Annotated in this window: 48 protein-coding genes, 1 tRNA gene and 5 pseudogenes (1 of these 54 running past the window's edge); 28 read left to right on the plus strand and 26 right to left on the minus strand. The window is 35.2% G+C overall.

Annotation, left to right across the window (positions count from 1 at the left end; genetic code table 11):
- Positions 1-42 precede the first annotated feature (42 nt).
- Positions 43-993 (plus strand): annotated as a pseudogene (gene hemE / locus AAGD84_RS00005) (uroporphyrinogen decarboxylase); the annotation flags it as partial.
- A 91-nt stretch (positions 994-1084) separates the two neighbouring features.
- Positions 1085-2278, plus strand: a complete 1194-nt coding sequence (locus AAGD84_RS00010; protein ID WP_010082012.1) for a pyridoxal phosphate-dependent aminotransferase — start codon at positions 1085-1087, stop codon at positions 2276-2278.
- 45 nt (positions 2279-2323) lie between these two features.
- Here the strand turns inward: AAGD84_RS00010 and AAGD84_RS00015 are convergent, their stop codons facing one another.
- Positions 2324-2812 (minus strand): hypothetical protein, encoded by a 489-nt coding sequence (locus AAGD84_RS00015; RefSeq protein WP_006280043.1) that lies wholly within the window; start codon positions 2810-2812, stop codon positions 2324-2326.
- 488 nt (positions 2813-3300) lie between these two features.
- Here AAGD84_RS00015 and AAGD84_RS00020 point away from each other — a divergent pair, with 488 nt between their 5' ends.
- The 7 genes from AAGD84_RS00020 to AAGD84_RS00050 all read left to right on the plus strand — a co-directional run bounded on the left by AAGD84_RS00020 (position 3301) and on the right by AAGD84_RS00050 (position 11171).
- Complete coding sequence (locus AAGD84_RS00020; protein WP_174515889.1) at positions 3301-4515, plus strand: MFS transporter; 1215 nt, start codon at positions 3301-3303, stop codon at positions 4513-4515.
- Positions 4516-4590: 75 nt separating this feature from the next.
- Positions 4591-5820 carry an MFS transporter gene (locus tag AAGD84_RS00025; RefSeq protein WP_010962993.1) on the plus strand — a complete coding sequence of 410 codons (1230 nt, stop codon included), beginning with the start codon at positions 4591-4593 and terminating at the stop codon, positions 5818-5820.
- 135 nt (positions 5821-5955) lie between these two features.
- Entirely contained in the window at positions 5956-7176 is a 1221-nt protein-coding gene (locus AAGD84_RS00030; RefSeq protein ID WP_010081954.1) for an MFS transporter, read from the plus strand.
- A 40-nt stretch (positions 7177-7216) separates the two neighbouring features.
- Positions 7217-8494, plus strand: coding sequence for a serine hydroxymethyltransferase (glyA, locus tag AAGD84_RS00035; protein WP_264723121.1), 1278 nt, complete (start codon positions 7217-7219; stop codon positions 8492-8494).
- Between the two features lie 839 nt (positions 8495-9333).
- Positions 9334-10193 (plus strand): IS630 family transposase gene (locus AAGD84_RS00040; RefSeq protein WP_341817957.1). Its coding sequence is split into 2 segments (ribosomal slippage): positions 9334-9658 and positions 9658-10193, totalling 861 coding nucleotides; the frame shifts between segments, so codons are not numbered across the junction.
- An 80-nt stretch (positions 10194-10273) separates the two neighbouring features.
- Entirely contained in the window at positions 10274-10480 is a 207-nt protein-coding gene (locus AAGD84_RS00045) for a hypothetical protein (protein WP_182309225.1), read from the plus strand.
- 37 nt (positions 10481-10517) lie between these two features.
- Entirely contained in the window at positions 10518-11171 is a 654-nt protein-coding gene (locus AAGD84_RS00050; protein ID WP_341817926.1) for a transposase, read from the plus strand.
- Positions 11172-11400: 229 nt separating this feature from the next.
- Here the strand turns inward: AAGD84_RS00050 and AAGD84_RS00055 are convergent, their stop codons facing one another.
- The 3 genes from AAGD84_RS00055 to AAGD84_RS00070 form a co-directional block, all read right to left on the minus strand.
- On the minus strand, positions 11401-12018 hold the full coding sequence (locus tag AAGD84_RS00055) for a hypothetical protein (RefSeq protein WP_341818013.1): 618 nt from the start codon (positions 12016-12018) through the stop codon (positions 11401-11403).
- Positions 11981-12244, minus strand: a complete 264-nt coding sequence (locus AAGD84_RS00060; protein ID WP_341818014.1) for a hypothetical protein — start codon at positions 12242-12244, stop codon at positions 11981-11983. The genes AAGD84_RS00055 and AAGD84_RS00060 overlap by 38 nt, the downstream gene beginning before the upstream one ends.
- 351 nt (positions 12245-12595) lie before the next feature.
- Positions 12596-15946: a peptidase M2 gene (locus AAGD84_RS00070; RefSeq protein WP_341818016.1), complete on the minus strand. Its 3351-nt coding sequence runs from the start codon at positions 15944-15946 to the stop codon at positions 12596-12598.
- Between the two features lie 250 nt (positions 15947-16196).
- Here AAGD84_RS00070 and AAGD84_RS00075 point away from each other — a divergent pair.
- The 3 genes from AAGD84_RS00075 to AAGD84_RS00085 all read left to right on the plus strand — a co-directional run bounded on the left by AAGD84_RS00075 (position 16197) and on the right by AAGD84_RS00085 (position 19134).
- Positions 16197-16269, plus strand: a tRNA-Val gene (locus AAGD84_RS00075).
- A 26-nt stretch (positions 16270-16295) separates the two neighbouring features.
- The gene (locus AAGD84_RS00080) at positions 16296-17192 is read left to right on the plus strand and encodes a cation diffusion facilitator family transporter (protein ID WP_265038107.1); all 897 of its coding nucleotides are present in this window, start codon (positions 16296-16298) and stop codon (positions 17190-17192) included.
- Positions 17193-17244: 52 nt separating this feature from the next.
- The gene (locus AAGD84_RS00085; protein ID WP_264723132.1) at positions 17245-19134 is read left to right on the plus strand and encodes a hypothetical protein; all 1890 of its coding nucleotides are present in this window, start codon (positions 17245-17247) and stop codon (positions 19132-19134) included.
- On the opposite strand, the gene plsY is transcribed toward AAGD84_RS00085, so the two are convergent.
- From plsY to recA, 8 genes and pseudogenes are all read right to left on the minus strand, one after another.
- Positions 19125-19703, minus strand: coding sequence for a glycerol-3-phosphate 1-O-acyltransferase PlsY (plsY, locus tag AAGD84_RS00090; protein ID WP_264723133.1), 579 nt, complete (start codon positions 19701-19703; stop codon positions 19125-19127). The two genes, AAGD84_RS00085 and plsY, sit on opposite strands and share 10 nt — an antisense overlap.
- Before the next feature lie 12 nt (positions 19704-19715).
- On the minus strand, positions 19716-21182 hold the full coding sequence (locus AAGD84_RS00095) for an alanine/glycine:cation symporter family protein (RefSeq protein ID WP_155969383.1): 1467 nt from the start codon (positions 21180-21182) through the stop codon (positions 19716-19718).
- Position 21183: 1 nt separating this feature from the next.
- On the minus strand, positions 21184-22317 hold the full coding sequence (locus AAGD84_RS00100) for an alanine/glycine:cation symporter family protein (protein WP_341818017.1): 1134 nt from the start codon (positions 22315-22317) through the stop codon (positions 21184-21186).
- Positions 22318-22332: 15 nt separating this feature from the next.
- Positions 22333-23192, minus strand: a protein-coding gene (locus AAGD84_RS00105) for an IS630 family transposase (RefSeq protein ID WP_264705388.1) whose coding sequence is annotated in 2 segments (ribosomal slippage) — positions 22333-22868 and positions 22868-23192 — 861 coding nt in all. Because the reading frame shifts where the segments join, the coding sequence is not laid out codon by codon here.
- Between the two features lie 62 nt (positions 23193-23254).
- A pseudogene (locus tag AAGD84_RS00110) lies at positions 23255-23479 on the minus strand (hypothetical protein); the annotation flags it as partial.
- Positions 23480-23501: 22 nt separating this feature from the next.
- The gene (locus tag AAGD84_RS00115) at positions 23502-24272 is read right to left on the minus strand and encodes a CDP-alcohol phosphatidyltransferase family protein (RefSeq protein ID WP_015589351.1); all 771 of its coding nucleotides are present in this window, start codon (positions 24270-24272) and stop codon (positions 23502-23504) included.
- Positions 24269-24961 (minus strand): phosphatidylserine decarboxylase, encoded by a 693-nt coding sequence (locus AAGD84_RS00120; protein WP_007548750.1) that lies wholly within the window; start codon positions 24959-24961, stop codon positions 24269-24271. The genes AAGD84_RS00115 and AAGD84_RS00120 overlap by 4 nt, the downstream gene beginning before the upstream one ends.
- A 187-nt stretch (positions 24962-25148) precedes the next feature.
- A complete protein-coding gene (gene recA / locus AAGD84_RS00125; protein ID WP_010963008.1) occupies positions 25149-26216 on the minus strand; it encodes a recombinase RecA in 1068 nt (355 codons plus the stop codon).
- A gap of 624 nt (positions 26217-26840) precedes the next feature.
- On the opposite strand from recA, the pseudogene AAGD84_RS00130 reads away from it, so the two are divergent.
- Positions 26841-26969: pseudogene (locus AAGD84_RS00130) on the plus strand (DnaJ domain-containing protein); the annotation flags it as partial.
- A gap of 480 nt (positions 26970-27449) precedes the next feature.
- Here AAGD84_RS00130 and AAGD84_RS00135 read toward each other — a convergent pair.
- Entirely contained in the window at positions 27450-28397 is a 948-nt protein-coding gene (locus tag AAGD84_RS00135) for an IS110 family transposase (protein WP_209472550.1), read from the minus strand.
- 216 nt (positions 28398-28613) lie between these two features.
- Between AAGD84_RS00135 and AAGD84_RS00140 the strand changes: the two are divergent.
- The 4 genes and pseudogenes from AAGD84_RS00140 to AAGD84_RS07475 all read left to right on the plus strand — a co-directional run.
- A pseudogene (locus AAGD84_RS00140) lies at positions 28614-29021 on the plus strand (IS4 family transposase); the annotation flags it as partial.
- A gap of 157 nt (positions 29022-29178) precedes the next feature.
- On the plus strand, positions 29179-30792 hold the full coding sequence (locus AAGD84_RS00145) for a hypothetical protein (RefSeq protein WP_010962938.1): 1614 nt from the start codon (positions 29179-29181) through the stop codon (positions 30790-30792).
- A gap of 177 nt (positions 30793-30969) precedes the next feature.
- A complete protein-coding gene (locus AAGD84_RS00150; protein WP_264338055.1) occupies positions 30970-31317 on the plus strand; it encodes a transposase in 348 nt (115 codons plus the stop codon).
- 183 nt (positions 31318-31500) lie between these two features.
- Entirely contained in the window at positions 31501-31812 is a 312-nt protein-coding gene (locus AAGD84_RS07475) for a transposase (protein WP_022626381.1), read from the plus strand.
- 416 nt (positions 31813-32228) lie between these two features.
- Here the strand turns inward: AAGD84_RS07475 and ubiB are convergent, their stop codons facing one another.
- A complete protein-coding gene (gene ubiB, locus AAGD84_RS00155) occupies positions 32229-33659 on the minus strand; it encodes a 2-polyprenylphenol 6-hydroxylase (protein ID WP_264723141.1) in 1431 nt (476 codons plus the stop codon).
- The gene (locus AAGD84_RS00160; protein ID WP_012673304.1) at positions 33656-34396 is read right to left on the minus strand and encodes a metal ABC transporter ATP-binding protein; all 741 of its coding nucleotides are present in this window, start codon (positions 34394-34396) and stop codon (positions 33656-33658) included. The genes ubiB and AAGD84_RS00160 overlap by 4 nt, the downstream gene beginning before the upstream one ends.
- Between AAGD84_RS00160 and AAGD84_RS00165 the strand changes: the two genes are divergently transcribed.
- Positions 34388-35269 (plus strand): zinc ABC transporter substrate-binding protein, encoded by an 882-nt coding sequence (locus tag AAGD84_RS00165; protein ID WP_341818018.1) that lies wholly within the window; start codon positions 34388-34390, stop codon positions 35267-35269. The two genes, AAGD84_RS00160 and AAGD84_RS00165, sit on opposite strands and share 9 nt — an antisense overlap.
- Before the next feature lie 225 nt (positions 35270-35494).
- Here the strand turns inward: AAGD84_RS00165 and AAGD84_RS00170 are convergent, their stop codons facing one another.
- The 5 genes from AAGD84_RS00170 to rpmG all read right to left on the minus strand — a co-directional run bounded on the left by AAGD84_RS00170 (position 35495) and on the right by rpmG (position 37244).
- On the minus strand, positions 35495-35902 hold the full coding sequence (locus AAGD84_RS00170) for a transposase (RefSeq protein ID WP_007548764.1): 408 nt from the start codon (positions 35900-35902) through the stop codon (positions 35495-35497).
- 19 nt (positions 35903-35921) lie between these two features.
- Positions 35922-36122: a hypothetical protein gene (locus AAGD84_RS00175; RefSeq protein ID WP_010082383.1), complete on the minus strand. Its 201-nt coding sequence runs from the start codon at positions 36120-36122 to the stop codon at positions 35922-35924.
- Positions 36106-36435, minus strand: coding sequence for a transposase (locus AAGD84_RS00180; protein ID WP_007548762.1), 330 nt, complete (start codon positions 36433-36435; stop codon positions 36106-36108). Before AAGD84_RS00180 ends, AAGD84_RS00175 begins: the two co-directional genes overlap by 17 nt.
- Before the next feature lie 307 nt (positions 36436-36742).
- The gene (locus AAGD84_RS00185; RefSeq protein WP_010082632.1) at positions 36743-37018 is read right to left on the minus strand and encodes a helix-turn-helix domain-containing protein; all 276 of its coding nucleotides are present in this window, start codon (positions 37016-37018) and stop codon (positions 36743-36745) included.
- 25 nt (positions 37019-37043) lie between these two features.
- Positions 37044-37244 (minus strand): 50S ribosomal protein L33, encoded by a 201-nt coding sequence (gene rpmG, locus AAGD84_RS00190; protein ID WP_010082633.1) that lies wholly within the window; start codon positions 37242-37244, stop codon positions 37044-37046.
- A gap of 149 nt (positions 37245-37393) precedes the next feature.
- On the opposite strand from rpmG, the gene AAGD84_RS00195 reads away from it, so the two are divergent.
- From AAGD84_RS00195 to AAGD84_RS00235, 9 genes and pseudogenes are all read left to right on the plus strand, one after another.
- The gene (locus tag AAGD84_RS00195) at positions 37394-39157 is read left to right on the plus strand and encodes an Rne/Rng family ribonuclease (RefSeq protein ID WP_341818019.1); all 1764 of its coding nucleotides are present in this window, start codon (positions 37394-37396) and stop codon (positions 39155-39157) included.
- Positions 39158-39243: 86 nt separating this feature from the next.
- Positions 39244-41166: a molecular chaperone DnaK gene (gene dnaK / locus AAGD84_RS00200; RefSeq protein WP_012673300.1), complete on the plus strand. Its 1923-nt coding sequence runs from the start codon at positions 39244-39246 to the stop codon at positions 41164-41166.
- A 70-nt stretch (positions 41167-41236) separates the two neighbouring features.
- On the plus strand, positions 41237-41521 hold the full coding sequence (locus AAGD84_RS00205; RefSeq protein WP_077188332.1) for a BolA family protein: 285 nt from the start codon (positions 41237-41239) through the stop codon (positions 41519-41521).
- 7 nt (positions 41522-41528) lie between these two features.
- A pseudogene (gene metC / locus AAGD84_RS00210) lies at positions 41529-42762 on the plus strand (cystathionine beta-lyase).
- On the plus strand, positions 42737-44284 hold the full coding sequence (locus tag AAGD84_RS00215; RefSeq protein WP_341818020.1) for a UDP-N-acetylmuramoyl-L-alanyl-D-glutamate--2,6-diaminopimelate ligase: 1548 nt from the start codon (positions 42737-42739) through the stop codon (positions 44282-44284). Before metC ends, AAGD84_RS00215 begins: the two are co-directional and overlap by 26 nt.
- Before the next feature lie 165 nt (positions 44285-44449).
- Positions 44450-44779, plus strand: a complete 330-nt coding sequence (locus tag AAGD84_RS00220; RefSeq protein ID WP_007548762.1) for a transposase — start codon at positions 44450-44452, stop codon at positions 44777-44779.
- Positions 44763-44963: a hypothetical protein gene (locus tag AAGD84_RS00225; RefSeq protein WP_010082383.1), complete on the plus strand. Its 201-nt coding sequence runs from the start codon at positions 44763-44765 to the stop codon at positions 44961-44963. The genes AAGD84_RS00220 and AAGD84_RS00225 overlap by 17 nt, the downstream gene beginning before the upstream one ends.
- Positions 44964-45083: 120 nt before the next feature.
- Positions 45084-45943 (plus strand): IS630 family transposase gene (locus AAGD84_RS00230; protein ID WP_264705388.1). Its coding sequence is split into 2 segments (ribosomal slippage): positions 45084-45408 and positions 45408-45943, totalling 861 coding nucleotides; the frame shifts between segments, so codons are not numbered across the junction.
- A 15-nt stretch (positions 45944-45958) separates the two neighbouring features.
- The gene (locus AAGD84_RS00235) at positions 45959-46342 is read left to right on the plus strand and encodes a transposase (RefSeq protein ID WP_264723034.1); all 384 of its coding nucleotides are present in this window, start codon (positions 45959-45961) and stop codon (positions 46340-46342) included.
- A gap of 178 nt (positions 46343-46520) precedes the next feature.
- On the opposite strand, the gene AAGD84_RS00240 is transcribed toward AAGD84_RS00235, so the two are convergent.
- The 6 genes from AAGD84_RS00240 to AAGD84_RS00265 all read right to left on the minus strand — a co-directional run bounded on the left by AAGD84_RS00240 (position 46521) and on the right by AAGD84_RS00265 (position 56659).
- On the minus strand, positions 46521-47252 hold the full coding sequence (locus AAGD84_RS00240; RefSeq protein ID WP_151807656.1) for a ComF family protein: 732 nt from the start codon (positions 47250-47252) through the stop codon (positions 46521-46523).
- Positions 47253-47367: 115 nt separating this feature from the next.
- Positions 47368-47676, minus strand: coding sequence for a hypothetical protein (locus AAGD84_RS00245; protein WP_341810039.1), 309 nt, complete (start codon positions 47674-47676; stop codon positions 47368-47370).
- Positions 47677-47714: 38 nt separating this feature from the next.
- Positions 47715-49040 (minus strand): IS4 family transposase, encoded by a 1326-nt coding sequence (locus AAGD84_RS00250; RefSeq protein ID WP_341817859.1) that lies wholly within the window; start codon positions 49038-49040, stop codon positions 47715-47717.
- A gap of 65 nt (positions 49041-49105) precedes the next feature.
- Positions 49106-49450, minus strand: a complete 345-nt coding sequence (locus AAGD84_RS00255) for a hypothetical protein (RefSeq protein WP_341818021.1) — start codon at positions 49448-49450, stop codon at positions 49106-49108.
- A gap of 54 nt (positions 49451-49504) precedes the next feature.
- Complete coding sequence (uvrA, locus tag AAGD84_RS00260) at positions 49505-52300, minus strand: excinuclease ABC subunit UvrA (protein WP_264723016.1); 2796 nt, start codon at positions 52298-52300, stop codon at positions 49505-49507.
- 1242 nt (positions 52301-53542) lie between these two features.
- Complete coding sequence (locus AAGD84_RS00265) at positions 53543-56659, minus strand: AIR synthase-related protein (RefSeq protein ID WP_341818022.1); 3117 nt, start codon at positions 56657-56659, stop codon at positions 53543-53545.
- A gap of 99 nt (positions 56660-56758) precedes the next feature.
- On the opposite strand from AAGD84_RS00265, the gene AAGD84_RS00270 reads away from it, so the two are divergent.
- A protein-coding gene (locus AAGD84_RS00270; protein ID WP_264723472.1) for a WPE palindromic element domain-containing protein crosses the window boundary here: on the plus strand, positions 56759-57671 show its 5' portion. 1886 nt of this gene lie beyond the right edge of the window; only the first 913 of its 2799 coding nucleotides appear in the window; the start codon lies at positions 56759-56761; the stop codon falls past the right edge of the window.

Genomic DNA, 57671 nt, shown 5'->3' on the forward strand with positions numbered 1-57671 from the left:
TGGAAAGCGGCAAAACAACAATAGCGAAAATTATTAAGAGAAATGAGCCGGGTGGAAGAGTGCCTATCTGGCTAATGCGTCAGGCTGGCAGGTCTCTTCCTGAGTACCGCAAAGCAGTAGAAAATATGAATAATTTTATGGAGATATGCTACAACACAGATTTAGTGACAGAATTGACGTTACAGCCGGTGACAAGATTTGACATGGATGCGGCGATAATTTTTTCAGACATTTTAATAATAGCTGATGTTTTGGGTTGTGACGTGAATTTCGTACGCGGTGTAGGTCCAATAATAAAACCAGTGGAAAGTCCTAAGGAATTGAAGGGTCCACAAGAAATTGAAACTAAAACCTTACCAATTCTAAACGCTATAAAAAAAGTCAGAAGCCAATTACCAAAAGAGAAATCTCTCATAGGATTTGCTGGTGGACCATGGACAGTAGCCTCATACATCATAGAAGGTGGGAGCAGCAAAACTTTTTCCAAAGTATTAAATTTTTATCCTTCGTGTTTGAAGGAAATAATTGAACGAATAACGGAAGTAACGATTATTTATCTAATTAAACAGATAGAATTTGGAGCAGATGTTATTCAGCTATTTGACAGTAATGCTGGTGCGTTATCGGAACCATTGTTTAAAGAATATGTTATCGAACCAACAAAGAGAATTATCTTGGCAATAAAGGATAGATTTTCTGATTTTCCAATAATAGGTTTTCCAAGGTCTGCTGGAAATCTTTATAAAGATTACTGCGAACAAACAGGTGTATCTGCAGTAAGTATAGATTATAATGTTCCAATAAAATGGGCGAAAGCGAATCTAAACATCCCTCTACAAGGAAACCTTGATCCTAATCTTTTAGCCTATAATAAAACGGAAGCAATCAAAGAAGCAAAACGTATAATAGATTGCTTTAGAGATTTACCCTTCATATTTAATCTCGGACATGGAGTACTCCCTGATACTCCAGTTGAAAATATTGCTGCGTTGGTAAACCTGGTAAAAAGCTACTAATACAATACACAAAATTCTAGCTTTTTTGTTGTACGGGGTTTATCATTTGAATTTAGCTTCAGTAAGATATGTCAGACCTTGCAAAAAGAATGTCCCTAATAAAACCATCACCTACGATTGCTGTAACTGATAAGGCAAATAAGTTGAAAAATGAAGGAAAAAAGATCTGTGTTTTAGCTGCAGGAGAACCGGATTTTGATACTCCAGATCATATAAAAAAAGCAGCTATTCAAGCAATAAGTGAAGGTAAGACTAAATATACTGCTGTTGATGGAACGCGTGAGCTGAAAGAAGCAATAATTAATAAGTTAAGAAAGGATAATAACCTCGAGTACACGCTTAACCAAATCTGTGTTGGTACAGGTGCTAAGCAGGTGTTATTCAATTTGTTCATGGCAACAATTAACTCTGGAGATGAAGTTATTATTCCAGCTCCTTATTGGGTTTCATATGTTGATATGGTAAGTCTTTTTGGCGGCTTGCCAGTTGTAGTAGAATGCAAACAAAATTTTAAACTGACAGCGGAATTATTGAAAAGCAGGATAACTAAAAAAACTAAATGGTTAATTCTTAACTCACCGAACAACCCTGCAGGAGCTGTGTACACATGTGATGAATTGAAAGACATAGCACAAATATTGCTTGAATATCCACATATGAATGTCGTTACAGATGATATTTATGAGCATATAATATACGACGAAAAGTTTTTTACTATCGCTCAGGTTGAGCCGAAGCTTTATGATAGAGTTTTTGTAGTCAATGGAGTATCAAAAGCCTATGCAATGACAGGCTGGAGAATAGGGTATATTGCAGGTAGAAGTGATGTGGTAAAAGCTATCTCTACGCTGCAGTCTCAAAGCACTTCTAATCCAAATTCGATAGCACAAGCAGCAGCAGCAGCAGCATTAAACGGTGATCATAGTTTTTTGAAAGAAAGAACAAGGATTTTTAAGAGTCGTAGAGATTTTATGGTGAAAGAGCTAAATTCTGCCCCGGGATTATCAGCGTCTGTTCCACAAGGTGCGTTTTATTTATTTGTCTCATGTGAAGGATTGCTCAGTAAAAGCACAAAAAGTGGTAAGATAATAAATAATGATTTAGATTTTACTGAATACTTACTGGGAGATCATTTGGTTGCTGTGGTTCCAGGAATTGCATTTGGTCTAGAAAATTTTATCAGAATTTCTTATGCAACCTCTCAGGAACAATTAGAAATTGGATGTGATAGTATTACTAAAGCGTGCCAGGAGTTAAAATGAAATAGACTATCCATAAGTTGTATATTTTGCCATACTTTGCCAAGGTTATTTTGAATGTTCTAACTTGTGTTTTTCTATGGAAGGCATTTTTATTGATTGAGCAAGTGTCTTTCTAATATTGAATTCCTCATTTTTTTCATTTTGTTGCAGTAAGTTAATGTTATTTATTTTATTTACTAAATCTTTCCCCTTTTCCAGAGTCTTTAAATCACTTTCGTTAATGTGATGTTCATTGTAAAATTCTGCAACAATTTCTTTTCTTTTCGGATAAGTATTTAAAAATTCCGACACCTGATGTTTAGCAACAGCTTGAATAAATTTCTTATTAAATCTTGAATCGTTATATAGATCTTCTAAATTTTCATCGTAGTGTTTTGCTTCATTTACAGCAAGCTTTATTATCTCTTCTATACCACTTAGAAGTTTCCTATACAATTTGTCGTATCTATTGCCTAGCACGTGTGTAGCGAATGTTTGTTCAATGTATTTTGTTATGTAATTTTGCAGCGTATTATCTATCGTGCTTATATTCATCAGCCTGCTTTAATATTATATTAACTATTTTACACATAAAAAGGTTAATATTGAATTAATAGAATACTTCTGAAGTCAAATTTTACTGAAAATTATGGTATTTAAGATATAATTGTCAGCATGAAATAAAAACATAAATAAAATGGATCTTGTAACAAAAGTGAAGCTCAAGATAAAGATGAATAAGGGTAAAATCATAAATATACTTATCATTTGTGGTGTAATTTTTTTCATATACCTTATTCATGAGCCAGTTGTAGATATGGTAGAAAAAATTATAAGTAAAATAAAAGGTCTCTTTTAAAAATAGAAAAAGTGAACTTTTTCCATCATCCAAACTTGAACCTGGAAAATTTAGTTAATGCATAAACTACTTATGTTGGCTATGAGTTCAACTGTATAAAATTCCGGTAAATTAAAATAAGTATTCATAAAAATATTGTTTTCTATAAACAGAGTATCTATAATGCTAGCTTTGGGGTAAAGTATTGCAGAGGAATTTTTTAATCTGGTTGTTGGCGTCACTGTTTTATGCATACCAATATATATTACGCGTAATTCCAAATATTATAATTCCTGAATTGGTAGTAAGGTTTAATATAGGAACAACAGAAATAGGACAATTTTGTGGACTGTATTATGTAGGTTATGTGTTAGCACATATTCCTGTAGGTATTCTTTTAGATAGATTTGGTTCTAAAGTTGTTATACCGATTTGTATTGCATTAACATCTTTAGGTGCTTTACCTTTAGTCAGTTCTAATGATTGGAGTTATTCTATTATTGGAAGAATAATTACTGGTATTGGATCCTCTGCTTCAGTACTTGGACTCTTTAAAATAATAAGAATCTATTACCATAGAGAAAAATTTGCCATGATGTTCAGCATATCGGTTATTATTGGCATTTCAGGTGGTGTATTTGCCACCAAACCATTACATGTCTTACTTGATAAGTTTGGGTGGGATTATTTATTTACTGTGTGTATAATGCTTGGATTATTGCTTGCTTTAACTACCTTTATATCTATACCTAAAGTTGGCACCTCAGACGAAGAATTAAATATTAAAAATTTAAGCAAAGTTATATTTAATAAAGATATTTTATTGATAGGTTTGTTTGGCGGTTTTATGGTTGGACCATTAGAAGGCTTTGCAGATGCGTGGTCCGCAACATTCTTGCATGAGATGTACGCTATAGATAGACACATTGCATATAGCATTTCAAAATGGATACTAATAGGCTTTGGCTTTGGGCATTTATTACTTCCTTACATATTAGCAAAAAATCCAACCAAGCACTATGAAATAATAATTTCTTGTGCTATGGCCATGATAATTGTGTTCTTATTACTTTTTATATGCAATATTAGTGAACTCCTGGCATGTATATTACTATTCATTATTGGTCTTGCTTCTGCATACCAAATTGTTTTTACTGCTAAAGTTGTAAGTTGTGTAAAAAACGAAGCAGTAGCAAGTGCAGGATCTGTAGGTAATTCCATAGTTATGAGTTTTGGTTATTTTTTTCACGTCATTATTGCAAATATAATGAATTTTTATTGGAACGGTGAAATTATCGATGGAAAGCCATTTTATGGAACTGATGTAATGGTTAAGTCTATGTTAATAATACCTATATGCCTACTAATAGGAATGATAGGCTTTTGGTTACTTAAAGTTATAAGCTGTAAAAAGAGCTAAGCAGATTTAGATGATTAATATAGTATTGTTTTTTATAACTAAAGTATCTATAATCCTAAATTTTAGCTGAGATTCATGTTGCAGAGGAATTTTTTAATCTGGTTGTTGACGTCACTGTTTTATGCATACCAATATATATTACGCGTAATTCCAAACATAATTGCGCCTGAATTAATAACAAAATTTAACATAAGTATTGCAGATGTTGGCCAGTTTGGTGGGTTATACTATGTAGGCTATACGCTAGCTCATATACCTATTGGTCTTTTCCTTGATAGATTTGGACCAAAGTTTGTTTTACCTGCTTGTACCGTTTTGACGTTTACCGGAACACTACCGCTTATATGCTTTGATGAGTGGAGTTATTCAATAATTGGAAGAATAATTGTGGGAATTGGGTCATCCGCTTCGGCAATTGGAATCTTTAAAGTTGCAAGCATGTATTTTGCGCAAGAAAAATCAGCAAGAATGGCCAGCTTATCTATAATTATAGGAATTTTGGGAGGGATATGTGGCGGGTTACCTTTAGACTTCTTACTCGATAAATTTGGCTGGAATTATGTTATCTATACATTCTCAGCATTTGGGTGTTTACTTGCTCTGTTGCTGTTCTTAGTAACGCCTGAAAGCAATGCTCAACAGGAAAAAGTTAGCATTAGAGACTTAAAAAACATACTTTTCAACAAGCATATTATTCTAATTAGCTTTTTTGGTGGACTCATGGTCGGTCCAATGCAAGGTTTTGCCGATGGTTGGGTGAAAGCATTCTTTTTTGAAGTATATAAAATGAATGAAGACTTGGCATCTTCTCTCTCTTCCGTAATATTGATAGGAATGTTAACAGGATCATTCTCTTTGGCTTATTTATTGGAAAAATATAAAAATAAGCATTATGAAGTAATAATTGCATGCTCATTTGCAATGATCGCTAGTTTTCTTTTGCTTTTTACTCAGATTGGTGGCTTGTATGTTGTATTACCTACGCTTTTTATTATTGGCTTCACATCTGGATATCAGGTGGTTACCATTTACAAAGCGATAAGTTATGTAAATAATAACTTAGTAGGCCTGGCTACAGCTGTGTCAAACATGATAGTTATGGTTTTTGGCTATTTTTTTCACACTGGGATCGCAAAAATAGTAGATTTGTGTTGGGATAGAACAATAATACAAGGAAATCCTGTGTATGGTGCTGAATTGCTGATAAAAGCAACATCAGTTATTCCTGTATGTTTGCTGGTGGCTGTTTTTGGGCTCTTATGGTTAAAAAATAAAGATTTTAGAGAAGTTGATTGTAATAAGTAGATAATTTATCGAAGGCTCGTATGATAAAATCGTTAGATGTACTAATTTAAGGCTCTTGTTATTATGAAATATAATACTTTATTTTACTTTGATATTTTTGTTTTAATTGTAATTGGGTTTTATTAGGTGGTAGGTATGTCGAAAAGTAATTTTTTTGTATGGTTGATAGTATCTCTTTTCTATGCATACCAGTATGTGTTACGTGTCATGCCAAACATAATTGCGCCTGTATTAATAACAAAATTTAATATAAGCATTGCAGATTTAGGGCAATTTAATGGTCTCTACTATGTGGGATTTACACTAGTTCATATCCCTGTTGGTCTTTGTTTTGATAGATTCGGTCCAAAAATTGTTTTACCTATTTGTGCTGTCTTGGTATCTATTGGAACATTACCTCTTGTGTGCTTTGATGAGTGGTATTATTCAGTATTAGGTAGAATAATTGTTGGGATTGGCTCGTCTGCGTCAGTAATAGGAGTATTTAAAGTTGCCAGTATGTATTTTCCGCGAGAAAAATCAGCAAAAATGGCAAGCATATCTGTTATTATAGGGCTATTAGGGGCAATATATGGTGGTCTACCAATAGAACTTTTACTTGATGAGTTTGGTTGGAATTACGTAATTTATATTCTTTCAGGGTTTGGTTTCTTACTCGCTTTATCTTTATTTTTAGTTATTCCTTACAATGCTTACGACTTTCGAAAAGAAAAAATTAGCATGAAGGATCTAAAAACTGTGCTTTTCAATAAATATATCATTCTAATTAGTTTTTTTGGTGGCTTAATGGTAGGTCCACTAGAAGGTTTTGCTGATGCTTGGACAAAAGCTTTTTTATGTGAGGTATATCAAATGGCCGGTGATCTAGCGTCTTCAATTTCTTCTGTTATATATGTAGGATTTGCAGCTGGATTGCTCTCTTTTGCTCACATATTAGAAAAATATCCAAATAGACATTATGAAGTTATTATTGTCTGTTCCTTTGCAATGATTGCTAGTTTCCTTTTACTTTTTACACAGGCTGGCGGATTGTATATTGTATTGCCTGCACTTCTTGTTATAGGTTTCGCTTCTGGATATCAAATAGTAACACTGTACAAAGCATTAAGTTATGTAAATAATAACTTAATAGGATTAACTACAGCTGTGTCAAATATGATAGTCATGGTTTTTGGCTATTTTTTTCACACTGGGATCGCAAAAATAATAGATTTGTGTTGGGATAGGACAGTGATACAAGGAAATCCTGTGTATAGTGCTGAATTGCTGATAAAAGCAACATCTATTATTCCTGTATGTTTGCTGATAGCTGTTTTTGGGCTCTTATGGTTAAAAAAGCAGGATAAGCAGTCTTAAAATTGCTTGTGCATCTTAAAATTAAAGCGAGGTTTGATCTATGATGAGTGTTTTAAAAAAAATCTGTGGCTCTAAAAATAGTTTAAAGTCTTTTGATAACGAGGTTTATCAGTCTATAGAAAAAGAATTACAACGCCAAAAATCACAATTGCAATTAATTGCATCAGAAAATTTTGCAAGCAAAGCGGTAATGGAGGCACAAGGCTCTTTTCTGACTAATAAATACGCAGAAGGTTATCCAGGTAAAAGATATTACTGTGGTTGTGAGCATGTGGACAAAATTGAAAGTCTGGCTATAGAGAGACTTTGTAAGTTGTTTGGTGTAAAATTTGCAAACGTTCAACCTCACTCTGGTTCTCAGGCGAATCAAGCAGTGTTTGCTTCACTACTTGCTCCAGGTGATACGATACTTGGATTGTCACTGAATTGCGGTGGGCATCTAACTCATGGTGCGGCACCAAGCCTTTCTGGTAAATGGTTTAAGTCAATTCAATATACAGTGAATAAAGACACTTACTTGCTGGATATGGATGAGATAGAAAAGCTGGCGCTGGAGCATAAACCGAAATTGATCATAGCTGGTGCTTCTGCTTATCCGAGAAAAATGGACTTCAAACGCTTTCGCGAAATTGCAGATAAAGTTGGTGCTTATTTGCTTGCAGACATTGCTCACTATGCAGGGCTTATTGCAGCGGGCGAATATCCATCCCCTGCTGAATATGCACATGTTATGACTTCCACAACTCACAAAACTTTGCGTGGTCCTCGTGGTGGAATAGTGATGACCAATGATGAAGCATTACACAAAAAAATTCAATCTGCAGTTTTTCCAGGATTGCAGGGCGGGCCACTTATGCATGTGATAGCTGCAAAAGCTGTTGCATTTAAAGAAGCATTGGCGCCAGAATTTAAAACTTATAGCAAGAAAGTCGTGGAAAATGCGAAAGTACTAGCTCAAGAATTGCAAAAGCATGGACTCGACATTATAACCGGTGGCACTGACTCTCATATAGTGCTAGTTGACTTAAGATCGCAGAAATTAACTGGAAAAGACGTTGTAGATAGCCTTGAGAGGGCTGGCATTACCTGCAATAAAAACTCTGTGCCATTTGACACAGAAAAGCCAACCATCACCTCAGGGCTCCGTTTTGGCACCGCTGCTGAGACAACACGCGGACTTGAGGCAGAAAATTTTAAAGAAATAGCTGGTCTAATGAATGAAGTAATTCAAGGATTAATCAGCGGAAATAGCCCTGATATTGAAAGAACGGTGAAAACTAAAGTTGAAAAGATTTGTAGTAATTTTCCTATTTATTAATTTATGTGGTGTCATCCAAGTAGCTGGTAGAAACGAAAAAACTTACTTGACACCCTTCGCCAGCCCTCTTATCATGAAACTGAAGGTATTCATTTATCTTCAATCTGTGCAGATTAAACGACAACAGTATTACGTAATTGGCGTCTTATTTTTAATTTTTTGCACTATGCGCACCCTACGTCTTCACAACATTTCTGGGTTTTTACCTATATAAGCTGAAACGCGCTTATAAAGCGTTTAAGACAGTATAGCACGCCAATTTGCAGGATTAGAGAGTGACAACTAGCTAATACGGGATTTCTTTTGCCTTTTTTTCTGCTTAGTAAATTTCTTAAACATTTAAACTAAGATGGGTTGCATTTAAAAGCAGCTAAATTGCAGTGTTTAAGACTTAAAAAACGCCAATACTGAAAATAGACAATGACTAGGGCTTCTTTTGCCTTTTTTTCGTTTGGTAAATTTCTTAATGTTTGTAGCTAACATGAACAAACATTTGAGAGTAACTTCTGCTAGTAGGGTGTCATCCCAGTGCTTGACACTGCTCTCCTTTGTCATCCCAGTGCGTGACACTTGTATCTTTATGATGTGAGGCATTAGAGCTAAAATACCTCACAGGGAGGGTGAAGCTGATGCGACACTAATGCCATTAAGCCAGATTTTGCTTCCCTCCCATAGAGTTAAAGACTGAACAGTATCTTTTGGAATTATATCCCGTATTACAAGGTTAGTCTAAACTCTCAGTTTATTTATAGTCTTGGAGGCAATTTTATGCAAGTATAGCTCTTTCCATAAAAGTCCGGATGTGATAGGATAAGGGTAGATGATGATAAGGAGGTTGAATGCCAGCAGCATATAGTTATGATTTAAGAAAAAAAGCAATGGAAGCGCTAGACGAAGGAGAAAGCAGAGAAACAGTGGCAGCAAGATTTAAGATTGGACGAACTACTTTATGGGAGTGGCAGCAAAGAAGAAAAGAAACAGGAGACTTTCAATCAAAAAAACTTGGAAATGGGGGTTACAATCACAAAATTACCGACTGGGATACCTTTGCCAAATTTGCCAGAGAACACGGAGGAAAGACTCTATCGGAAATGGCTAAACTTTGGAACAACATTAGTATCCAAACGATCTATCGAGCCCTTAAAAAAATTGGATTTACGCGCAAAAAAAGACATATGGATACAAGGAAAGAAACGAAGAAAAACGTGCTGAATTTTTGAAAATTATAGCGACAAAAGAACCTAAAAACTTAGTGTATATAGATGAGTCTGGCATTGATAACACCGAAGACTACCCCTACGGATATTGCCAGAAAGGACAGCGGTTTTATGCCTTAAAATCTGGAAAGAAAACTCAACGAATCAGTATGGTTGCAGCCTTAAGTGGAAGAAAGATAGTTGTTCCGTTAACCTTTGAAGGCCACTGTAATATGGATGTTTTTAATGGATGGTTTGAGCAATTTTTGACACCGATCTTGGAACCTGGACAGACTGTCATTCTTGACAATGCTACTTTTCATAAGTCTGATAAGATTATCGAGCTTGCTAAAGGGGTTGGTGCAGAAATTTTGTATCTGCCGCCTTATTCTCCAGATTTCAACAAAATTGAGCATCATTGGTTTGCTATAAAAAACAGAGCCAGGAAAAACATTCCTCTATTCGAATCCTTTCGTCGTGCTGTTGATTCTGCCTTCCTATGACCTGTTCGGACTATTATGAGAAATGCTATAAATGCTATTTTGGGTGTGGATATTTCAAAAAAGAAATTTGATGTTTGTTAGTGGACAGTAAAAAACGACACAAAGTCTTTCAAAATAATCAAGATGGTTTTGCAAAACTTGTAGTTTGGTGCAATGGCCATGGAGCAAATCTTACTCATTTATGTCTTGAAGCAACTAGTTGGTATGGAGAAGATTTGGCTACTTTTATGCACGATTTAGGACATAATGTCAGTATAGTAAACCCAGAAAGCTTTTGGCAAAAGTGAGCTGCTCAGAAATAAGACAGATAAATCAGATGCAGCTATGATAGCTAGATTTTGTATCGCCAACAAATCTGCTCTTTGGAAGCCCATTGCACCTGAAATGAGGCATTTGAGGGAGCTTTACCGTTGCATGCAATCGCTAAAAGATGATAAGGTGCAACAGACAAATCGCTTGGAAAACAAAAATATGCATTCCAGTTGCAAAGAAGCTATATCTAAAGTAATTTTGGCAATAGAGGAGCAAATTATTGTTCTCGAAAAAGAAATTAATGAGCATATAAATAACTATCCACATCTAAAAAATATGGTGGAAAACCTTAAGACTATAAAAGGTATAGGATATCTTACTGCTGTTGCTGTTGTCGCAGAAATGCCATCAGTTGATAACTTTGACAATGCTAAACAATTTACAGCTTTTGCTGGTCTAAATCCAGGACATTATCAATCGGGATCGTCAGTAAGTAAGAGAAGTTGCATATGCAAAATAGGATCTGAGCGTATTCGAAAAGCTCTTTATATGCCAGCTATAGTAGTCAAAAACCATAATAATCATTTTCAAAAGTTTTGTCAGCGTCTAGCAAGTAAAGGCAAATGTCCAAAAGTCATAGTTCTTGCGTTAATGCGAAAATTAATGCATGTCTTTTTTGGTATTCTTAAAAATAATCAACCATTTAATTGTAATTTTGTTGGATAATTTGTTTGACAGCAGAGACAGTATCTGGGATCCAGGAATTTTATTAAGTTGGTAAGCATAAAAGTAGCCGTTTTATGTTAAAATACAACATTTTAATGATTATGAAAAGGCTGGATTCCAGCGTCACGCGCTGGAATGACATTGTAGGGTGTTATCCGAGTCCTTTTTCCGTCATCCGAGGACCGTATGACGTCATCCAAGTAGCGTGACTACTTGGATCTAAGCTGTATTACCAAGTCCAATTAAGTGCAGCATCATCACTTGTTGGAGGCTCAAAATACGGTTGTGACATTTCCTCTTGCACAGCTCTTTTAAATTCCGGACTTTCTATGCTTATCTTTGTTACATGCTCTTGTAAGGCTTTCTCAGCAGCTATTTCAGCAGCTGTTGGACTTTTACCATCTGCTCCTGGATCCCCTTTCTCTCCTTGTGGGCCTTGAGCTCCATCTTTACCATCTGCTCCTTTAGGACCAGTATCCCCTTTATCTCCTTTTAGCCCGGTGTCTCCTTTATCTCCTTTTAGCCCTTGAGCTCCATCTTTACCATCTGCTCCTTTAGGACCAGTATCCCCTTTATCTCCTTTTAGCCCTTTAGCTCCATCTTTACCATCTGCTCCTTTAGGACCAGTATCCCCTTTCTCTCCTTGTGGGCCTTGAGCTCCATCTTTACCATCTGCTCCTTTAGGACCAGTATTCCCTTTATCTCCTTTTAGCCCTTTAGCTCCATTTGCTCCTTTTAGCCCTTTACCTACTAAGAACTCCTTTACTGTTTGGTTATTTTGACCATCATACTTTGCTTTATCTGGGCTATCAAGAAAGTTTCCTAATGTATCTACTAGAACATTCATTATTATCTTTTGTACTAAGTAAACTTCCCAGAGCTGTTGATAGACCAGTTATTTTGTGCTCTGTTATTTGACCACCATTTGGTGTATATCTCACTTTAAGATCATTTGTGGTTATATCCAAAGTATATTCATTACCCGTATTATCTGCCAAAGTTACAAGTTTGACTTCTGCCAGAGTTGCTGCTGCTGTTCCTGCAGCACTTTCAAATTTTAAACTAGCTGGCATATCACACTCCATTAATTACAAAAACCATAGCATGCATGAAAATAGTATAATTTTCGTTAATGCTAGATTTTACATAAGATTTCCTTGAAACTTGTTGTTTCAGAATTCTTCTCTTGTCATTCAAGTGTGTAGCAGATGATGTCATTCCAGTCTGGAATCCAGCCTTTATTATGCAGCCACTTATTTAAAGTTAAGTTTTCTGGATCCCAGTGTCTGGGCACTGGGATGACACCGAAGGGGCTACTCGGATGACAAACCCTGTCATTCCAGGGCGTGACGCTGGTTTCCATCCAAGACGGCAGTGCTTGACACTGGAATGACAAGAAGAGGGCACTGCCCTCCTTGTATGTATTAGATATAGGCCGAGTTGTGGTCGTGATAAATGTGATCGCTTGCGCAATCGAACATTTTCACAAAACCATTCTCTAGATAAAGATTATATTCGTGATGTTGATCTGATAATACAATATTATCTTGCTCCCCTGAATTGAAATGACTTGAATCTGACAGCAATTCGTAATTTGGATTATCTATTTTACTAATGCTGTTTATTACTTTGCCATTACCACTTGATATAGCTAAACTATAACTATCACCATCCTTCATTATCTTGATGGACACCTTATCTTCAGGTAACACTATAAGCTTTTTTGTGCCACTATCGTGGATTACGAATTTGCCTTTTTCAAAATAGTATTTGTCTTCCGGCAAAGCACCAACCTTATAATCTGATGTGTGCAGTTTGTTCCAAAAATCTAACACAGATTGCTTTTCTGCTCCTTCCGCTCTATCATACAAGGCTTTCACATCATTATAATTTATCGTTACATTTGCCTTATGCTTCCCTTCTGAGTCCTGCTCGTAGCTCTTTTCTATTTTGAGAATTGTGTCTTTTAATACTACCTGTTCTTGCTCTTTCTCCTCCACTGAAGCTGACCTTTTTGCCCTTGTTGGAATTTGTGGCTGATCAGACTGCATTTCACTATTGTCGTTTGATGCAGTTTTCTCTTCAGCAGCTTGTGCAACAACATTAGTAGTACTATGAACTTCTGTCTTAGTTTCACTTACTTGCCCTTTTGGACTTTCGGTTTGTTTCTCTTTTGTAAATATTCTCTGATAGTCCGTGTAGCCTCTATTAGTATCACCGATATCGCCACTGCCTTGATCAAAAGTTATTTTTTTACTTCCATTTCCCATATCTTCAATTTCAACTTGAGGAGAAACAGATGCTAGGAAATCGTTATAACTGTAGTTGTAGTCAGCAGAAAAGAATATTTTCCCTTTGAAGTTATGGAAGTTATTAGATAACATACCAATTTCTTCGTCGCCATCAAACAATTTTACTTTAGTGAAATATGTTTGATCTTTTATTCTAACTATTTCACCGCTAGAGTTTTTTTGTATGTAGTAATCATTTGGGTCGTGCTTTATAGCAAAAAGTTTGCCAGAGCCATATTTCTCTAAGTTTATAAGGCCCACATTTACATGTTTATGGGAATAATCTCTCTTTTCATATTCATGTGCAAATATTGGATCTATGTATCTATATTCGTCTGATATATTTGGCATACCTACTGGATGTTCATTCCCATCTTTCGTCACCGGAACAAGCTTATATGCTCCATCTTTTTCCACTAATTTTAGGTGAGTAATACTTTGTGGTAGTTGAAACCTTACATTTGCTCCATGGTCATGAATAAATAGATCACCTTTCTCAGTAATATAAAAGCCCATATTTTTGAACTCATGTAAGCGCTCGTCTCCTTGCTTTACAACCGCTTCGTGTACATCATCGTCTGTTCTATCTGTTCCCTTATTATCCAATAATTTTCCTTTTTCCACGATTACTCCATTTGCCTTTTGCTCATTAGAATATTGAGCATGTTCTGAATCCTGATGATTCAAAATTTTGGTACCTCTAAGGAGCAGAGAATCTAAATCTTTTTGGATGTGTCCAGTGCTAGGATGCAACAATTCATTTTCATGTAAATGCGCCTCATCAAAGTATTCATCACGTTCAACTGTTCTGCCATCTATTAGGGAAGCTTTATAATGACCGTTTTCTTTTGTAACTGCCATGTAAGCACCACCTTCGTATGAAACATTTAAGTTGTGTAATATATCCTCAAAAACGAAAGTTTCTTTAGTTTGGCCTTCAACTTGCTTAAAAAATCCTGATTCGCTCAATAATTCTCCAAGCTTTGTATTTCCGTCATATATAGACAGTGCACCCATATCTCCTTGACCATGAGCTTGCATAGAAAAAATCTTACCTTCTTGTAGATCAATATGAGTACCTCTGATTAAGTTTGGATCGATATTGACCAGCCCATCTAATATTTTTGCTGCTTGGGAATTATTTTCAATCTTATCAACAGCTTTGTTTTTTAGTTGATCAAACTTTAAAAATGCTGGTCTGTATTTTGTATTTTCCTCATTACGTAACTCTTCAATAGTAATCTCTCCTTTATGATATTTTTGATACATTTCACCACGTTCTTTATTCAAATTATCAAATTCATCTACCTGATTCTTAATTTCTGTATCATATTTTGATAATATCCTTAAAGCCTGATTTTTATACTCTTGACTGTTTCGATATTCATTACCTTGTTGGTCAGAGTAAGTTAGTTTATCCTGTCCATCGGAAGTTTTTACTACCTTGAGGAAATGATATTCCTTTGATATATCAAGTGTATCATTTGTTGCCCTATTTATAGCACGAGCAACATCATAAAATGCAACGTGTTCTACAGGAGAAAAACTTCCAACGTTTTCTCCATCCATTTTTTCTATATTTGCTTTATAGTAGGATACGTTTTTAATTTCTCCACCCACTATTTCTTGACCAATTGCTATGAAATCTCCTTTTGTAACTTGCAAAGCGTTGAGATGTTCCATTGCAGTTTCTGTATCATTCTCAGCAAGCCAACTTTTGAAGTCAGTATCGTGTCCTTTTATGTCTTTCAAGAAACTTTTTGACTCATCTGAGTTACCTTGACGTAAAGCATCTAGGTAGTCTCTTAATAAACTAGGATCTTTTTCCTGTAAGTACATTATCAACGCATGACCTGTTTTATAAACTAGGCTATTTGCTTCGCTGTCCTTTAAGTATTCTAAACTTAAAATTTTATCTAAATCCAAATTTGCAGCTTCAGTTTTGTCGATACTTGATCCTTGAGAATTGAATTTATGATCTGAATGATGCTCAAAGTAGTCTGCAATTCCTTCCATTAATACTGTAGGTAAAGATTTGCCTCCTGTAGCCAAGTAAGTTAAACCATGTGCAAATTCATGCTGAAGGTTATGAATGCCACCTTGCTGGTAGACGTACATTTCAGCAAAAACGTCAGCTTTCCCTTTGTAGTAACATTTACCACCTTCGTCTCCAAGGTAAGAGCCGAAACCCTCGCTTCCACCAAGGTGAGTGTAATCATCCTTGTCATCAAACATGTAAATTTTAAATGTTTGTTCTGAACTGCCGCGTTCTAACTCGAATGCGTTTTTAAAATTAGTAGCTGTTTCTCTTATCTCACTTTCAATGTTAGCAACTTTACTTGCTCTTAAATTGTGAGAATAAACCTCTACTTTAATATTTAAATCTTCAACTTCTATAACATGTGGCGAATTAAACCCTTTGCCGTTATTGTTGAAATATTCTGCTTTAGTTATATTTTTATTTACTTGTTGACTAATTGTCATAATTTTAACCTCTAATTTGCTGATCTTTCAATATCAAGCATAAAGTAATTTCCCTAAAAAAAACGTAAATCCCTGTATTAATATAATTTATATCTTAATAAATAAAGTATAGATAGTTAACTTAATATGTAAAATTTAGAATATGGCTGAAATTCTATACAGCTATATTCCGGAATCACATTGGACAAGGACAAAAGCAAAGTGGTTTATTGACTTTCATTCCACCAAAGCACTATACTAAAACCACGATGGGTAATTAGCTCAGTTGGTAGAGCACTTGCTTGACGTGCAAGCGGTCGCTGGTTCGAACCCAGTGTTACCCACGTTTTTGTTTATGAGAAGATTTTATATGACAGCAGTGCACAACGGCAAACACTCAGCAGCGCAGTCCAAGCGCTTAATCTATTCCATAATAATAGTTGCGATAACAATGTTTATGGAAATAGTAGGTGGAATAATTTCACATTCGCTTGCTCTATTGTCAGATGCAGGGCATATGCTTACTGACCTCTTTGCCTTAGTTTTAAGCTGGGTAGCACATAGGTTTTCAGCTAAGAAATCCGATTTGCAGAGATCATACGGATATCATCGGTTGCAGATAATTGCAGCATTTGTTAATGGTTTAACTTTATTCTTCATTGCAGTAATTATTATAATTGAATCAATAAAGAGGTTTATTTTTCCAGTCAATGTTGAGTGGAAAGTAATGTTAATAATTGCTACACTCGGTCTTGTCTCTAACATAATAGTCTTTTTTATATTACATAGTAAATGCGAGAGCAATATAAACATAAAAAGTGCTGTACTACACGTTATAGGAGATATTTTAGGTTCTGTAGCTGCTATACTTGCATCCATAATTATCATGTTTACTGGATGGCAAATGGTGGATCCGATTTTATCGGTATTTGTCAGTGTAATCATTTTGAATAGTGGCTACAAAATTCTAAAGAATTCTTGCCACATACTTCTTGAAGGTACACCTGAAGGGATATCTACTGAGGAAATAAAAAGTAAGATCACATCAGAATTACCTGAAGTGATAGATGTGCACCACATACATGCATGGTCACTGTCTGATAATTATTTTATAATTACCATGCATGCCAAAGTAAAGCAAGATGCACAACACACTGATATTTTGTATGAGATAAAAAAAATACTACTAAATAGGTTCGAGATAGCACACTCTACAGTCGAGATCGAATACGATGAGTGTGCGGATAATAAAATACTTAAACATTGACGTTTTAAATTATTATGCTATTACTAGAGTGTAATGATGTCAAAGGTAGGCTATGATAGGCATTTCTCAAATACAATTTCCTTCAAAGGAATCTAGCAAGCTAAAGTTTGTTAGTTATTTTGCAACTTTTGTTTCTTTAAGCATTATCACTAATCCCGTTAATGTTCTTTTTTCTCTTGGTACTATATTCTTCAGGTCTGAAATTAAAACTCTTTATATCTACAAAGAAATAAAAACGGCAAAACAGCAAAAAATGAGCAAAAGGGAATATTGGGAAATATTTTTTAAGAACAATACAATCAAGGTAGCAGCCTTCCTCTTGTTTTCTGCTTTCATAACATATCTAACTTTCACTACCACTTTCTTGCTTATTTCGTTACTGGGAACTATACCACTTACAATGCTATTAATTTTATTGCAGAGTGAACTAAGGCCAAAAGATTTTAACCCATTTACGCTGCTTAAAGCTTCTATAAATTTCTTTTTGGAAGGTATAAAAGAGAATTTACGTGGTATGGTTAATAGTTTTGATGTTAAGCTCGAACATTTGCTTCCTCATCAATTAAATGATGGTATCAATAATAACGTTCACGAATTAAGACATAAGTATGGTGAAGAAGTATCCGAAGACGTTATTAATGATAGAGAATTTAAGCAATTTATTGAATATATAAATGATTTATATAAACTTAATTATCGTCAATTTAGTGATGAAGATAAAGGAAGAGTAATTGCATTTTTAAATGACTTTTGCAAAGATGATCAAAAGCATAGCTCTGGTTTCACAGGTGGGCAGATTTTACTTCTAGTTCTGAGAGCCTGCAATGATGGAGAGAGAGAAGCTGTAAAAAATAAAAAAGACGCGTTAATTACAAATTTGCTTGATAGCCAAACTTTCTCTAGACAAGAGCGTATTCCTAACACCTGCTTTACCGGTATTGTTTATAGGATGTTAAGTACATTAGAAGGTATTCATCCTGATCCAGAAATTAGATTTACTCCTCCAAGGCAAATATTACTTCCAGAAGCACAAAATGAAGCACGTAAGTTCATGTTAGACAGGTTAAAAAACAAGAAAAACAATAAAGAAATTTTTAATGCTTGGTATAAGGTTCAGAACAATCCTGGTGACAATGAAAGTCAAAAAATAGTTGATGATTTTATTTCAGAAGTAAGTATTCCTTTAATGAGAAAATTATTGAGTATTACTTCTCAATATAGTGAACAAATTGTGCTGACGTTAATGAAAAGCATTGGTTTTATGGAATTAAATATGCTAGAAGATTTTCTTCTTGACCATATAAGAAATAAGCTGAAGGAAAATAGTTTAGATAATCAAGAACATTTATTAAAAAACGTTAAAGAAAAAGTATTCTTAGGGCTATTAAATCGAGATCTACTCAAGACAGATTTTTCTCTCAAGGATTCATCTTTGGATGGAGCTAAGAGAATAGCTAATAAGATAATAGAAGAAGAAGTAGCAGAATTTAAATTAAAGGCTGAGAAGACTATTGAAGGTCAGATAATTAGCATGTTAGATGGGTTAAGAATGCTCCCAAGAGAAAAAAGATGTTATAGGGTATATGTAGAACTCAGTAAAAATAACGAAAATGATAAGGAAAAAATAAAGAAAATTTTGCAAGAAAGGTTAAAAGTAACAAAAGCAGCAATGGATGAAATGTTAAAAAAAGGAGCTTCACATAAGCTAGAGTTAGAAATTGAAAGTGTATATGAAGGAAATAAAGATCACGTTACTCAACTTTATGAAAAAATAAGAGAAACAAAAAAGGAATTCATTGAAGATGGTCTTTTAACACCTCAAGAAGTAGAGAATATAACAAAAGCAAAAATCATAGACTTAAACAAAGAGGACAAAATCATACCGTCAAGCAATTTGTCTCGTAGTTTAAGTGTCAATAATTTGGCAGTACATTATCTATAAAATTTATACTCTTTACCTTGCAGAAGATTCACAATATTTCTGTGGTGTTTTAGGAAGACCAGTGCTCCTATAATTAGTAATGTTACGAACAAATTCCTCTGAAAAAAAAAGGACCATGCTACAGCCGTTGAAGTAGCACTGAGTGAAGCAAGGGAAGAGTATCTAAAGGCAAGAAAGACTATTATCCAAATTATTACGAATACTAAAGTAATATCGATGTTAAATGCTATCAGTATCCCTAGAGTGGTTGCAACGCCCTTTCCTCCACTGAATTTTAGCCAAATAGGAAACATGTGTCCTAAAACTGCTAAAATTGCAGATACATATATATAAAAATCGTTATTATCACAAAATTGTTGTGCTATATAAACGGCAATAAATCCCTTAAAGGAATCCAGAAATAATGCCAAAGCAGCAAGAAATTTATTTCCCGTCCTTGCAACGTTTGTAGCACCAATGTTTCCTGAACCTACTTCTCTTAAGTTTATCCCTTTTATTCTTGTAATGATTAAGCTAAACGGTATTGAACCGAGTATGTAGGACAGTATAAGGACTACATGCTTTTCCATTATACCAAGAACCTAATTAATTTTATTATTCCTCAGCCTTTTTAGGTAGCACTGAACTTCATCGTTAATCTGATTACTAAACAGTATAAGCGCTGTCATGTTGATGAGAGCTAAACAAGAGAATAAAGTTCCACCGATATTGGCAATAGCCATTATATCTTTAGAAAGACCAGAGAAAAACGCCACAATTATTACCGCTATGCGGTATATCACTATACTTTTTGCACCGAATAAATATAGCCACCCCATTTCACAACAATATACAAACGAAATTACTGAAGAAAATGCAAACAAAGGAGCAGCTACTGTTAGAAGGATAGGAAACCATGGAGAAACTGTCTCAAATGCTTTGTGAGTAATTAATATTCCCTCACCAACACCTGTTTGGTATGCACCTGTTATTACTATTGTTATTCCTGTTAAACAGCAAATTAACATTGTGTCAAAGCATGGTTCTATCATAGCGACTAGTCCAGTTCTTACTGGTTCTTCATCTTTAGTTGTTGCATGAGTAATTGAAGCAGAACCAACACCTGCTTCGCTGGCAAAGATTGCCCTTTGAATTCCAGCAACAAATGCTCCTACCATCCCTCCGCCAACAGCATTGAAATCTATCATAGTGGAAAATAATATTTTCAACGTATAACCAAGGTTATGAATATTAAATGCAATAATAATAATACAACTAAAGATATATATAAGTGACATAATAGGCACTAGTGCAGAAGATACTCTAGCTATCCTTTTAATTCCGCCAATAATCACTAGAGCAAGCAGCGCAGAAATTATGGAAGAAAGAAACCAAGAGTGACCATCTACCCAACTTGAATAGCCAGATAATATTGAAACCATTTGGTTGGTTTGAAACGCTACACTTCCACCAAGACCTGATAATACAAAGAATACTGCATACATGGCAGCCAGCACAATACCAAGTTTTTTAAATCCAAATTCCTCCAGACCATTCCTTATATACTGAAAGGGACCACTAAACAATTGGTCCTGATCTTCTGTTCTATGTCTAAACGCCAACGTTACCTCAGCAAATTTTGCTGACATACCAAAAAAACCTGTAATCATCATCCAAGGCACCGCTCCTGGTCCACCCATTGAAACTGCAATTGCGACTCCAGCAACAGTTCCAAGGCCTACTGTGCTTGAAAGTGCAGTCATAAATGCCTGAAAATGCGTAATATGACCATCATGGTGATTCGTGTCATATTTTCCACATAAAATAGCAAACGCATGCTTAAACATTCTTATGTTGAGAAATCCAAAACGTAATGTTAGAAACACATAACCAAAAACTAGTAGAAGGATTATAAATGGCACGTAAAGGATCTTGAAAAACAGTACTTCATTCATGAAGTTATTTATTCCATTCAACACAGCGTCATAACTTTCGTAAAAACCTGAAGCAGCGTACACATCATTAAACAATAGGCAAAATAACACCATACAAAGCAATCTATAAATCATGTTAATACCCTTTAGAATTGTAATAAGAATCTATTGTATTCAAAACTTCCCTTCTTAGTGGATATATTGCAACAGCATTTGGAATCATAAGGCACATAAACAAACTGTCACCTAGATAAGATATAAATTCTATATTCTTTGACATACAGCTGATATACACTGAAACCACTATAAGAATTTGGAACGGTATCAGTATTTTTTTACTACCAAATAAATACAGCAAAGCAACTTCACAGTAGTAACAATAAGCTATTATTGTGGAAAATGCAAAGGAAAACATCATTAGCGGAAAAACTAACTTGCTGAACAAGGGCAAAGCTGTTGAAAATATCGAACTAATTAGTGTAATATCACCCACGTTATCAGTGCTATGCATACCAGTGATAATTATCACAATACCAGTCAAAAATGAGATTAATATTGTGTCTATAAGTGGTGCAATCATTGCAACGCACCCAACTTTAATTGGATCTTCTTCTTTTACAGCTGAATGTGCTATAGCTGCTGTTCCGGTACCTGCTTCGTTAGCAAACACTGATCTTCTCACTCCGGCTATTAATCCGCTCAATACTCCGCTTCCTATAGCTGATTTATTGAAGATATCTTGGAATATTATGGATAGAGCATTCAGCAAATTACTTCCGTTTACATAAATTAAATATATACACATACCCACATATAGCACTATCATAATTGGTGTTAAGCTCGTTGAAACGAAAGCAATGCGCTTTATTCCTCCCAATATTACAATAAAGACAAGCAGGGATATAATAATGGATGCGTTGTATTCTAGGAGGTTATTTGATAGTGCTGCTATTTGATTTGCTTGAAATGGTATACCGCCCAAAATCATTGCAATAAGTAGCATAATCGCATAAGTGAAGGCAAGAAATCTACCAGTTTTTGCAAATCCAATTTTTGCAAGCCCGTACTTCATGTAATAAAAAGCCCCGCCAGTTGTATTTTCAGAGCGATAAGTAAATGCAAGCACCACCTCGGCAAACTTTATCGACATACCAAGTATTCCGGTAATTACCATCCAAAAAACTGCACTTGGGCCCCCTATTGTGATAGCTATTGCAACTCCTGATATTGTTCCAAGACCAACTGTTCCTGAAATTATAGCATTTCTCATAATAGTCCGAACAGGTCATAGGAAGGCAGAATCAACAGCACGACGAAAGGATTCGAATAGAGGAATGTTTTTCCTGGCTCTGTTTTTTATAGCAAACCAATGATGCTCAATTTTGTTGAAATCTGGAGAATAAGGCGGCAGATACAAAATTTCTGCACCAACCCCTTTAGCAAGCTCGATAATCTTATCAGACTTATGAAAAGTAGCATTGTCAAGAATGACAGTCTGTCCAGGTTCCAAGATCGGTGTCAAAAATTGCTCAAACCATCCATTAAAAACATCCATATTACAGTGGCCTTCAAAGGTTAACGGAACAACTATCTTTCTTCCACTTAAGGCTGCAACCATACTGATTCGTTGAGTTTTCTTTCCAGATTTTAAGGCATAAAACCGCTGTCCTTTCTGGCAATATCCGTAGGGGTAGTCTTCGGTGTTATCAATGCCAGACTCATCTATATACACTAAGTTTTTAGGTTCTTTTGTCGCTATAATTTTCAAAAATTCAGCACGTTTTTCTTCGTTTCTTTCCTTGTATCCATATGTCTTTTTTTGCGCGTAAATCCAATTTTTTTAAGGGCTCGATAGATCGTTTGGATACTAACGTTGTTCCAAAGTTTAGCCATTTCCGATAGAGTCTTTCCTCCGTGTTCTCTGGCAAATTTGGCAAAGGTATCCCAGTCGGTAATTTTGTGATTGTAACCCCCATTTCCAAGTTTTTTTGATTGAAAGTCTCCTGTTTCTTTTCTTCTTTGCTGCCACTCCCATAAAGTAGTTCGTCCAATCTTAAATCTTGCTGCCACTGTTTCTCTGCTTTCTCCTTCGTCTAGCGCTTCCATTGCTTTTTTTCTTAAATCATAACTATATGCTGCTGGCATTCAACCTCCTTATCATCATCTACCCTTATCCTATCACATCCGGACTTTTATGGAAAGAGCTATACTGTTGCAAACGCTTGAATATGAGTGATTATGCCATTGTTGCTGTTATTACACTTTAGATTGAATAGCGTCTGTATTCCATATTTAAGTAACCTAAAGTTAATGAATTTGAACTGGGCAGTACAAAAGATTCCAGTTGCAATTACCCAAATAATTATAAATGGAATGTTGAATATCTTTATATACAGAAATGAATTTAATAGTTCACTTATCTTCAAAATCATGCAGTTTTCTATTTTTTGTTAGCTAACGAGTTTTATATGTAAAATATATGTAAAACCCGATGCTTATTGGAATAGTAAGTGTATACACTATACCTAAAATTGGTAGAGTCATCCAGGGCTTACTGATGAAAAATACAATAAGTACTCCAAAAAATGACACAAATATATAGGATAGGCTTTTGGGAATATAAATATATTTTGCAGAGAAAGTTGGAATGTGACTTATCGAAAAAAATGAAATGGCCAGAAAGTAACAAGCTACGTTTCTTGTGTTAAAAAATCGCTCTATGAGAAGTAAGTATTCACTCTCATGAGATTGAAAGGTAATAATTATTGGTAACAAAGAAAGTAAAGCACACACTGGAGCTGGAACACCAGAAAAGAAAAATTTTTCCCAGTATGGTTGTTCTGAGTGTAGCGAAACATTAAATCTTGCAAGTCTTATTGATATGCAGATTACGTATATCATTACTAAAATCCAACCTATGACTTTGATTTCGTTTAGCTTCCAAAAATACAAAAGAAATGCAGGCGCTGCACCAAAATTTAGAAAATCTGCAAAAGAATCAAGCTGGGCTCCAAAATCGCTAGTTGATTTTAGAATTCTAGCTATTCTGCCATCCATTCCATCTATTATTGCTGCAATGATGATAAAAATTACTGAGAATTCCCATTGTTCATTAAATGTAAATTTAAGTGAAGTGAGACCAGAACATAAACCCAATAAAGTTATAAAGTTTGGGAATAATTTAGTAATAGGTAAGAATCTACTGTTACTTCCATCGTTATTCATATAACGTCAAAAGTAAGCTTCTCTTGAACGTTTTCCTTATTTAAGTTTGCTATAATTGTTTCACCACCAATAACAGTTTGCCCTTCTGAAACTCTGACTTCTGTATCAGCAGGAACATAGATATTCACTCTACTGCCAAACCTTATAATTCCAAACCTTTCACCTGCTTTTACGTTCTGGGATATTCCTAAATTACAAACGATACGACGTGCAATTAATCCAGCTATTTGCTCCACAATAATTTCTTTCCCCTTTTCGTATTCAATTACAATAACCTGCTTTTCATTTTCATTACTAGACCTATTGCTCATTGCGGATACAAACTTGCCTTTTTTATAACTCATTTCCTTTATCGTACCAGATATTGGTATACGGTTCACATGGACGTTCAAAACACTTAAAAATATGCTAACAAGCGTAAACTTCTTCTCCTCTCCGTTTTCTGCTGATAAAGGATAATTAACTTCTTCAATTTTTGAAATCACACCATCAGCAGGACTTAATATAAGATTCTTATTGTTTGGCACAGCTCTTGCTGGATCACGAAAGAAATAAGTACACAATAATGTCGGAAACAAGCACGTAACGCCAAACCCCCAAGATATAGAGAATGCTATACACGTTACTATAAAGGAAACTACTATAAATGAATAACCTTCCCTGTTTATATTAGGTAAACCAAAACACATAATCTTATTAACAATAACCTATTGTTAACAATTTATCATTTATAATTTCTCATGAAAAGCTTTTTTTAACTGCTTCAGCAAAGTCTTTTTGATACAAGGTAACATTACAGATTGTTATATTAGCACATAGAATTACCGTCATACTGTAACAACCCGTCCAACACAAAATCTAATGCCTAAGTTTAGATCAGAAAACTGATTCTTCTAAAAGTTGCTCACTATCCTCGTCTATTATGATAGAATTATCATGATTTCTGAGTAAATCTCTGATTTTCGTTTCTATTTCATTTGCGACTTCTTTGTTTGTTTTTAGGTAAGTTTTTACATTCTCTCTTCCTTGCCCAAGACGTGTGTTGTTATATGAATAGTAAGCGCCTGCTTTTTCAAGCACACCAAGCTTTGCTCCCATATCTATTATTTCTCCGAGTTTTGATATACCTTCATTGTACATTATATCAAATTTCGCTTCTCTAAATGGAGGAGCAACTTTATTTTTTACAACTTTAACTCTTGTTTCATTACCTGTAATATTTTCTTTGTCTTTTATTACACCAACTTTTCTTATATCAAGCCTTACAGAAGTATAGAATTTTAATGCATTTCCACCCGTGGTAGTTTCAGGATTTCCATACACTACTCCTATTTTCATACGAATTTGATTAATAAATATCAATATACAGTTCGCTTTTGAAACGGCAGAGGTTAGTTTCCGTAGCCCATGACTTAGAAGCCTTGCTTGCAGCCCCATATGTTGATCACCCATATCACCTTCAATTTCAGCTCTTGGAGTTAATGCTGCGACAGAGTCAATAACTATCACATCAACCGCACCAGAACACACTAAATACTCAACAATATGCAACGCCTGCTCTCCAGTGTCTGGTTGTGAAATCACTAAATCATCAGTGCTTACCCCAAGTTTACGAGCATATAAGACATCCAATGCATGTTCTGCATCGATAAATGCGCATGATCCTCCTTTTTTTTGTGCTTCAGCAATCACGTGCAAGGCAAGAGTGGTTTTACCAGAACTCTCGGGGCCAAATATTTCAATTATACGCCCTTTTGGCAGACCTCCAACACCTAGAGCCGAATCAAGCGCAATTGATCCTGTGGATATTGTGTCTATTTTTTCTACAGGGTTTTGCTTCAACTTCATTATTGCACCTTTACCGAATGCTTTTTCAATCTGGCTTATTGCGTTATCTAGCGCTTTTTGTTTATCACTATTTCTTTCTTCTGGGTTACTTGCCATAGATCATTTATTAATTTATATAATTCTCTATGATAATCAAACGCGAATAACCTGCCAAGGTTTTTCTAGTATTTATGTATTATTTCAATGAAAAATATTAACGTTTTCATAAAGCAGATATTTGTTTGCCTTCGTTAGTAACACACTATACTTTAGTGTACGAACGTTGCAATTTGCAGCATAGCAGGTGGTGTCATCCAAGTAGCCAACACTGAAATGACTAAATTCGAAATGGCTACATGAATTTATTGTAAATTACTACCGTATAAGGTGCGATGCAACAAAGCCATTCCAGTGTCAGCTACTTGAATGACACCTCTTAGATGGGTCAGCTACTCAGATCTGCCATGAAAACTGCAACCCTAAATGTTGGAGCACTGTCGTACACTAAGCGCTGTAATGACAATTTTAGTCGCTTCATACACTTATCATGCTAGTCATAACAGAAATAATTTTTACCAAAGATATTTATGAAATAATTGACATAGTTTGGAAATATGTATATTATAGAACATTAATAGTTAGTTAATTTGTAGGTGTAATGTGGCTAGAAATGTTTTGAATGAAAATGAGTACCACGCTTTAAAGCAGTTGTTTTTAACATTTAATATTCAAAAGGAGGATGTGGTAAATTCTGACATTAAGAATATTAAGAAAAAGCTTAGTCAACAATACCGTAAATTATCGTTAAAATATCACTCAGATAAAAACCCAAACAATAAAGAAGCGGAGGAGAAATTTAAGGTTATTGCATTAAATAAGCCATTTTTTGAAGAATTTATAATAGAGCCATTGGAGAAAGGTCTCAATAAAAGAAATAATTTAATAAAAGAATTACGCGGTAAGTTGTGGAGTCGCAGTTATGAAGAATTGCAAAAATACTTAGATGATAAGTGCAGAAATAAACTCTATAATAAGCAGCAGTCAATTAACAATAATGTAACTGCTTATGTAAAATATTCTTCTTATTCAAATCTCTTAGGAGTTCTTTTAGTATCCTTCACATCAATTGCATTTTTAATAATTAATGGTATCAACTATGTTTTTTAAAAATTTTTTTATTTGTGTAATTTTGCAAATTATATGGGCAATAAAAACCCGTTTGTCATAGAAATAGAATTTTATATCAAACAGCTACCACAGCAATTTCTGCTTAAGCTAATGAATATGTGCTTTAAGTCTGTGTGGACGCACATATTCATTAGCCAATTTCAGTTACCGTTGTGAAGATTTTTAAGTATGCAAATTAATTGCTTCTTTAAGTCTTGTATTAGCAATTACTATAATTTTACGCATTAGGGCTGTTATAGCCACCATCTTCTTCTTACCACTTTCAACAAGCTTAGAATAAAAGGCGCCAAGTATAGATTTTGACCTTGTAGCAGCCATAGCGGCTGTAAAGAGCTTTGAACGAACGTTACTTCTACCACCTGTAATCCTTCGGTAACCAACAGCTTTACCACTTTCTTTTGGATGCGGTGCAACTCCGGCAAGACTTGCTACTTCTTTTCTATTTAAGTAACCAAGCTCTGGCATTAAACACAAAAAATCTTGTGATAACTTTTTACCTATTCCAGGAACTGTTTTAAGAATTTTTTGGCGTTGTTGTAATTCGCGGCTTTCATCAATAATCTTTTGTATAGTATCATTGAGTTCGTTTATTTGACTATCGAAAAACTCAATGGTCTTTTGACAGCTTTCTTTTATATGATCATTTTCCGGTGCTTCAAGTCTGCATTTTTCTTGAGTTCTCATTTGCGTAATATCATCACGACGTTGACAAAGTGCAGCCAAAGTTGATTGTTCTGTAGAGGTAGGTACAAATAGAGAGATAGTTCTATGGCGTTCAAATCCATATTGAGCAAGAGCTCTTGCATCTGATCTATCAGACTTTGCTAAAGTTCCGTGAGATAAAATAAAGCTTTTTACTTTACGAGTATTAGCTCGATGCACGGCAATATTTTTGTCGGTAAGAAAATGTGATAAGCCAAGCTCATATTTCCCTGTATTTTCTAAAGTCACTAAAGCATTAGGTAGAATATCTGAAAACTCTTGAAATAATTGTTGCCAACCAGAAGCATTATTATCAAATTCGACAGCATTCTTCTGTTTGTGAATTGCAACGACATTTTTAAATTTTCCGATGTCAATGCCAATAAAATTTTGATAAGATGTAACCATAATAAACCTCGATAGTTTTAGTTAATTTAAGATTGTAAACGGGTGCATATATATGTCCCAAGCAACTATTCAAACGTATCGAGAGATAGGGCTAGCGTACCTTGATACCAACGGTTGTAATACCAATTTCCTTTCGGTCGCGCACGCCCGCTATTCCTAGTGAGCAGGGTTATCTTTCTCTCTTATCTCTTTTATATCACGTTTTTAACTTACAATTGCCTTAGATGGAAAATAGAGATATTACATAAAATTTTAAATTCGGTCTCAAAGTTGAAGAATGTAGGCTTGGAATAGCAGAAAGACTAATGAGATATCTAACAGTTGTGAGTATTATTGCTTGGAGGATCTTCTTTATTACATCAATTGCAAGAGCTAACCCAACATTACCATGTACTACCTTATTAGCTGAAGAAGAATGGAAAGTTTTATACGTTAAAATACACAGAAAACCATGTCCAAGTGTAGTTCCCAACATAAAAGAAGCTGTTTCATGAACTTGGAGGCCATTTAGCAGGAAAAAATGACCCAGAACCAGGACCTTATGTTCTTTGGAAAGGATATAAACGTCTCTTTGATTTAGCAGAAGGATGGCGACTTGCTCACGAACTTTATATTTGTGGGTAATAGTAAGTTGTTAGGGGGATCTGGAGATACCGCGGCGGTATGACGTAGGGAAATCTTACTTATTATAGCTATAGTTCTACATGAATTACAAAAGTAATATTTACTAGATCTTAATATTTTAGATCTATATTTTAATAAATAATGAGCTGTAATTAGTATGAATAATCCATTTAAAAGTGAGAACTATAAAAAAAATCTCGATTCTCTGATCAAAGCTGTAAAGCTAGGAAATGCAGAGAAACAATATAACAAAACGTTAAGGGATTTATCTCATGCATTAGAAGGTTTTACAGGTGAGGCAAAAGGTATAGCTGAGTTTGTTATATATACTGACTTGAACAATTATGTAGAACAGCCATTAGGTCTTTTTAAAACATTAATGAATAGAATTTTGGGAAAAAATTTTCCAACCAAGAACAGTAGTATAAGTAATTTTGTAAATGATGAGTTGTCAAGTTTCACTTTAGAAACAGCAGCTAAGTATACAAGAATTTTAAAAAAAATTGATCTCTTGGAACAATTAGAAAAAGATTTCAGAAAAAATAATATTTTAAAAGATTCTTTAAATTTAGAACAAAGTGAAAAGAGTCAAGGAAAAGATAGATCACACGAAGTGAGTTTGGAAGGTAGAAAGCAAAAGGAAGGTACTTTTGAGCTGCGAAAAGAAGAACAGCCGAAAGAAAAATTAGGTGGTAATCGCATGAGGCAAATAAAGCGACCAACAACAGCACCTCCGGCTGCTCCAGATTCGAGGAAGGTACGCTTTAAATCAGAAATATCCTCAGATGGAGAAAGCAAGGCAAAGTCTACATCTTCTTTACTAAAAGGAGCTAATAGTTTTAGTATGCCTGATGCTAAGGAAAATCCTTCTGAGGATTCAGGCTATGAAAGTTCATTAGATCAGGGGTCTGAATATGAAGACATATCAAATTATCAAGAGAAAAAGCAAAAGGAAAATCCTTTATATGAGCAGAGAGAAGATTCAGGCTATGGAAGTTCATTAAATGAAGAGTCTGTATACAAAGAGATATCAAATTATCAAGAGAAGAAGAGTAAAATTTTAATAGAAAATTCGCAGAGTTCAAAATCGCCCAAAGAAGAGCCAATTTATGCAACAGTTCCTAAAGAACATATAGAAGCAAAAAGAGAACGTAAGCAGAAACAACAACCTCAATCCCTCGTACCACCAAAACCACCGCAAGTGCCAAAAAAAATGTTTACTACTGGTCAAGAAGTTAGACAAGAATCGAAAGTGGTAATCAAAGATAAACCTGCAGTACCGCCAAAGCCTAAAAATCTAAGCCGTGCTAATCAAAAAGTAAGCACAGAGCCAAAAGTAGTAGGAGTAATTCTTAAAAAATCAGCTGAAAGAGTACCACTAAAATCTGAAAATCAAGACAATAGGAAATCAGCACAAAAAGCTGCTGGTAAGGCGATACCAAAAGTAGCAGCAGCTACTATGAAAGGAGGAGCTAATCGCGAGATGGGCAGTAAAGTAAAGGCATTAAAAGAAAAATTTGAGCAAAATCAAGCAAAAGGAAATGCTAATGTACAGCTTGCTGAAAGCAAAACCACTCCAGCAGCACAAGCGGATATCGGTGTGAAGAAAAAACAATCTCATTCATTTCTAACAGAGAATAAAAGATCTGCAACGAAACACGTAACAGCAAAATCTGATCCAAAATCTCATGTCAGCAAAAATTCCCTTCTCACGCATGCAAATGTAAAGGAAATGGTTGCACAAATTGAGAAAGGAAAAGGAGGAAGATAGTAACATTTGGGAAAAAAACATATGTGTCAAGTCAAGAGATTGTGAGCAAATTTAGGAAATTATAGCTAAACTGACTTAGATTTACCGACAATTTGAAAAACCGTCATTCCGCTAACTATAGTATTTTCAAAAGCGAATGATAAAGGTATAATATGTTTTTTTAAAGTAGGGAAAGCGATGGTATATAGTGTAGATTTAAGGGAAAAAGCAGTGTCTTTGGTAGAAAAAGGAAAGTCAAAGGTTGAAGTTGCAGAGGTTTTTGAGATAGGGATAGCAACACTATATAGATGGCTAAAAAAGAAAGCTACTGGCCAAGGTCTCAAAGCGGTAAAAAGTACTGGTTTTATTCGAAAAATAGATCCAGAAATACTCAAAGAATATGTCAAAAAACACCCAGATCACACACTAGCAGAAATGAAACAAAACCTTGGCTTTGGGATAAGTGCAATTTGGTATAGGTTAAGACAGCTAAAAATAACCTTAAAAAAAAGTCACATTCTATCAAGAGCGCAATCAAGAAGATAGGCAGCAATTTATCGATAAAGTCTCAAAAATAGACCACTGTAGCATTTTATATATAGATGAAGCAGGAGTGACTATACCGAGAATATGCACGAGCTCCAAGAGGAGAAAAAATATATGCTGATGTTCCAGGAAAAAAGCGGGAAAGAGTGAGTATAATAGGTGGATGAGAAGTTTATTGCACCAATGACCTTCACAGGAGGGTGTAATAAAGATATATTTAATGTATGGTTAGAGCGAAGATTACTTCCACAATTACAGCGTGATACAACCATAGTTATGGATAATGCTACATTCCATAAAACTCCCAAAACAAAGTCATTAATAGAGTCTTTTGGCTGTCATTTGCTTTATCTTCCAACATATTCACCTGATCTAAATCCGATAGAGCATTGTTGGCACACCATCAAAAGTTGCCTCAGACCTCTAATGCATCAATGTACAGACTTACACCTTTTAGTTGGTAATACCATTTTAGACGTTTATCATTCGTTTTAGAAAATACTATAGTTGAAATAGCGCAGTTACTCACCCCATAAATTTGGTGCTCTCTTTCAATCAAAGGTGTCTTGCTGCTTGAAATGTTTTCTTTGTAAAAATTTGGCTTATCTTTATATCATCTCATTCAAACAGCATTAACATAACTTATGCCTTTTTTGGATGTAGAAATTTTCTAGGAATTGTCTTTTTGAATTCTATGGTATTTTGTTTAACATTGAAACAAGAGGCCAGTGTCACGCACTGGCATGACACCCATTTGTTCCTATAGTTGTCTTTTCTCGTCTACCTTATTTTGCCACTCTGCTGAACAGATACATAAAGAAAGTGGAAAATTGGACATTCTCAACTCGGCTCCTGCAGATTAAAAATTAAGTTGAATAAAAATTGGATTTGACGCAGTTTTTTCCCATAGTTTAAGAAATTAAAAGTTTGACGATTAGAATTATAATTACAAACCACAATAAAAAATAGACTTTTCCATTTGATTTATTTTTAATTTGGATGTTTTCTAATTTTTTATCAGCTATTAGGTTTAATTTTTCTATAAGGCTAAATATCCCTTGGATTGTTTTTACAGGATAAGAACTTCTAATTTTTTCCCTATACCCTATTTTACTTTCATGTTGACTGCTTATCCACGCTTCAACTACTTTCCACATATTGATTTCTGGGTAGATCTTTCTACATGTCCCTTCCAGTAAAATCATAGTTTTCTGCAGCAATAACAATTGTGTTTGAACTTTCATATCAAAATCACCAGTTATTTTTAATAGCTGAGCAAGTAAACTAGCAAATGAAATCTTCTGTATAGGCTGCCCAATAATGGGTTCACCTATTGCCCTGCAAGCTGTGACAAAATTTCTATGCTGTGATGAAACGTAACCAGCTTTAAAGTGCATTTTTGCAACGTGATCATAATCCCGATTTAAAAAGCCTTTGAGTATCTCTATAACGTAATAGCATGTCTCACGATCTATTCTACCCATGATTCCACAATCCAGAGCAATAATATTGTTATTACTATCAACCATTAGATTTCCAGGATGCATATCAGCATGAAAAAAACAATCCCTGTATACCTGATTACAAAACGATTCTATAAGATTGATAGCTATTTGCTTATGATTATTCAGTTTTTCAACTTCGTATATTGGCGTTGCTTCTATCCATTCTAATGTTAAAACCTTTTTCGAAGTTCTATTCCAATCTACTTCAGGTACGTAAAAACCTCTGTCATTTTTTGTGTTTTCCTTTAGTTCCGAAGAGTAAGCAGCTTCAAAACGTAGATCTAACTCTAATCGGCAAATTTCAGCAAAAGTTTTGACTAATTCAATCGGCTTCAGCCTTTTTGATTGTTCGCTAAATTTTTCTGCAATTTCCGCAAGCCAAGAAAGCATCTTTATATCCCTTGAGAATGTTTTCTCAATATTTGGCCTTAAAACCTTCACAGCAACTTCTTTACCCTCAGTTGTAACCGCTCTATGCACCTGAGAAATCGATGCTGCTGCAATTGGCTTTTCAGAAAAGCTTGAAAAAATGTCGCTCAATTTACAATTAAACTCACTTTCTATAGTTTTAACTGCTATTTTATGTGAAAATGATGGCAATCTATCACATATCAATAACAAGTTATTTGTTATATCTTCATTTAAAACATCAGTACGTGATGAGATAGACTGCCCAAACTTAATGAACACCGGACCTAATTTTTCAAGAGCACACTTTAGCTTGTGGCCTTGTATTTTATTTATTGATTTTTTTGATGGTGGAAGTAAATAAGGTAATATATTGTAACGTGTCAGCACCGTAGTTATGTGCAGAAGACGCAAAATATTTTGAATCATTTCGCTGCGTAACTGCTAAATATTTCATTTAGGGTTCTATTTTTCATAATCTCATCAGGCTTGCCTTGGCAATAGATAGTATTATTTATACAAATTATGTAATCTGAGGATGGTAGAGCAGAGTTAAGATCATGAGAAGTCATAAGAATCGATACCAATCGTTTTTTTGCTATTTTATTTATAATATCATAAAATTTAGCCCGCGCGTTAATATCCATTGCACTAACTGGTTCATCTAGAATGATCAAGTCAGGCTCTGCAATTAAACAACGTGCAAGTAGCAATAATTGTGTTTGCCCTGCAGAAATTTCTAACACTTGATTCTTCAAAATGTTACCGATACCAACCAACTCTATCGTTTCTGTAATAATGGATTGATTTTTCTTTAGTCTTTTCAAGGAGCTATTTAAAAGGAAATATTCAACTGTTATTGGCATCAAATTACTAATACTAAAATTTTGCGGCATATAGCCAATTTTTATGTTGTCAGCAAATACGATATTACCGGTACAGCTTTTATTTATGCCAGCAATTGCTTTCACTAAAGAGGTTTTACCTCCACCATTTGGACCAAGTATTGTAATTATGTCTCCTCTTTCCATGAACATATTGATATTGTCAAGGATTCTTTTACCATCATATGCGAGAGCAAGATTTTCTATTTTTAGAACACGATTATTGACATTATTCAATTTATTGACAAAATTTAACTTCTTCTCAACGTTTATATGAGACATTTACTGACTTTTTTTCTATTACTTTCATTTACACTATACTATAATATCGCCTTTTCATCCAATTTAAAAGTTGTAGCTACAATCAAACCTATCCACTCACTTGTAGCTTCTGTTACAGAAGGGATTTTAGAACCGGAATTGCTTGGCTATGCAACATCTGCACATAATTATATATTAAAGCCATCTGATGCGAGTAATTTAGAATCAAGTGACGTTATATTTTATGTTGACGATAACTTAGAGACGTTTGTTCAAACTTTCGCCAAAAATAATAAAGAACTAGTGCAATTGTCAAAGGCAATCAACCTACTTCCTACTCGGCCACATTCATTTTCTAGAAAAATTACTCACATTAAAGATGAAAAAGATTTACACATTTGGCTGAGTCCCGAAAATGCAAAGAGCATGATACTTTCTGTAAGTGCAACATTGTCTAACATAGATAAAGAAAATTCCCATCGATACAACTCTAATGCAACAAAAGCTATAAAAAAAATAGACCAAGAAGTAAAAGAAATTATGAAAGAACTGAATGATTTTAAAAATCAAAAATATATCGTCACTCACGATGCTTATCAATATTTTGAAAAATATTTCGGTCTAAATCATCCAAGCGCTATTCTTTCCATAGAAGAGGATTCTTACATAGGTATGAAGAGTTTAATGAAGCTAAAAAAGATAATGAAGGAAGAAAACGTTAAATGTATATTTGCTCATTCACAGGAAGATAGCATAAAGCCTAACGCCCTTTCTAATGACGCAAAAATGGTAGTTCTTGATCCTATTGGATCAGACATAGAGCCTGGAAAAGATGCATATCTAGCTATAATCAATAGCATTGCACAAAATTTTAAGTCTTGTTTTGTTGAGTAATAAGTTCCCTTTTAGCTTACTGTTTTATTGTTCTACAAATCAAGAAGAAGTGAGTTTACAACAAATGGTGTCATTCCAGTCTGGAATCCAGCTTTTTCATAATCATCAAAACGTTGTATTTTAACATAAAATGGCTGCTTTTATGCTTACTAACTTAATAAACTTCCTGGATCACAGTGGGCTTTGTTGCATCGCTCTTCGGATAGTAGGTAACGCACAATAAATTTATGAAGCTATCTCAAATTTAGCCATACCAATATCAGTGAACTTATTGAGCAAATAGCATTTAACAAGTAGTTCCTTCTCTCTATTTGTCTCAGATTTATTCCTAAAACTAAACCCGAATGTTTGTTTCAGTCGCGAGAAAAAACTTTCTATATAAGATCTTTTTCCATAACTCATCTCTTTTTTCCACTTCTTTATACCATCTTCATCATATGACTTTATGAGCTTGACTGCAGAATTTCTCTCAGCCATATAGTCTAACTTTGGATGCTCTGCTGCGTTGTTTTTCGGAGGAATTTTCGTTTTTATACCATATTGATTACACAGCTTATAGAGCTTTTCTCTGTCATATGCCCTATCTGCATATAGTACTTTTATGACATACTGAAAATCGACTTCTTTTAGCAAATCACAAGCTCCATAGTGATCAGCCGTTACTGTATTTTACAGCTATGGCTTTTTTGCTGTTTGTATTCAACATTACATGCAATTTTCTTGTCTGTTCATAGCTGCGATACTTTCTATCTTCGCTATTTTCTTTGCTATGACCAGGAGTGTTGTTGTATATACTAATTCCTGTACTGTCTATAGCAATTTCGATATCTTCCATATTATTTTCTGCAATCATTGATCTTAATATTGAGTTTCTTAAACCTTCTTGATGATTGTGAATAGCTGATAACTTGCAAATTTTTCCCAATTTGCTCAAGGTATCCTGCTATAAACCCAACTGTTTGCCTCAGGCCTATTCTAAATAAACAAGTTATTATGTGCACCAAAATTACAACTTTATCGCTATAAATATTGTTGCCACCTGGTATTTTTGGACCATTCTCGTACCACTTTTCTATGGCTTCGTTGATATAATGAAAAATATTTCCTCTTTTTTCTAGAAATTTGTTATATTCGCTATGGTTACTGACCCTCATTTTTTGTGGCATATTTTTTCTTTCAAGGTTAAATGGCTATTTTATAATGAATTTTGTCAGTAGCCACCAGATTTTTTCAGTTGCTATGCAACAAAGCCATCCCAGTGTCAAGCACTGGGATGACATCGTAGGGGTGCTGGCCTGATAACCGTCATCCCGCTACTTGTTAGCGGGATCTAGAGATACCGCGAATGAATCGCAGTATGACGGTTCGCGGCGGCATGACGATAAGGTTTATACCTTGTCATCCCAGTGCTTGACACCGAGATTGATTTATCTTGTCTACCTTATTTTGCCACTCCGCTGAACGGATACCATATTATGCAGGTTTAGAATTATGCTTTATTCTTACGTTTATGTCTTGGCCCAATACAATCAATAAGTTAAGCAAGTATTCTAAGGAGAACCCTTCGATTTTTGACCTATTGATTTGAGATACTTTAGGTTGATCAATCTTTAGAGCGTTTGCTGCTTTTTTCTGTGTTGTGTACTTCTTACTTATTAATTGTGCAATGACCTTTATTAATTTCAGTTTTGTATCTTTCACATCCCCCAACTCTACTATTATAGGATAACTTAATTGTAAATTTTGCATAATAATAAAGTTCCTTATAAAAAAATTACTTTAGTTTTTCTTCTTTAAATAACACATGCCTTCTGACTACTGGGTCATACTTCCTAAACTCCAGTTTTTTGGTGAGCTTTTTTGGATTACGCTTTTTTACATAAAAATAGCCAGTTGATTTTTCTTCACCAGTTTTTGTTATCTTGATTGCAGTGCTGACTAACTTAACGAGCAAAGAAGCATTTTTTTTCGCCATACTTATAATGATATAATAAATTCTATGCGAGTTTATTACGCAAAATACTAAAAGTCAATCGAATAATGCAGATTGCAAAATCCTTGACAATCAACAGTGCATTAAGTAGCATAAAGTTAACTTCAGAATAAAAAGCAAACGGTAAATAAGTGACAAATAGTGGTAAAAGGGTATTATTGATAGAAAATTCTATCTGTTCTAATGAGGTAAGAGTTGCCTTGTCAATTAATAACAAGGTTGTAGAATTTGAACAAGAATTCAAGGAAAAAAAACAATTAAGAGGTAATATATACGTTGCTTATATAAAGCGTATAGAGCCTTCTTTGCAAGCCGTATTTATTGAATATGGGAAAAATAAGCAAGGTTTTTTGTCTTTTTCCGAGATATCTCTAGATTACTTCAACATTCCAGAAAAAGAAAAGGAAACTATCTTTGAGGGCTACTCAAATGACGATTGTATAGAAGAAGCCTCAGCAAATGTTTCTTCAGATTCTGCAGCTAGTAAGAATGTCAACGGATCAGGTAGTGGTCTTGTAAGAGAGGTACCTTTATATAAAAAATACAAATTACAAGATGTTATTTCAGTAAATCAAAAAGTATTGGTCCAGCTAACTAAAGAGGAACGAGGCAATAAAGGAGCTTCATTTACAACATACATAACTTTAGTGGGTAGATACTGTGTTTTCATGCCAAATTCCATGAGCAAAGGTGGAGTGTCCCGCAGAATTGAAGATGCTAATGTCAGAAAGCAGTTAAAGGAGATACTGAGTTCAATAAACTTGCCAAAAAGATCAGGTTTAATAGTAAGAACTGTTGGTTCAGGAAAAAATAAGAAAGAAATTGAGCAGGATTACAATTACTTATCCTCATTATGGCAGAGCATTCAAAAAAATGCCTTCTCTGTAAACGTTCCATCATTAATTTACAATGAAGCAGATGTAATTATGAGATCTGTTCGTGATTTTTGTAGCGATGGTATAGAAGTTATAGTGTCTGGAAAGGAAGCTTTTGAGGCAGTTAGGCAATATGCTAACAATGCACTAAAAGGTAGTAAGTTGCGCTATAGATTGTATAGAGGTTATGCTCCGATCTTTACTTACTACGGAATCGAAGATCAAATTTCTGAGTTATATAGCAATAGAGTAGAATTGCCATCTGGTGGGTCTTTGATAATAACTTTAACTGAGGCGTTTGTTTCAATAGACGTAAATTCAGGAAAGATGACAGGAGAAGATAGCATAGAAGAAACAGCTTATAGAACCAACATGGAAGCAGTACCTGAAATATCAAGACAGGTGAATCTTAGGGGCCTATCAGGATTAATAGTAGTCGATTTTATTGATATGTTGAAATATCAGTATTGCAGAGCTGTTGAGTCTGCTATAAAGCAAGCGTTTAAAGATGATAAAGCTAAAGTTCAATTTAGCTACATAAATGACTTTGGTTTAATGGTATTTTCAAGACAAAGAATTAAACCAAACATACAAGAAATTAATACTACAGAGTGTTTACACTGCAAAGGTACTGGAAGAGTAAAATCAAACGAAGTAATTGTTTCATCAATACTAAGGGATTTACAACATATTGCTAACAAGAATCGAAATAAGTCTTTTGATTTAGTAGCACACAGTGCAGTTATAGCGCACATTTTTAATAACAAACGCAATACAGTTTCTACAATCGAAAAAGAGTTTAATATTACATTGAACGTTAGTATTGATAACAGTTTAGATGTAAATACATTTGTTTTAAAACAAGGAGATGATGTTAATTTAAACGGTTATAAGCCATTACAGAACTCTGGATACCAAATTGGGGATAGCAGCAATGAAGAAGCTGATAATTCAAATAAACTACGAGGCAATTTTTGGCTGACTAAGTGGCTTTCGCGCCTTTTAAGTTCTAATAACTAATTAGAAACCTAAATTGGGCTTGTAATTAATGAGCCCTATACTTATATATTCTTATATCAGATAATATTTACAATGGGGTACTCATTATGGGAAGAGCAATAGGCATAGATCTCGGAACAACAAATTCTTGTGTTGCAATAATGCAGGGCAAGGATACAAAGGTAATAGAAAATAAAGAAGGGGCAAGAACTACTCCATCTATAGTTGCATTAACTTCTTCAGGAGAAAGGTTGATTGGTGCTCCAGCAAAAAGGCAAGCAACCACCAATGCAAGTAATACCTTTTTTGCTACTAAGAGATTAATAGGCCGTCAATATAGTGATCCTGAGATGAAAAATCTAAGTGTACCATACAAAGTATTTGCAGCAAAAAGTGGTGATGCATGGGTTAAAACAACTGATAATAAAGAATATTCTCCTAGTCAAATTGGTGCATTTATACTACAAAACATGAAAGAGGCAGCAGAAGCTTATCTTGGAGAGGAAGTAAAAGATGCTGTGATAACAGTGCCAGCATACTTCAACGACTCTCAACGTCAAGCAACAAAAGATGCAGGAAAAATTGCCGGATTAAATGTACTCAGAATAGTAAATGAACCGACTGCTGCAGCACTTGCTTATGGTCTTGATAAGAAACATGGGCACACAATAGTAGTATATGACCTTGGTGGTGGTACATTTGACGTTTCAATACTTGAAATAGGTGATGGAGTTTTCGAAGTGAAAGCAACAAACGGTGATACCCATCTTGGAGGTGAAGACTTTGATAATGGAGTAGTGAGTTATTTACTAGATGAATTCAAGAAAAGTAATGGCATTGATTTGAAAAATGATCCAATGGCTATGCAAAGAATCAAAGAAGCTGCTGAAAAAGCGAAAATTGAATTATCAAGTGCAATGGAAACGGAAATAAATCTACCGTTTATTACAGCTGATGCAAGTGGTCCAAAACACTTAAATATGAAATTAACGAGAGCAAAACTTGAAAGCTTAGTGAATGATTTAATCGAAAGAACTATGGCTCCTTGTAAAAAAGCTCTTGAGGATGCTGGTTTATCTGCTAGTCAAATTGGCGAAGTGGTTCTTGTTGGTGGCATGACTCGTATGCCAAAAGTCATAGAGAAAGTTAAAGAATTCTTTGGCAAAGATCCACATAGAGGAGTTAACCCTGATGAAGTTGTAGCAATTGGAGCTGCAATACAGGCGGGGATCATTCAAGGTGATGTAAGAGATGTGTTACTACTTGATGTGACCCCACTTTCTCTTGGTATTGAAACTCTAGGAGGAGTATTCACTCCACTTATTGAGCGTAATACTACAATTCCTACTAAAAAATCTCAGGTGTTTTCAACTGCAGAAGATAACCAAACAGCTGTTACAATTAAGGTGCATCAGGGTGAAAGAAAACTGGCAGTTGATAATAAGCTACTCGGTCAGTTTAGTTTGGAAGGGATACCTCCTGCTCCGCGCGGAAGGCCACAAATTGAAGTGACATTTGATATAGATGCAAATGGAATAGCACACGTTTCTGCAAAAGATAAAGCTACTGGAAAAGAGCAAAAAATACGCATTCAATCTTCAGGTGGTTTATCTGATGATGAAATAAATCGCATGGTAAAAGAAGCTGAAGAAAAAGCGCAAGAAGATGAAAAGCGCAAAAAGTTTATTGAAGTGAAGAATCAAGCGGATAGCTTAGTCCATTCTACAGAAAAGTCTCTGACAGAGTATGGTGATAAAGTTTCACCAGAAGATAGATCTGCTATTGAAAATGCAGTTAACGAATTAAAAGAAGTTAGTAAATCTGATAACATTGATGACGCTGATTCAATACAGCAGAAAGTCACTAATCTTTCTCAATTATCTATGAAACTTGGAGAAGCTATGTATCAAGCATCTCAACAAAATAGTGCTGAAAATGGCTTTTCATCAGAAGGAAATCCAAATGATAAAGAGGAAAAAGTAGTAGATTCTGATTATCAAGACATAGATAATAAAGAAGAGAATAAGTAATTGCGATTGTCATCCAAGTAGCTGATACTAGGATGACAAGAGGAGCATATTGTTGCTTAAAGAAACCATTATGGATATTATTAAAACAATAGAAGAAAAGATACGCGATTCGATAGATGTAATTGATATCAACATTATCGATGAATCAGCAAAGCATGCTGATCATTATTTTGCTTCATCTTCAACATTACCTTCGCACATTAAATTAATATTAATATCTGACGGCTTTATTGGAATGAGCGTTCTAAAAAGACACAAGTTGATTTATGAGTTATTGAAGGGTGAGATAGAGCTAATACATGCAATTTCTCTTCACTTGTATACGCAAGATGAGTACAATTTAAAAAATAAATAATAAAAATGTGAAGGAAGAGTCTATATTAGTTAAAGCAGGAAGAAAATTTAATGACTATAAAGGTTCCATGAACCCGCCAGTTTATCATTCTTCTACCATATTATTCCCTACTTACAAGGACTACTTAAATGCAGCAAATGGAGAAAGTATATACGATGTAATCAACGATGGTGTTGCAAGGGATTATAGCTACAGTAATGTTGGTACTCCTACTGTTCATTATCTTTCAAATGCACTGGCTGAAATTGAAGGGAGTGGACAAGCGCTTATTTATCCTTCCGGACTATTTGCACTTACTTTTGCTATTCTAACTTTCGCTAAAGCAGGCTCGCACGTTTTAATTCAAGATAATAGTTATTATAGGCTTAGGAGGTTTGCAGAAAATGAGCTACCAAAAAGAGGAACAGAAGTAACTTTTTATGATCCAACACAGGATATAACTGATTTAATTCAGAGTAATACTTCATTGATAATGATCGAGACTCCTGGTTCTGTAACGTTTGAGATTTCGAATATAGAGCATATAGTAAAAGTTGCTAAGGAACATAAAATTGTGACCGTTTGTGACAATTCATGGGCCACTCCTTTGTTATTTAAGCCGCTTGATTATGGAGTTGATGTTGCACTATATGCGGTGACAAAGTATCTAGCCGGTCACTCAGATTTAGTGATGGGAGCTATGGTTGCTGAAGGTGAAACTTTTAAATTGCTTTATGAGAGCCATAAAAATTATGGGGTAACCATTCAATCGCACGACTGCTACCTTGCACATAGGGGACTAAGAACACTGCACACACGTATAAAAAGGCACCAAAATACAGCAATGGAAGTGGCAAAGTGGCTAGAAAAACATTTAAAAATCAAAAAAGTTTTGTACCCAGCACTTCCCTCCCATCCTCAACACGAATTATGGAAAAGTTACTTCAAAGGAGCAAGTAGCGTATTCAGTATAATACTGGATAGAGAATATTCATGTGAAGAACTAAGCTGCATGGTTGATCATATGAAAATTTTTAGTATTGGTGCTTCTTGGGGAGGGTGCGACAGTTTGATATTACCAATAGATCGTAGATCTATGTCAAGATCTGTAATGAATTCAGATTATGGTGGAAGTTTCATGCGGATATTTTGTGGACTAGAAGATTCTGAGGATTTGATCTCTGATTTAAATGCTGCACTAGCAAGACTGCCATGTTTGAATATCAAAGCTGGCAGATGAAACTGAGAGAATTACTGCATAACATTATTGATGTTAACTTTGATATTGAAATCAAGGGCGTTACATGTAATCCCAAGAGAGTCAAGGAAGGTTATCTTTTTGTTTGTGTGTCAGAAAGGAGTAAAGAATACGCAACATGCGATACTGGAATCCATATCCTTCCTACTGAATCACAGTGTTACGTACACAACTGTGTAGACGTTGTGATACAAGGGGCCAAGAAAGATGTCATCCCAGTGCTTGACTACTTGGATCGAGAAAATTTAATTGCAAATGAGCACACTAGGCAATTGTATAATAGAAACTGGATTCCAGTGTCACGCACTGGAATGACAGATACTTCGAGCTTTGCAGTGCTTGAACACCCAAACCCTCAAGAAATATACAGCGAAATAGTCAGCAGGTTTTATCAATTCAAACAGCCCAAATATGTTGCGGCTGTAACTGGTACAAATGGTAAAACTTCAGTAGTAGAATTTTGTCGCCAGATCTGGCAAAACTCTGGCTACAATGCTGCGTCTATTGGAACACTTGGAACATGCATCAATAATGGCAGAAAAGGTAATAGCAACAGCCTTACCACTCCAGGTGCAGAAGACCTTTACGCAACATTGCGTGGTATAAGTGTAGAACACTTAGTGTTGGAATCATCAAGTCATGGGATTGATCAATACAGAATCCATGGATTAAAGTTGAGTGCTGCAGCTTTTACTAATTTCTCGCAAGATCATTTAGATTACCATAAAAATCTTGGTGAATATTTAGAAACTAAAAAAAGGTTATTTTACGAGGTATTACCAGAAGGAAAAACAGCGATTTTAAATGCGGATATAGATGAATACTGCGCATTGCTTAAAATAGCTGAAAAACGCAGCAATAAAATTATCACCTATGGAAAAACAGGCTCTGATATTACTTTATTAGAGCAAACACCAACCCCTAATGGTCAACATCTTACAGTAAAAGTTGATAACCAAATTTACAATACATTTTTCCCAGTTTTAGGAAAATTTCAAGCATATAATCTGCTATGTGCAATTGGTATATCTGGATTAAATTACAGAGAAATATGTGTGGATAAACTCATTTTCCCGTCAGGAAGAATGGAGAAAGTGAAACCTTTTGCATTCGTGGATTACGCTCATACTCCAAGTGCGCTTAAACAAGCCCTATTGTCTTTAAAATGGCATATCAACAAAAAAATAATTCTAGTTTTTGGATGCGGTGGAAATCGCGATCAGACGAAACGTTCAGAAATGGGCAAAATAGCACAAATGTATGCAGATAAAGTAATAATTACAGATGATAATTCGCGTGATGAAGATCCGGCAAAAATTCGCCATGATATTTTGCTACATTGCCCTGATGCACTGGAGATAGGAGGTAGGAGAGAAGCTATAGAGAAAGGCGTAGATATTGCCTATAACGAGGGTATGATTCTGCTAGTTGCAGGAAAGGGAAATGAGAAATTTCAAATTATAGGCAACCAAACTTTTGAATTTAGCGATGTTGAGGTTATTAAAAATCATGCCTTAACATACTGATTTTCGCAATGGGCTTACCTCCGCTAATGTGCGAATATTGAAGCAAAAGTGATGTCATCCCAGTGCTTGACACTGGGATGGCTTTGTTGCATAGCAACTGAAAAAATCTGGTGGCTACTGACAAAATTCATTATAAAATAGCCATTTAACCTTGAAAGAAAAAATATGCCACAAAAAATGAGGGTCAGTAACCATAGCGAATATAACAAATTTCTAGAAAAAAGAGGAAATATTTTTCATTATATCAACGAAGCCATAGAAAAGTGGTACGAGAATGGTCCAAAAATACCAGGTGGCAACAATATTTATAGCGATAAAGTTGTAATTTTGGTGCACATAATAACTTGTTTATTTAGAATAGGCCTGAGGCAAACAGTTGGGTTTATAGCAGGATACCTTGAGCAAATTGGGAAAAATTTGCAAGTTATCAGCTATTCACAATCATCAAGAAGGTTTAAGAAACTCAATATTAAGATCAATGATTGCAGAAAATAATATGGAAGATATCGAAATTGCTATAGACAGTACAGGAATTAGTATATACAACAACACTCCTGGTCATAGCAAAGAAAATAGCGAAGATAGAAAGTATCGCAGCTATGAACAGACAAGAAAATTGCATGTAATGTTGAATACAAACAGCAAAAAAGCCATAGCTGTAAAATACAGTAACGGCTGATCACTATGGAGCTTGTGATTTGCTAAAAGAAGTCGATTTTCAGTATGTCATAAAAGTATAGCTCTTTCCATAAAAGTCCGGATGTGATAGGATAAGGGTAGATGATGATAAGGAGGTTGAATGCCAGCAGCATATAGTTATGATTTAAGAAAAAAAGCAATGGAAGCGCTAGACGAAGGAGAAAGCAGAGAAACAGTGGCAGCAAGATTTAAGATTGGACGAACTACTTTATGGGAGTGGCAGCAAAGAAGAAAAGAAACAGGAGACTTTCAATCAAAAAAACTTGGAAATGGGGGTTACAATCACAAAATTACCGACTGGGATACCTTTGCCAAATTTGCCAGAGAACACGGAGGAAAGACTCTATCGGAAATGGCTAAACTTTGGAACAACGTTAGTATCCAAACGATCTATCGAGCCCTTAAAAAAATTGGATTTACGCGCAAAAAAAGACATATGGATACAAGGAAAGAAACGAAGAAAAACGTGCTGAATTTTTGAAAATTATAGCGACAAAAGAACCTAAAAACTTAGTGTATATAGATGAGTCTGGCATTGATAACACCGAAGACTACCCCTACGGATATTGCCAGAAAGGACAGCGGTTTTATGCCTTAAAATCTGGAAAGAAAACTCAACGAATCAGTATGGTTGCAGCCTTAAGTGGAAGAAAGATAGTTGTTCCGTTAACCTTTGAAGGCCACTGTAATATGGATGTTTTTAATGGATGGTTTGAGCAATTTTTGACACCGATCTTGGAACCTGGACAGACTGTCATTCTTGACAATGCTACTTTTCATAAGTCTGATAAGATTATCGAGCTTGCTAAAGGGGTTGGTGCAGAAATTTTGTATCTGCCGCCTTATTCTCCAGATTTCAACAAAATTGAGCATCATTGGTTTGCTATAAAAAACAGAGCCAGGAAAAACATTCCTCTATTCGAATCCTTTCGTCGTGCTGTTGATTCTGCCTTCCTATGACCTGTTCGGACTATTATGAGAAATGCTATACTATATGCAGATAGGGCATATGACAGAGAAAAGCTCTATAAGCTGTGTAATCAATATGGTATAAAAACGAAAATTCCTCCGAAAAACAACGCAGCAGAGCATCCAAAGTTAGACTATATGGCTGAGAGAAATTCTGCAGTCAAGCTCATAAAGTCATATGATGAAGATGGTATAAAGAAGTGGAAAAAAGAGATGAGTTATGGAAAAAGATCTTATATAGAAAGTTTTTTCTCGCGACTGAAACAAACATTCGGGTTTAGTTTTAGGAATAAATCTGAGACAAATAGAGAGAAGGAACTACTTGTTAAATGCTATTTGCTCAATAAGTTCACTGATATTGGTATGGCTAAATTTGAGATAGCTTCATAAATTTATTGTGCGTTACCTACTATCCGAAGAGCGATGCAACAAAGCCATCCCAGTGTCAAGCACTGGGATGACACCCTCCTTGGCAAACAATGTTCGTACAGCTATGTGCGTGACGCTGGCGCTGGAATCTAGAAAAAAATAGATCCAAGTAGTCAAGCTACTTGGATGATACTGACTGCTAATTTTTTATGCAAGAGGTCCAATCATTCACCGTTCTTGCAAGTGATAGCACTCTCACTTCTTTTGCACCGGAGTTTAAAATTTCCTGAGAGCAAGATCTTACAGTTGCTCCGGTTGTTACCACATCGTCAACTAATATCACGATTTTATTTTCGATAATTTCTTTGTTGCTTATACTAAAAGCCTTCTTTAAATTTTTTTCACGCTGTTTAAGTGAAAGACCAGCTTGAGGCGCAGTATGGCGAAGGCGTTTTATTGCAAATGGCGTATAGGATAAATTGGACAACTTACTCAATTCTTTTGCAAGCAGTGCTGCTTGATTATATTTACGTTTAAACAAGCGCATTTTATGTAACGGTATAGGAATTATGATCTCTGCGTTCTGAAATGTATCCTGATTAGCTTGGTGTATCCACTTTGCATAGATTTTTACGTAATTCAAATTATCAAAAAATTTGAAATTTATAATCATGTTTCTACTATGTTGATCATAAGCAAAAACTGATCTTAATACTTTAAACGGTGGAGGATTGATGATGCACTTACCACACGTATAAATATTGTCTGAGATTACTACGCCACAAACATTGCAGTAATGCTTAGTTAGAAAATTGATTTTTTTGTTGCATTCACTACACAGATTAAGATTTTCATCAATGATACATTCGCAACTTACGCATACGCTTGGAAATATGAGATTTGTAGCTTTTTTTAGTAAGAGAAGGTTCACAACTCATTAAATATATTATAAAATAATTTATATAGTATAGCTAAAGTAACTTAAGCTTACACTCTTTCACTTTTTATTCCATTTCAATATAGTTCATGCTGCTGAAAAGCAGAACTTATAACTCAGTTTGTGGTATACCATTGACTGAAGTAGTCTTTGAATTATCCTTAGATAAAAATTGATGTTTTTCTGGCTTCTGTACTTCACTCAACTTACTTTGCACTTTGTCACAAGCCCACACAAGTGGCGTTATGATTGACGCGGCAGCCCAAATGATAGCAGCGCAAGCATAACTTACAATCTTGTTAAATACTCTAGCTACTGCATTAGCACAATCTTGCCCCATTTCTAAAAATATGTTTGAATAATTAACGAATGATTTTGTATCCGTTTTAAAACAATAGTCCCCTGTTATTTTTGACAATAACTTGACTGGAAAGTATGACAAACATACGCGTCAAGTTAAGAGATTGTGAGCAAATTTAGAGAGGTTAAAGTGGATACTCTAGCCCTTCTACGTTTGTCTTTTAATGAAAATCGCGACCAAGTTATAGTGAGTTTTTTAAGAAATACTTTTAAACTATTAATCTTGGTTAATACTAAAAATAACTCTCTAACCCGTCTTTTTAGCTCAATAAATGCCTTTGTTAAGCTAAGTTCTGTATTCTTTTTCACTTCTGTGCAACCAACTATGCCGTGAAATATAAGAATTGCGCACAATTTAGCATATAGTTCACATAATACTCTGCATGGCTTTCCTTTTAGCTTATCAAGTCTGATATGGCTTTTATACAATTTAAATAATAACTCAATTTGCCACCTTACTCTGTAAATCGTTAATACTTGCTCAGCACTAATTTTATTTTCTGGAACATTAGTTATAAATATTGACCAGTTCAACAATTTTTGATTTCTTTTAGAGGATGTATATCCCTGCGATCTTGCTAATCTATTAGCTTTCCTTCTTCTGGCTATAGACTGTTCTTCAGTTAGTTTCTGACATATAATTCTTACTCTAATTTTTGCTTCTTTTCCTAACAATACCTCGTTTTCTAAAAATAACTTATCCTCTAAACATTCTAATAACTCCATTTTTTGATTTGTTTCTACATCATATACGTTGGTATCGGATTTATAACGACTTATGAAATAAGCTCCTATTTCATTGATTTGTTTAAAAGAACTTGGCACAAAATAACCGAGATCAGATATTAGCAAATCATTGCTTGATATATTACTTAAATGTTTCCTATATCCCTGGTCTGATCTTATTCCCTCCGTTAAATTAAGTTGGTCTATTATCTGATTCATGTAATCGAAAACTAATTGTAACTTTATTCCAGACTTAGTATTGCTTTCATAGCCACTGTAGCTAGTACCATAACCTTTATACATCTCTTCCATACTGTTAGGTAGAGTAATATAGCTACTGTCCAATAATTTAACACTATTAAATTGCTGTAAGATTTTGCAATCAACTTGCAAGATATTTTTAAAGAGAACCACAGATTCATTATACATCCTTTTCATAAATTCCACTGCTTCTTCAGTAAATCTAAAATCCAAACCTTGTTTTGTTATATCTATCGAGTCCTCGTTTAGTAATTGACACATTGTTTCTACGCTACAATTATCAACTCCTATATTACCCAAGACCATGGCTTTTACGAATGATGAACCTTTTAGCTTTCTCTTTCTTTTTATAAACCTTGTTGTAATTGAGATTTTCTCTGCTTTTTCATTAAAAAATTCTTTGAGCTTTTTTGATAAGCAAGTTATTTTATTCATTGGTTCTCTCACTAAAAGTATATCTGGGAGAACTTATACCTTATTATTCTATCTCTTTCATACCTTTATTTCCTTAACTTGACGCGTATGTATGACAAACATGCCACTATCAAAAATAAAGGTTGCAATATTATGTTGGCTGCTAAAACAGCACCCAATGTACACAATGAATACACTCCCTCTGCTCTGTGGCCCACGTATTCACATTTATCATTATCTTGATAATACTTGTTATAATTGTCTTTACTCTCAGCTCCACAAATTACATCTTTCACAGGTCCTAGCACATTATCAACGTAACGTACAGATTTATAGAAACTATTTTCTGGAACTAGTGTGTTATCTTCTGCTTTCTTAGCAGGTACAACTCCATATTCAACGTACCTTCTAAAGTATCGATATACTGACATTCTTATCTCCAAATCATAAATATGCAACCTAGCCTAATATAATTAAGAAATAGTTTATAATAAATACGTTTTAAGATACCTGCCTGTAACACTTTCTGGAATTTTTACCACTTCTTCTGGAGTTCCAGTAGCAATCACTTCTCCGCCTTTTATTCCGCCCTCTGGTCCGATGTCTATTATATAATCTGCAGTTTTTATAACGTGCAAATTGTGCTCGATAACTATAACAGTGTTTCCCAAATCGACTAATCTATGGAGTATTTTTAGTAAGTTATTTATGTCTTCAAAGTGTAATCCAGTTGTTGGCTCATCAAGAATATACAATGTTCTTCCGGTAAATCGTTTTGATAGCTCTTTGGACAGCTTTATTCGTTGTGCTTCACCCCCAGACAACGTTGTTGACGACTGTCCGAGTTTTATATAGCCAAGCCCCACTTCCTGCAAAGAAATCAACTTTTCTTTTACCATTGGAAGGTTTTCAAAAAAATCACAAGCTTGATCTATCGTCATATCAAGGACATCAGAGATTGATTTTTCTTTATAAGTAACTTCCAATGTTTCCCGATTATACCTTCGCCCTTTACACTGCTCACACTTCACATAAACGTCCGGTAGAAAATGCATCTCTATCTTTAAGTGCCCATCACCTTTACAAGCCTCACACCTTCCCCCTCTGGTATTAAATGAAAACCGGCCTATATTATATCCCCTTGCTTTTGACTCCGAAAGACCTGCAAACCAATTTCTTATATGAGTGAACATACCAACATATGTTGCTGGATTTGACGCAGGAGTTCTACCAATTGGCGACTGATCAACTTCTATAACTTTATCTATATATTCAAGGCCTTCTATTCTATCACACTGACCATACCTTGCAGACGAATGATGTATCTTATGTGCTGAATATTTATATAACGTTTCTATGACTAAACTTGATTTTCCCCCTCCTGATATTCCAGTAACACAAATAAGATTCCCTATAGGAAATTTAACGTTCACATTTTTTAAGTTATTTTCACATGCATTTATTACTTTTATGAACTGAGTTGCTTGCTTTCTTCTCCTTGGAATTAAAATTTTTTTCTCTCCACTCAAATATTGCCCTGTTATGCTCCCCGAATTTCTTTGCACCTGGTCTGGTGTTCCTTCTGCAACAACTTTTCCACCATTTACGCCAGCTCCAGGACCAATATCAATCGCATAATCAGCAGCCATTATTGTATCTTCATCATGCTCAACAACGATTACAGTGTTACCCATGTCTCTTAAGTTTTTTAGTGTGGCAATTAACCGATCATTATCACATTGATGAAGGCCAATCGAGGGTTCATCAAGAACATATAAAACCCCCGTTAATCCTGAGCCAATTTGCGAAGCAAGTCTGATCCTCTGACTCTCGCCGCCAGAGAGAGTGCTAGATTCTCGATCAAGCGTTAGGTAATTCAACCCTACATTCTTTAAAAATGTTAGCCTCTTGATTATTTCACTTAGTATTTTATTTGAGATTTGCTTCTGTTGTTCTGTGAGCTTGTCTGGCAAATTTTCAAACCACTTAAGGGATTCATCGATACTAAGCCCTGATATTTCACCTATATGTTTGCTATCAATTTTTACTGTAAGCGCTTCTTTTCTCAATCTATAGCCAGTGCATTCTCTGCAGTGAGTAACAGAGCAATATCGCTCAACAAGCGTTTCATCATAATCCATCTGGTTTTCTAAGATACTGACCAAACCTTGAAATTTACCGAAGCCAAAGAGTATCATATCTTTTACTTCTTGATCTATGTTCTTCCACGGAACATCAAGGCTAAATTTACAATTTTCAGCCAGTGATAGAATTGCACTTTTTAAAAATCCATAACCTGTGTGCACTTGACGGAACATTGATCCCACTGGCTTTAAAGCGCCTTCAGATATTGAAAGAGTTTCATCTGGCACTATCAGCTTCACATCAATAGCCAGCTTTTTACCAAGCCCATTACACGAACCACATGCACCGTAAGGGCTGTTAAAAGAAAATAATCTTGGTTCTATTTCCTCAAGAGTGAAACCAGACTCGGGGCATGCAAAATTCTCTGAAAAAGTCAGAATTTGACCATTTTTATACTCGGAATTATGGTTGTCAGGTAGGTTTACTATTTCTACATACATTAGACCATTACCAAGTTTTAGTGCGGATTCTATACTACTTGGTAGTCGATTTCCTATATCGTCCAATATTGATATTCTATCTGCAACCACAAAAACGTCGTGTTTCTTGTTCTTATCGAGTTTAGGCAAGTCATCTACATTGTATACTTCACCATCTATTTTGAACCTTACGTAACCTTGTCTTTTAATTTCCAATATCTCTTTGAGATGTTCTCCCTTTCTACCACGCACAACAGGGGCAAGTATATATATTTTAGTTTCTAAAGGTAACGCGATTATAGTATCTACAATTTGAGATACAGTTTGCTTTGTTATCGGTAATCCAGTTGCAGGTGAATAAGGAACTCCTATTCGTGCATACACTAAGCGCAAGTAATCGTAAATTTCGGTAACAGTTCCAACTGTTGACCTTGGATTTTTTGAGATCGATTTCTGGTTGATAGATATTGCAGGAGAGAGACCTGTAATCGACTCAACATCTGGTTTATCCTGAATATTGAGAAATTGACGCGCGTAAGCTGATAGGCTTTCAACGTACCGGCGTTGGCCTTCCGCATAAATTGTATCAAAAGCGAGACTAGACTTGCCAGAACCACTTAGCCCAGTTATAACAACTAGCTTATTTTTCGGTATATTGACGTCTACACCTTGCAGATTATGTTCCCTTGCGCCCTTAACTCTGATAAAATCGTCCATATTATACCATATAGCGTATTAACCATTATAGCCTCAAAATACGTGAATTTATAGTGATATATTGATTTTCTATTGATTTTTTCAACTGTTACGGAAAATTAAGCAGCGTTTGATAAATCGTCATTCCGCTACTTGTTAGCGGCTGAGATACCGCGACGGTATGACGGTTAAGTAGGCCAGTGCCCCTATGATGTCATCCCAGTGTCAAGCACATAGCTGTACGAACGTTGTAGTTTAGGAGCAATTCCCACCAGTGGGCCAGTGCCCAGACACTGGTTCTATGCAACTTAATTAAAAACGTTTGTTTTAGCGTAAGACAACTACCTTTAGCTCATCAGCTCAGTTATAAGCAAAATTTCTGGATTCCAGACTGGAATGACACCATTTGCTGTGCAATTTACCTTCAAAAATGAATGTTCGTACAGCTATGTGTCAAGCACTGGGATGACACCATTCTTTTTTCTGGATTCCAGTGTCTGGGCACTGGAATGACACCCCCCTGATAGGCTCAAATCATAGTGTTTGTACAGTTGTGGGTTTAGGCTACCTATAAATTCTAAACTGTTGTTACGTATTAGGACCACCAAATACACCCCCAGGACCCAAAGTCAGTTTAGCTATATCAGAAAACAGGTTATGTGGAAATCTTAAAATACTTCTTGTTCGCCAAGCAAAATAAATACATTCCTACAAACAAGCAGATGCTCAATACTGACACATAAGAAAACTTAAAAATTAAATCTCTAATGTATATTGATAAGCATTTACCTGCAGAAAATTTGTATAGTAATCCAACACATACAACGGCACTATCAACCACTGATGCTATAATTAAAGTAATGAAATTTGCCATATGAAAATTCAACTTGGACTTCAATTTTTCAAAAATAATTATGCTTGAGAGAAGAGATACTAAAATTGCAGTATATGAAATCAATATCATCAAATTAAAACTTTGCCATTTAAAAACACAACATAGCGCTGTACACACTATTAAGTTGTACGTAGCTTTGCTTCTGCCATAAAATTCAACCATTGAATTTACAACTAAAGCAGCTCCCACAAATAAGGCAGCACATATCATCAATTTATTTGAAGTGTTGAGTAAAGAAAGACTGATAAACAGGAGTATCGATAAAATAGACATAATTACCTACCCAAAATTAATAACATACATTCATTCTAAATAAACATTACATATAGTAAAAGAGTTATTTAGCATAATAAGAAAAATATTTTATATTAGCATGCCACATCTTTCAGATCTACTTTTAAAACATCCTTTATGTTTAGCACCTTTTTCTCTGTTACTTTGCCAATACATGAATAAACTGCACCTTCAAACAATTCTTCAAACCTCTTCTGATTTTGTGGTGCAATAGTAACCAAAATTCTACTTTGCGATTCAGAAAACATTATTATCTTGTTTATTATGTCTGTATTTTGTATTTTTCCTATTGGCACTAGTGAAAGATCGATTTCAGCACCAAGGTCTCCTGCAATTAGCGATTTTGCCAGAGCAATAACTAATCCGCCTAAGTTTGGTGCAATTGCAGAGGCAATTATGCCATCTTTTATTGCTTGGTTGTAACGCTCATACAACTTCCTAGCGCTCTTTGCATCGACTTTTGGTACGTTGTTATTACCTATTCCACTGTATAATTGATATTCAGATCTACCAAGCTCATCGTGGGTTGTACCAAGCACATATATCAAGTCCCCCGGCATTTTCACATCAAGCGATACCGCATTTTCAATATTCTCTATAACTCCAATTGCTGAGATGAGTAATGAAGGTGGTGCAGAGATCATCACTTTCTCGCCATTTTCGTCATATCCCTTAAAGTCGTTAAACATACTATCTTTTCCGGATATGAATGGTGTTTTAAATGCAGTTGCAAAGTCGTAACAAGCCTCTGCAGCTCTCTTTAGTTGCCACAGCCTTTCTGGATTATAAGCATCACACCAGCAAAAATTGTCGAGCAACGCTAGATGATTTATATTTCCTCCTGCGGCTACATAGTTGCGTATCGCGGTGTCAATTGCACATGCTGCCATGTGGTAGGTGTCAATTTCTCCATAACTCGAGCCAAACCCCTGTGATTTCACAACACCTTTGTTTGAAGAAAAGATTGGCCTTGAAACAATAGCTTCACTGCACACTCTTCCCTTGCCCTGCAATGGTTTTAGCACTGACGATCCTTGAACTTCATGGTCATATTGCACCACTATAAACTCTTTGCTGCATATGTTTGGTCTGCTCAGCATTTCTTTTAGCTCGACTTCTAAAGATGCTGGATTTGTTGTCATTCCAGTGCATGGCGCTAGAAGCCCCTTAGACCACGGCTTTGTCTGTAAATGCACTTTGGGATTACCATCATGCAGAAATTCAGTTTCGATGTCCATTATTGGTGGAGCAGAAGAAAGTTGAACCTTAGCCCTCTTGCTATCACTGAACTCTCCAATCACACAAACCTCCACATCGTGTTTTTTCATGATTTGCTTGAACGTAGGGAGATTTTCTTCTGGCACTGCTAAGGTCATTCTCTCTTGTGATTCTGATATCCATATTTCCCATGGAGCCATACCATCGTTTTTAAGGAGAACCTTGCTCAAATCAACTTCAAATCCGTCTTTTCCCATTTCACCAATAGACGATGATAGACCGCCTGCTCCATTATCCGTTATTGCATTATAAAGACCAAGATCTCTTGCTTCCAAGACGGCATTGGATAATTTTTTTTGTGTTATAGGGTCACCAATTTGTACAATTGTTGAAGGGCTGTTTCCCGACAAAGCCTCTGAAGAAAAAGTTGCGCCGTGAATTCCGTCCCTTCCAACTCTTCCACCAATAATTACGATTTTATCGCCATTTTTTGGTCCTTTAATGTGTGAAGGTGCGTTATTTATGTTGCGTGGAATAATTCCTACACTTCCAACAAAGACTAACGGCTTTCCACAAAATCTATCGTCAAAATATACCGATCCAAGTTGTGTTGGAATACCAGAGCAGTTACCAGCAACATTAACGCCATGGATCACTTCTTTCATTATATATTTTGGCGGTAAGATCTCATCAGTGCGCTCTTTATCCCTATAAAACTTGCCTTTTGCTTCTTTGGCAAAGCAAAAGTAATAGGTATTCATTATAGGCTCTGCGCCTTTACCGAAACCAACTATATCACGATTTACTCCAAGCACTCCGGTCATTGCTCCACCAAAAGGATCGAGAGCTGAAGGGCTATTGTGAGTTTCAACTTTATCTACGATTAAGTAATCGTCATCGAAGATTATTCCTCCGGCATTGTCGGAGAAAACTGACACACATATGTCAGAATTTATCTCACGCGTTGCACGCTTGATATAATGTGCGTATAGGCCATCTTTTATTTCATCAATAGGAGAGCAGAAAATGTTGTGCTTACAATGTTCAGACCAAGTTTGTGCTAGGGACTCAAGTTCAATATCATATGGATTTCTATTAAGTTTTTTAAAGTAATCCTTTATAGCTTTCATTGCTGCCAGCGAGAGCCCTAAAGTGCCGTTACCATCAATTCCATCTCTGCTGATTTTCTCAAGTTCTTGGTCACTTACATTGAGGTCAACAGACTTAGCCCCATTACTACTTGATATCACTCCAGTGCTCTCTTTTGTCATTCCTGTTTCCCCCTCTGTCATTCCAGTGCTTGACACTGGAATCCAGTTTTCATTATACAATTGCTTGAAATTTTCTGGATCCAAGTAGTCAAGCACTGGGATGACGCCTTTTAACTTACCGTAATGCCTCCAATAGCAATTGCCGTTTTCTTTATAAACAAGCGTGCAATACTCAGTGATAGGGTTGAATTCTTGCTTTATATAATCTTCGGTTGGCATGCTTCCTTTACCCAAAATCAATTTTGAACTTCTTGCTTTGATCTCAATTGGTGTCATTCCAGCCTTTTCGTCCGTCATCCCAGTGCCCCGACACTGGGATCTATAGATTCCAGCGTCACGCGCTGGAATGACAGAGGGGGGAATTTGCATGACAGATGGATCGATATAGCCTTTGCTTATTAAATACTCCCTAACAATTTGTTTCGCTGTGTTGCCTACATTATCGGTCATGCCAGGTAAAAAGCTTATTTCCAAGCCCCACTCAGCTTGTGGTTCTATGAAATCATATTGAACTTCTTCAAGGTTTTCGTTGTAGGAATAATAACGGCAATCTTGTATGACTTTATTATAAAATAGCCCGCAAATTTCTTCATATAATTTGGATGGTAATCCTTTGCGTATGTAAATCGAGTAAACGTTGACTAACCATCTGCGGCCAATTTGCTCGCATTTATTTAAAACTTCTATTCTAATGTTTGCCATGTAATGTTATAAAAAATTTTAATATATAATAGCATACAAGCACGTTTATATTTTGAATAATTTCTATACAATAAAATATTGTATTAATTGTTACTGTTAGTGGGAAGAGTTTTTACCGTTAATGTGGATGAATCTCTTTTTGATGTGCTGGTTCAGCACATATTTTCTGAATATGAAAGAGAAAAAATTCCTGAAGTAAAAATCATACTTCCTTGCAAGAGGGATGTGATAGCGCTGCTGAGTGCATTCAAGAATCATAACGCTAAAAAATGCATAATTTTGCCAGAGATAGTTTCGCTAGAGAATATTGATGAGGAAGATTTAATATTAAATCTTGATAGGGTTAAAGTTATCAAGCCAACAAAAAGGACACTGCTACTCATTCAATTCATATTGGAGTGGAATAGAAAAAATAATGATAATTTTCCAATTGATTTAGCTTATAGCCTGCCATCACTGCTTGATAAAATTCAATCTACCCAAACAACGGATTGTTATCAATTTGATGAACATTCAAAAAAAATAGAGAATTTCATAAGCTTACTCACTGAGACTTGGAGTAAAACTTTAAAAGATTTAGAAGTAGTAGATATATTAAAACATAAGAGTGATTACATAAACAATATGATAATCTCTTTACAAAAAGACCAACATATAATCTTTGTTGGAATTGGAAAGGATAAGTCGTTAATTAAGGCTATATATGACCTGCCGTTTGGAGAAATAATTTTGCCTAACCTGAATTTGAAAATTAAAGAGAAAGACTGGAAATTGCTTGATAAAAAACACTATCAATATTGTCTGAAAGATCTGCTAGGTTATTTAAGTATAGGCAGAGAGGATGTAAGTTTTCTGCCAGAAGCGTGTTCTCCAGTGCCCAGACACTGGGATCCAGAAAACTTAACTTTAAATGAGCGCACCAGGTGGCTGTATAATGAAAACTGGATCCCAGTGTCAAGCACTGGGATGACAGAAGAAAGGGCTGGGATAACAGGAAGTCCTGAGGAATATC

The organism is Wolbachia endosymbiont (group A) of Andrena fulva, assembly GCF_964026815.1.
Classification (GTDB): domain Bacteria; phylum Pseudomonadota; class Alphaproteobacteria; order Rickettsiales; family Anaplasmataceae; genus Wolbachia; species Wolbachia pipientis.

What these genes read in the sequence shown, in the direction of transcription:
- AAGD84_RS00010 (WP_010082012.1), top strand. Translation starts at nt 1,085, where the DNA reads ATGTCAGACCTTGCAAAAAGAATGTCCCTAATAAAACCATCACCTACG.
- AAGD84_RS00015 (WP_006280043.1), bottom strand. Translation starts at nt 2,812, where the DNA reads ATGAATATAAGCACGATAGATAATACGCTGCAAAATTACATAACAAAA.
- AAGD84_RS00025 (WP_010962993.1), top strand. Translation starts at nt 4,591, where the DNA reads ATGTTGCAGAGGAATTTTTTAATCTGGTTGTTGACGTCACTGTTTTAT.
- AAGD84_RS00030 (WP_010081954.1), top strand. Translation starts at nt 5,956, where the DNA reads ATGTCGAAAAGTAATTTTTTTGTATGGTTGATAGTATCTCTTTTCTAT.
- glyA (WP_264723121.1), top strand. Translation starts at nt 7,217, where the DNA reads ATGATGAGTGTTTTAAAAAAAATCTGTGGCTCTAAAAATAGTTTAAAG.
- AAGD84_RS00050 (WP_341817926.1), top strand. Translation starts at nt 10,518, where the DNA reads ATGATAGCTAGATTTTGTATCGCCAACAAATCTGCTCTTTGGAAGCCC.
- AAGD84_RS00055 (WP_341818013.1), bottom strand. Translation starts at nt 12,018, where the DNA reads ATGAATGTTCTAGTAGATACATTAGGAAACTTTCTTGATAGCCCAGAT.
- AAGD84_RS00060 (WP_341818014.1), bottom strand. Translation starts at nt 12,244, where the DNA reads ATGCCAGCTAGTTTAAAATTTGAAAGTGCTGCAGGAACAGCAGCAGCA.
- AAGD84_RS00070 (WP_341818016.1), bottom strand. Translation starts at nt 15,946, where the DNA reads ATGACAATTAGTCAACAAGTAAATAAAAATATAACTAAAGCAGAATAT.
- AAGD84_RS00080 (WP_265038107.1), top strand. Translation starts at nt 16,296, where the DNA reads ATGACAGCAGTGCACAACGGCAAACACTCAGCAGCGCAGTCCAAGCGC.
- AAGD84_RS00085 (WP_264723132.1), top strand. Translation starts at nt 17,245, where the DNA reads ATGATAGGCATTTCTCAAATACAATTTCCTTCAAAGGAATCTAGCAAG.
- plsY (WP_264723133.1), bottom strand. Translation starts at nt 19,703, where the DNA reads ATGGAAAAGCATGTAGTCCTTATACTGTCCTACATACTCGGTTCAATA.
- AAGD84_RS00095 (WP_155969383.1), bottom strand. Translation starts at nt 21,182, where the DNA reads ATGATTTATAGATTGCTTTGTATGGTGTTATTTTGCCTATTGTTTAAT.
- AAGD84_RS00100 (WP_341818017.1), bottom strand. Translation starts at nt 22,317, where the DNA reads ATGAGAAATGCTATAATTTCAGGAACAGTTGGTCTTGGAACAATATCA.
- AAGD84_RS00115 (WP_015589351.1), bottom strand. Translation starts at nt 24,272, where the DNA reads ATGAATAACGATGGAAGTAACAGTAGATTCTTACCTATTACTAAATTA.
- AAGD84_RS00120 (WP_007548750.1), bottom strand. Translation starts at nt 24,961, where the DNA reads ATGTGTTTTGGTTTACCTAATATAAACAGGGAAGGTTATTCATTTATA.
- recA (WP_010963008.1), bottom strand. Translation starts at nt 26,216, where the DNA reads ATGGCAAGTAACCCAGAAGAAAGAAATAGTGATAAACAAAAAGCGCTA.
- AAGD84_RS00135 (WP_209472550.1), bottom strand. Translation starts at nt 28,397, where the DNA reads ATGGTTACATCTTATCAAAATTTTATTGGCATTGACATCGGAAAATTT.
- AAGD84_RS00145 (WP_010962938.1), top strand. Translation starts at nt 29,179, where the DNA reads ATGAATAATCCATTTAAAAGTGAGAACTATAAAAAAAATCTCGATTCT.
- AAGD84_RS00150 (WP_264338055.1), top strand. Translation starts at nt 30,970, where the DNA reads ATGGTATATAGTGTAGATTTAAGGGAAAAAGCAGTGTCTTTGGTAGAA.
- AAGD84_RS07475 (WP_022626381.1), top strand. Translation starts at nt 31,501, where the DNA reads ATGACCTTCACAGGAGGGTGTAATAAAGATATATTTAATGTATGGTTA.
- ubiB (WP_264723141.1), bottom strand. Translation starts at nt 33,659, where the DNA reads ATGATTCAAAATATTTTGCGTCTTCTGCACATAACTACGGTGCTGACA.
- AAGD84_RS00165 (WP_341818018.1), top strand. Translation starts at nt 34,388, where the DNA reads ATGAGACATTTACTGACTTTTTTTCTATTACTTTCATTTACACTATAC.
- AAGD84_RS00160 (WP_012673304.1), bottom strand. Translation starts at nt 34,396, where the DNA reads ATGTCTCATATAAACGTTGAGAAGAAGTTAAATTTTGTCAATAAATTG.
- AAGD84_RS00175 (WP_010082383.1), bottom strand. Translation starts at nt 36,122, where the DNA reads ATGATTGCAGAAAATAATATGGAAGATATCGAAATTGCTATAGACAGT.
- AAGD84_RS00180 (WP_007548762.1), bottom strand. Translation starts at nt 36,435, where the DNA reads ATGCCACAAAAAATGAGGGTCAGTAACCATAGCGAATATAACAAATTT.
- AAGD84_RS00185 (WP_010082632.1), bottom strand. Translation starts at nt 37,018, where the DNA reads ATGCAAAATTTACAATTAAGTTATCCTATAATAGTAGAGTTGGGGGAT.
- rpmG (WP_010082633.1), bottom strand. Translation starts at nt 37,244, where the DNA reads ATGGCGAAAAAAAATGCTTCTTTGCTCGTTAAGTTAGTCAGCACTGCA.
- dnaK (WP_012673300.1), top strand. Translation starts at nt 39,244, where the DNA reads ATGGGAAGAGCAATAGGCATAGATCTCGGAACAACAAATTCTTGTGTT.
- AAGD84_RS00205 (WP_077188332.1), top strand. Translation starts at nt 41,237, where the DNA reads ATGGATATTATTAAAACAATAGAAGAAAAGATACGCGATTCGATAGAT.
- AAGD84_RS00215 (WP_341818020.1), top strand. Translation starts at nt 42,737, where the DNA reads ATGAAACTGAGAGAATTACTGCATAACATTATTGATGTTAACTTTGAT.
- AAGD84_RS00220 (WP_007548762.1), top strand. Translation starts at nt 44,450, where the DNA reads ATGCCACAAAAAATGAGGGTCAGTAACCATAGCGAATATAACAAATTT.
- AAGD84_RS00225 (WP_010082383.1), top strand. Translation starts at nt 44,763, where the DNA reads ATGATTGCAGAAAATAATATGGAAGATATCGAAATTGCTATAGACAGT.
- AAGD84_RS00235 (WP_264723034.1), top strand. Translation starts at nt 45,959, where the DNA reads ATGAGAAATGCTATACTATATGCAGATAGGGCATATGACAGAGAAAAG.
- AAGD84_RS00250 (WP_341817859.1), bottom strand. Translation starts at nt 49,040, where the DNA reads ATGAATAAAATAACTTGCTTATCAAAAAAGCTCAAAGAATTTTTTAAT.
- AAGD84_RS00255 (WP_341818021.1), bottom strand. Translation starts at nt 49,450, where the DNA reads ATGTCAGTATATCGATACTTTAGAAGGTACGTTGAATATGGAGTTGTA.
- uvrA (WP_264723016.1), bottom strand. Translation starts at nt 52,300, where the DNA reads ATGGACGATTTTATCAGAGTTAAGGGCGCAAGGGAACATAATCTGCAA.
- AAGD84_RS00265 (WP_341818022.1), bottom strand. Translation starts at nt 56,659, where the DNA reads ATGGCAAACATTAGAATAGAAGTTTTAAATAAATGCGAGCAAATTGGC.